The following is a 57289-nucleotide window of genomic DNA, read 5'->3' on the forward strand; positions in this document are numbered from 1 at the left end:
CCGCCGAGGTCGCGCAGCTCGTAGGCGCCGTCGAGCGTCTTGAGCATCCCGCCCTCGACGAGCGTCCAGCGGACCTCGCTGTCGCCGTGCCAGGTGTAGCCGAGGGTGTACTCGTCCTTGATGGGCGAGACGTCCACGGCGAAGAAGACCTGCTCGGCCCGGCCGTCGGGCCCGGTGGAGAGCACCTCGACCTTGGTCATCCCCTTGGCCCAGTCGGGGTAGGAGTCGAAGTCGGCGATGACCGCCATCACCTCGGACGGCGGCGCCTGGACGACGATGGACGACGTGGTCTGCTCAGCCACCGGACTCTTCCCCTCAACGTGTGCGGACGCGGGCACGACCGACCCGCAGCACCCTCGTGCCCGGGCCCGGCCACGCGCCGGTGAGCGTACTAGATCCTCCCGTCCGGCTCGTGGCCTCCACGGCCCACCGCGGGGGTGGCTACCCGCCGGTCGGGCCCTGACCGGCCGCGGGCCCGGCGCCGGGCGGTAGCGTGCCCGACGTGCGTGAGTTCACCCACCCGTTGACCCTCCGGCTGCCCGACGACACCGACCTGACCCAGGCCGTCGTCCGCAACGCCTCCGAGCACCCCGACGACGTGCAGTTCTCCCGGCGCTCCGGCTCCGGGTGGACCGACGTCACCTGCGCGGAGTTCCTGGCCGAGGTCCGGTCCGCGGCGCGGGGCCTGGTCGCCGCCGGCGTCCAGCCGGGCGACCGCGTGGCGCTCATGTCCAAGACCCGCTACGAGTGGACGCTGCTGGACTACGCCATCTGGTTCGCCGGCGCGGTGACCGTGCCGGTCTACGAGACCTCCTCCGCCGAGCAGGTCACCTGGATCATGAGCGACTCCGGCGCCCGGGTGGCGCTCGTCGAGACCGCCGAGCACGCCGAGCGGATCGCCGAGGTGCGCGGGGACCTCCCGGCCCTCGACCACGTCTGGACGATCGAGGACGGCGCCGTCGCCGAGCTCGACCGCCTCGGTGGCAGCGTCGAGGACGCCGCCCTGGACGCGCGGCGCGAGGCGCTGGGCCCCGAGACCGTGGCCACGATCGTCTACACCTCGGGCACCACCGGCCGCCCCAAGGGCTGCGCCCTGACCCACGGCAACTTCCTCTACGAGCTGGGCGTCGCCGTCGGCGAGCTCGAGGACCTCTTCTCCGAGGAGGACGCGGCCACGCTGCTGTTCCTGCCGCTGGCGCACGTCTTCGCCCGGATCATCCAGGTGGGCTGCGTGATCAGCCGCGCCCGGCTGGGCCACGCACCCGACGTCAAGAACCTGATGGTCGACCTCGCGTCGTTCCGTCCCACGTTCATCCTCGCGGTGCCGCGGGTCTTCGAGAAGGTGTTCAACGGCGCCTCCCAGAAGGCCTACTCCGAGGGGCGCGGCGCGATCTTCGGCAAGGCCGCGGACACCGCGATCGAGTGGTCGCAGGCCCTGGACGCGGACGGTCGGCCGGGCCTCGGCCTCCGGCTGCGGCACGCGGTCTTCGACCGGCTGGTCTACGCCAAGCTGCGCACGGCGCTCGGCGGCCGCTGCCGCTACGCCATCTCGGGCGGCGCGCCGCTCGGTGAGCGGCTCACCCACTTCTTCCGCGGCCTGGGCCTCACCGTGCTCGAGGGCTACGGCCTCACCGAGACCACCGCCGCGCTCGCCGCCAACCTGCCCGGCGCCATCCGCGTCGGCACCGTCGGCCGTCCCTTCCAGGGCACCACCGTGCGGGTCGCGGACGACGGGGAGCTGCTGTGGCGCGGCGACCAGGTGTTCGGCGGCTACTGGCACAACCCCTCCGCGACGGCCGAGGTGGTGGACGCCGACGGGTGGTTCCACTCCGGCGACATCGGCGAGATCGACGCCGACGGGTTCGTGCGGATCACCGGCCGCAAGAAGGAGATCATCGTGACGGCCGGCGGCAAGAACGTCGCCCCGGCCGTGCTGGAGGACCGGCTGCGCCAGCACCCGCTGGTCGACCAGTGCGTCGTCGTGGGCGACCAGCGGCCGTTCATCGGCGCGATCCTCACCCTCGACCACGAGTACCTGCCGACCTGGGCCGAGAACCACGGCCGACCCACCGACCTCGCCGCCCTCGTCAGCGACCCCGACCTGCACGCCGAGCTCCAGCAGGCCGTGGACCAGGCGAACCTCGCCGTCTCGCACGCCGAGGCGATCAAGAAGTTCACCGTGCTCGCCGACCAGTGGACCGAGGAGGGCGGCCAGCTGACCCCGAGCATGAAGCTGAAGCGGGCCGTGGTGATGCGCGAGGTGCGGCACGAGGTCGACGACCTCTACCGCTGACGCACGGCGACGCCCGCGCACCCGGCCACGCCCACGCACCCGGCCACGCTGACGCACCGGGCGACACCTGAGGTCCGGACCTCGGGTCGCCCGGGTGGCCCGGGATGACCACCGGCATGGCCCGTTCGGGCCATGCCGGTCGACCGTGCGGTCAGAGGTGACGCCGGCGGGCGACAAAGGGGGTGCCGGGCACGGGCCCGGCCCTACGATCGAGGCCACGGGCCGGTTCGGGTCGGCCTCTCTCCCCCCACTCCCCACGACGGGCGCCGTCCCCCCACCCTCGGCGGTCCGGCGAAAGGTGCGCCCATGGCACGACGTCGTCTCCTGCTGGTCGCCGCGGTGGTGCTGGCGCTCCTGGGAGCGCTGCTCGTGCTGCTGTACGTGCGCGGGGCCGACGCCCGGGCGCGGGCCCGCTTCGACCTCCAGCCGGTGCTCGTGGTCACGACCACCGTGCCGGCCGGCACCCCGCTGTCCTCGGTGGCCACCTCGGTCGCCCTCGCGGACGTGCCGGAGGCGCAGGTGCTGCCGGGAGCGCTGACGGACGTCGCCGAGGCGGGCACCGCGGTCACCCTCACCACCCTCTACCCCGGAGAGCAGGTGATCGCCGACAAGCTCGGCTCCACCGCCGACCTGTCCTCGGCCAGCCTCCAGATCCCGGACGACGGCGAGCTGGCCATCTCGGTCAACCTCACCGACCCGGCGCGGGTCGCCGGCTTCGTCGAGCCCGGCTCCGAGGTCGCCGTCCTGGTCACCGTGGAGGCCGACGGCACGCAGGAGCCCTACTCCCGCGTGCTGCTCCCCCGGGTCGGCGTCATCGCGGTCGGCTCGACCACGCCGACGACGACCACGACGACCACCACCTCCTCCGACGGCACCGAGGAGACCACCGAGCAGCTGCCCCGCACCCTCATCACGCTCTCGCTGGACCAGCGCGAGGCGCAGCGGGTGCTGCTCGCCCAGCAGCAGGGCGAGCTGGCCTTCGCCCTGCTCACCGACCAGTCGCGGGTCAGCGGCGGCCAGGCCGTCACCCCGAGCAACCTCTTCGGACGGGGCTGAGCGCCGTGCCCCTCGTCGTCGACACCGACCCGCCGACCATCACCGCGCTGCTCGCCCAGCTGCCCGCCGGCTCCCAGGCCGTCGACGTCGTCGAGCGGATGCAGGCCTACCTGGACGAGCACCCGGAGGAGCACCTCCTCGTCCTCGGGCCGCACCTGGACGTCACCACCAGCCTCGAGGTCTGCCAGCGGCTCTCCACCAGCCGGCCGCTGCTGTACACGGTGATGGTCCGCCACGACCTCGACGCCCTCGTGCTCGCGCAGGCGATGAAGGCCGGCGTCCGCGACGTCGTCCCCATGGCCGAGCTCGCCAGCCTGCGCACCGCCGCCGAGCGCGCCCGCACCCTCTTCGCCGCGCTGCGCGGGGAGGGCGTGGTCTCCGAGGGCAGCGTCGTCACGGTCTTCTCCCCCAAGGGCGGCGTCGGCAAGACGACCCTCGCGGTCAACCTCGCCATGGCCATCGCGGACGGCGGGCGCCGCCGCGTCTGCCTCGTCGACCTCGACCTCGCCTTCGGCGACGTGGCCATCACGATGCAGCTCTTCCCCACGCACTCCATCGAGCACGCCGTGGGCTCCGAGAGCAGCCTCGACCTGGCCCAGCTCCAGGGGATGATGACCCGCCACGCCGGGTCCGTGCAGGTGCTGGCGGCCCCCGCCCACCCCGACGTCCGCGAGCGGGTCACCCCGGCCCTGGTCGCCAAGACCCTCAGCGTGCTGCGCACCGGGTTCGACGCGATCGTGGTGGACACCGCGCCCGCCTTCGACGAGCAGGTGCTGGCCGCCCTCGACGAGACCGACGAGTGCGTCATCGTGGCCACCCTCGACGTGCCGACGCTGAAGAACGTCAAGGTCGCCCTCGAGACGATGGACATGCTCCGCATCGCCGAGGGCCACCGTCACCTCGTCCTCAACCGGGCCGACGACGCCGTCGGGCTGGGCCCGGAGAAGGTCGAGGCCATCCTCCAGATGGCCACCGCCGCCCGTCTGCCCAGCCAGGTCGAGGTCGCCGCCTCCACCAACGCCGGCACGCCCATCGTCTCCTCCTCCCCCGACCACCCGGTCTCCGTGATCGTCCGCGACCTCGCCGCGCGCGTGCTCGGCGAGCCCGTCGGCGCCCCGACCGGCACCGCCGCGTCCGCACCGGACGAGCGCCCCCGTGCCCGCACCCCGTTCTGGAAGCGCCGATGAGCGCGCGCACGCAGCCCCGATCCACGCACCGTCCCGAGCACCGTCCCGACCCCCGGCCCCGCTTCCAGGAGGCACCGGCATGAGCAGTCTCTCCGACCGGCTGGCCGCCGCCCGCCAGACCCAGCCCGCCGGGCCGGGCACGACGACGGAGGCGGACTCCTCCAGCGCCTCAGCCGCGGCCGCCGTGCTCGAGGCCGTCCACACCCCCGACCCGCTCCCGGCCGACCCGGCCGCCCCGACCACGGCGCCGACGGCGACGGCCGACGCCGCGCCCGCCACCCGCTCCATGGCATCGGTGCGCTCGCAGCGGGTCGGTGCCGAGCAGCGCGACCGGATCGAGGAGCTCAAGAGCAGCGTGCACGCCGAGCTGCTCTCCCAGCTCGGCCCGCAGCTCTACGAGGCCGACCTCGACTCCGACGAGCTCGACCAGCGGGTCCGCGCGGTGCTCGCCGACGTCCTGGGCCGCCAGGACCAGCCGCTCTCCTCCGCCGACCGGCGCCGGGTGACCCAGGAGATCACCGACGACATCCTCGGCTACGGGCCCATCGAGCCCTTCCTGCGCGACCCCCAGGTCGCGGAGGTCATGGTCAACGGTGCGGACTCGATCTGGGTGGAGCGGGCCGGCCGGCTCGAGCCCGCCGACGCCCGGTTCGCCGACGAGGCGCACCTGCGACGGGTGATCGACAAGATCGTCTCCCGGATCGGCCGCCGGGTCGACGAGTCCTCGCCGATGGTCGACGCGCGGCTGCCCGACGGGAGCCGGGTGAACGCCGTCGTCCCGCCGCTGGCCGTGGACGGCTCCGCCCTGACGATCCGCAAGTTCGCCACCGACGTGATGCTGGTCGCCGACCTGGTCGCCTCCGGCACCCTCAGCCGCGAGGCGGCCACCTTCCTCGAAGCCTGCGTGCGCGGCCGGCTCAACGTGATCGTCTCGGGCTCCACCGGCGCCGGCAAGACGACCACCCTCAACGTGCTCTCCTCCTTCATCCCCGACGACGAGCGCATCGTCACCATCGAGGACGCCGCCGAGCTCCAGCTCAAGCAGGACCACGTGGTGCGGCTGGAGTCGCGTCCCGCGAACATCGAGGGCCGCGGCGAGGTGTCGATCCGCGACCTGGTGCGCAACAGCCTGCGGATGCGGCCCGACCGGATCATCGTCGGCGAGGTCCGCGACGCCTCCGCGCTCGACATGCTCCAGGCGATGAACACCGGCCACGACGGCTCCATCTGCACGCTGCACTCCAACGGCCCCCGCGACACCCTCTCCCGGCTGGAGACGATGGTGCTGATGGCGGGCATGGACCTCCCCGTCCGCGCCATCCGCGAGCAGATGGCCTCGGCCGTGGACCTCGTCGTGCACCAGACCCGGTTCAAGGACGGCTCCCGCCGCATCACCCACGTCACCGAGGTGGAGCGGATGGAGGGCGACGTGGTGACGCTCCAGGACGTGTTCGTCTGGGACTCCTCCGCCGGCTTCGACGACCAGGGCCGCTCCCGCGGGACGCTGCGCCCCACCGGGCTGCGACCGAAGTTCCTGGAGAAGCTCGCCGCGGCCAACGTCGTGGTGGACCCGATGACGTTCGTCGCCCAGGGCTGAGGAGGACGCCGTGGACCCCGCCTCCCTGACTGCCGCCCTCCCTGGCTCCCTGCCCGGCTGGGCCGCCTACGTCGGCGTCGCCGCCCTCGCCCTCGGCCTCGGTGCGCTCCTCGTCAGCCTGGTGCCCCGCACCCGCACCCGCTCGGCCGAGGACGTGGTGCGCGACTACGTGCGCAGCGGCACCGGCCGCCCGGTGGGCCCGGACGCCGACCAGCGGCAGGTGCGCGAGCGGGCCACCGACGCGGCCGCGGAGCTGCTCGCCCGCCAGCGCACCCTCGAGGCGCGGATCGCGCTGCGGCTCGAGGCCTCCGGCTCCGGCCTCAAGCCCGCCGAGTGGCTGGTGGCCCACGTGGCCGTCGTGGTCCTCGCCGGGCTCGCCGGCCTGCTGCTGGGCGCGGGCGACCCCGTCGTCCTGCTGCTCGCGGTGGCACTGGGCCTCGTGGTGCCCTGGCTGGTGCTGCGGGTGCGCTCGAACCGGCGACGGACGAGGTTCGGCGCCGCCCTGCCCGAGACGCTCCAGATGCTCGCCGGCGCCATCGCCGCGGGCCAGTCGCTGATGCAGGCCGTGGACACCGTGGCCGCCGAGGGGATCGACCCCGTCGCGGGCGAGTTCCGCCGGGCGCTGGTCGAGACCCGGCTCGGCGTCGCCCTCGAGGACGCCCTGGAGGGGGTCGCCGTCCGCTTCGCCAGCGAGGACCTCGCCTGGGTCGTCATGGCCATCCGCATCCAGCGGCAGGTCGGCGGCAACCTGGCCGAGCTGCTGGAGCGGGTGGCGGGCACGATGCGCGAGCGGGAGTACCTGCGTCGTCAGGTCTCCGCGCTGTCGGCGGAGGGACGGCTCTCGGCCGTCGTCCTGGGGGCGCTGCCGGTGCTGTTCGCGCTGTACCTGCTCGTCGCGCAGCGCGACTACGTGCTGGTCCTGTTCACCGACCCCCGCGGCCTGGTGCTCGTCGGGTTCGGCGCGGGCCTGCTGGCGCTGGGCATCTTCTGGATGTCGCGCCTGGTGAAGGTGGAGGTCTGAGGTGGAGCTGGTCCTGGCCCTCGTCCTGGTCCTGGGCGCGATCGCGCTCCTCGGCCTCGCCCTGCGCCCCACGCCGGAGACCGGCGTCGGCCGGTCGCTGGCGGTGATCGAGGCGATGACCAGCGCCCCCGCCCCGCTGCGCGAGCAGCAGGAGGGCGAGCAGACGTTCCAGGCCAGGGTCGTCCGGCCGGCGGCCGCCCGCTGGCAGCGCGCCGGGCGGCGGCTGACGGGCGCCGACACCGCGGTGCGGCTGCGCCGCAAGCTCGACCTCGCCGGCAACCCGCCGGGCTGGAGCGTGGAGAAGATCGTGAGCACCCGCCTGGGCCTCGCCGTGGCCGGCGGCGTCGCGCTGCCGCTGCTCGCGCTGCTGCTGGGCGCCGGCCCCACCGTCGTCCTGCTGGCCGTGGCCGTGGGTGCGGGCCTCGGGTTCGCGGCCCCCGCGCTGTGGCTCTACCAGCGCGCCTACGACCGCTCCGAGCGGATGCGCCGCGACCTCCCCGACGCCCTGGACCTGCTGGCGATCTCGGTCGAGGCCGGGCTCGGGTTCGACGCGGCCCTCCAGCAGGTCGCCGGCCGCACGCAGGGTCCGGTGGCCGACGAGCTGTCCCGGCTGCTGCGCGAGATGCAGATCGGCTCCTCGCGCAGCCAGGCGCTGCGGGCGATGTCCGAGCGCACCGACGTGCCCGAGCTCCAGCACTTCGTGGGCGCCATGGTGCAGGCCGACCACTTCGGCATCCCGATCGCCCAGGTGCTGCGCGTGCAGATGGGCGAGATGCGGGTCAAGCGCCGCCAACGCGCCGAGGAGAAGGCCCAGCAGGTGCCGGTGAAGATCACCGTGCCCCTGGTCGTGTGCATCCTGCCGTCCCTGTTCGTGGTGGTGATGGGTCCGGCCGTGCTGAGCATCCTGGACACCTTCTGAGCGGCGCACGAGGTTCTGCACCGCTCGGGGCCCCCGCCCGGGACGGAGCCGCGTACCGGTGTGGACCAGCGGCGCGTACCCAGGATCGGTGAGAGCATGAGCACACCGGCCCCGGTCGGCACCGCGCGAGCGGTTCCCCCCACCCCCCACCCAGCCGGCCACCCGGGCCGGACGAGGTAGCCCCATGCTCCATCCCACCCAGGACGCCGTGCGCTTCGACCTCGCCCTGCGGGTGTTCGTGCTGCTCGCGATGACCGGGCCGGTGCTGTGGACGCGGGAGGTCACCGCGATCGCCGGGCTGGGCTGCGTGGCGATGGTGTGGGCCACCTCCACGCTCGCGCTGACCCGGCCCGCCTCGGTGCCCGGCTGGTCGACCCCGCTGGAGGCGGCGATCGTCGGGGTCGTCGCGGGCCTCACGGTGCACCAGACGGAGTCGCTGCTCGCCGCCACCGCGCTCGCCCCGCTGCTGGCGGGGCTGCGCCGCGGCCTGGCCTCCATGCTGCTGGCCGCCGCCACCTCGGTGGTGGCCGTGACGCTGGCCGCCGCCGCGACCGCCCCCGTCACCGCGGACACCGCCGCGTCGGTGTTCACCTGGGCCGTGCTCGGCCTCGGCCTCGGCCTGGTCGCGACCTTCCTGCACTCCACCTCGCAGGAGCCGCCGGACGCGCTGGCCCCCTACCGGCACGCCAGCGCGCTGCTGCGCCAGCTCAACGACCTGACCGACGGGCTCTCCTCCGGCCTCGACCCCAGCAGCACCGGGGGGCTCCTGCTCTCGACCGTGCGCGACGCCCTGCCGACGTCGGTGCTGGCGGTGTACCTGCCCGGCTCCGGGGCCACCGCGGGGGCGACGCTCACCCCGCTGGTCACCAAGTCCTTCGACGACGACGACCTCCTCGAGTGCTCGCTGGTCGCGGAGACCTGCCGGGCCACGGGCGAGGTCGAGCGCGACGGGCACGCCTTCGCGGTGCCGCTGCACAGCGAGGACCGGCTGATCGCGGTGCTCGCCGGCACCTTCTCCGACCGGGTGCGGCTCGGCGACCCCGAGCTCGAGCGGCGCCTGGCCGACGTCCCCGACCTCGTCGCCGACATGGTCGTCACGCTCGAGGCCGCCCTCCTCTTCGACGCCTTCCGCGACGCCGCGACCGCCGACGAGCGTCGCCGGCTCTCCCGGGAGATGCACGACGGCGTCGCCCAGGACATCGCCTCGCTCGGCTACGTCGTCGACGCCCTCGCCCTGACCGCGATGACCCCGGCCCAGCGCGAGCAGTTCACGCTGCTGCGCGAGCGGGTCAGCGCCGTGGTCACCGAGGTGCGCCGCTCCGTGCTCACGCTGCGCACCACCGTCGGCAGCGCGGAGAGCCTCGGCTCGGCCATCAGCGCCGTGGCCCGCAACATGAGCCAGGTCTCCGGCATCCCCATCGAGGTCACGCTGGACGAGCAGCCCCAGCGGCTGCGGCCCGAGGTGGAGGCCGAGCTGTTCCGGGTGACCCAGGAGGCCGTGAACAACGCCGTGAAGCACGCCCGGTGCAGCGTGATCCGCGTGGCCTGCCAGGTCAGCCCGCCCGCGGCCACGATCACCGTCCGCGACGACGGCCGTGGCCTCGGCGACGCCCGAGCCGACTCCTACGGCCTCTCGATCATGCAGGAGCGGGCCAGCCTCGTCGGCGCCGACCTCGAGATCGAGGAGCCCGAGGACGGCGGCACCCGCGTCACCGTGCGGCTGCGCGCCGAGAACGGCGGGCTCTCCGCCGGCGGGCTCACGGCCGGGGCACCGGCGCCCCAGGCCACCCCCTCCCAGGCCGTCCCGTCCTTCCCGGCCCCGCCGGGGCCCGTCCCCCACAGCGACAGAGAGGTGGCCAGGTGAGCCAGTCCCCCAGCCAGCCCGCCAGCCCGTCCCCCGCCAAGCCGCCCACCACGGTGATGGTCGTCGACGACCACGAGCTCATCCGCAACGGCCTGGCCGGTGTCTTCGACCTCCAGCCGGACATGCGCGTCGTGGCCACCGCTGGCGGCGTGCAGGAGGCGCTCGCGCTCTACGCCAGGGCCCGGCCGCAGGTGGTCGTCACCGACCTCCAGCTCCAGGACGGCACGGGGCTGGACGTCGTGCGGGCCCTGCGGCGCACCGAGGAGCAGCTCGGCCTGGTCGTGCTCACCATGCACTCCGGTGACGACCAGATCTTCGCGGCCATGGAGGCGGGCGCCTCCGGCTTCGTCGGCAAGGACGCCCCGAGCGACGAGGTGGTCAAGGCGGCGAGGACGGCGGTGGTCTCCCCGCGCTCGTTCACCTGCGCCGGCCTCATGGGCGCGATGATGCGGCGGGGCACCACCGAGTCCAGCAGGTTGACCGACCGTGAGCAGGAGGTCCTGGTACTGCTCGCCGACGGGTTGGGCGCCGGGCAGATCGGTGCGCAGCTGTACATGAGCGAGTCGACCGCGAAGAGCCACATCGCGCGGATCTACCAGAAGCTCGGGGCACAGAACCGCGCCCAGGCGCTCGTGACGGCCATGCGGATGGGGCTGCTGTCCTCCGTGGCACCGCCACGCTGACCGGCGCCCCCACCTCACTCCCCAGGGCGCCGCGCTCGTGGGGGTCCGTGCTCCTAGTCACTTCGGGCTATCACCCTTCGACTCTTTACCCGATAACACCGCCCCGAGCGGCAGGGCAGAGTGGACACGTCGCCAAGGACACCCCCGTCACCCGCCCGGACGCACCGCCCGGGTCGGCGGACCGGCGACCACACCGCCTCTCCCCCCATCCCCCTTGACCTCAGCCACCGAGGAGTCCGCCATGGTCACCTACCTCTCCGCCCTGATCGCCCTGCACCTCCCCGTCCGTGACGAGGAGCGCGGCGCGTCCGCCGTCGAGTACGGCCTGCTCATCGCCGGCATCGCCGCGATCATCGCGGTGGCGGTGTTCGCCTTCGGCGACACCCTCAGCGGCCTCTTCGACTCCACCGGCGACTGCGTCGGCGGCGACCGCACCGCCTGCTGACCCACCCGGGACCGCCGACCGCCCGCCCCACCCCTCTCCCCCCCCCGGGGCGGGCGGCCGGCGCACCACCTGGCGCACCACCTGACGCCCCACCTGACCTGGCGGGGCCGAGCGGGCCCGACCAGGCGCCGCCCGCGGCACGACACCCGCTGAACGACACCGGCCCGGACGAGATCCTCGTCCGGGCCGGTGTCGTTCAGGGGTGTCGTTCAGCCGCCGTCGGCGATCCGCGCCAGCTCGGCACGCCAGGCGCGCACCAGGTCGCGCTGCGTCCAGCCCGCGACGTCGGCGAGCACGGCGTCCAGGCCCTCACCGGCGCCGGTGCGCTCGTACACGCGGCGCAGGCCGTCCTCGCCCGCCCGCGCGGCGAGCACGCGGCAGGCGGTCCAGGCGGCCTCGTAGGCGGCGCCCAGGTAGCGCGAGGAGACGCCGAAGTCGGCGGTGGTCGGCAGGGCACGGGGCAGACCCTCCTGCGCGACCTCGGCCAGCACCTGGGCGGAGGTCACCGAGAGCGGCAGGTCGACGTCGCGCAGCGCCACCTCGTCGGCGTAGCCCTCGACCAGCCACAGCGGGGCCAGGCTGGCGGGGGCGTCGGTGAGCGCGTGCACGGCCTCGTGGGTGAGCACGACCTGGGCGCCGGCCGGGCGCAGCTGCCCGAGCTCGTCGGGGTTGACCAGCACGTGCACCGGCCCGTCCTCGCCGTCGACCGGGGCGGTCACCGCGGCGATGGCCGCGTAGGTGCCGGTGCTGACCCCGAGGGCCGCGTCGACGCCGGAGGCGTCCGCCGGCACCTCGACCACCAGGGACGGGGCGGCGGACCGCTCACCCGGCGCCAGCGCCCGCCGCGCCTCCTGGCGGGCGCGTCGGACCTGCGCGGCCAGGGCTTCCTCGTCCGCCGCTTCCTCGGCCCGATCGTCCACGCTGCCGTCGGGGGTGGCGACGAGCAGCATCGTCCCGGCGTCCTGGCGCACCCGCACGGGCCCGGAGAGCCACACGGGCACGCGGGTGGTCGTCGTCGCCGTGGCGGCGTCCTCCGCCACGGCAGCGGGGTCGACCACGGCCACCGTCGTCCCGTCCGGCCCGTCCTCGGTGCGCAGGCCGACGAGGACCTCGGCCGTGGCGGCCGACTCGTCCACACCGGCGAAGCGCCAGGTGACCTCCGTGGCGGCCCACCAGGTCCCGTCGGCGTCGGGGGTGCCGAGGCTGTCGACGTAGCGCCAGCGCAGGCCGCGCACCCGTGCGTCGGCCGCGGCCTCCGCAGCCGCGCGGAGCCGGTCGGCCGCCTCACCGTCCCCCGCCACCCCGAGGGCGGCGGCGGCGACGGCGTCCCCGTGGCCCAGCGCGCGCGCCAGGCGGTCGAGGGTGCGAGTGGCCAGCCCGACGGGCATGGCGCCCCCGGAGCCAGGGCCGGCGTCGGTGCCCGAGGACTGCCTCTCGCCCGAGGACGCCGTGGGTGAGGGGAGGACGGTGCGCCCGCCGTCGTCCGCGACGACGTAGGCGACGCCGACGGCGACCAGCGCGGCGGCCACCACCAGCCACAGGAGACGGCGGGGACGACCCGCCCCGGGGGACGACGAACCCCCCGGACCGGTGGACGGTGCGGGGGGCTGGTCGGAGGTGCTCAGCGTCTGCCTCGGTGCCGTGGCGCCGGTCAGCCCGGGCGGACGGCCCCGCTGATCGGCATCGAGTCGACGGCTGCGACCCGCACGCCCGTGCTCGGGTTCGCGGCGTCGACGATCTGGCCGTTGCCGATGTAGATGCCCACGTGGCTGATCGGCGAGTAGTAGAAGACGAGGTCGCCCGGCTGGAGGTCGGAGATCGAGACCTTGGTGCCGCTGGCGTACTGGGCCGAGGAGGAGTGCGGGAGGGACACGCCCGCGGCGGCCCACGCCTGCATGGTGAGGCCGGAGCAGTCGTAGGAGTCCGGGCCGGTGGCGCCGTAGACGTAGCTGTCGCCGACCTGGGCGAGGGCGAACGCGACCGCGTCACCGGCCGAGCCGGAGACCGCGGCGGTGACGGTGGTGACCTCCGGGGCGGGCTCGCGCGCGGCGGTGCGCGAGATGACCTCGCGCCGCTCCGCGGCCTCGAGCTCGTCGAGGACGGCCTGCGCGTCGGCAAGCTTGGAGTCGATCTCGGCCTTGTCCTCGGCCAGCGAGGTGCGCAGGGAGGCCAGGCGGGCGACCCGCTTCTCGGTGGCCTTCTCCCGCAGCGTGAGGGCACGGGCCTGGGTGTCGTAGCGGGAGTACAGCTCGTCGGTGATGTCCGCGTACGAGCTCATCGTCGACATCTGGTCGAGGAAGTCACCGAGGTCGGTGGCACCCACGACCTGGTTGACCGCGCTCATGTCCTGGCCCTGGTAGGCGCGCAGGATCGCGTCCCGGGCCTCGGTGCGCGCGGCGTCGGTGAGGGACGCCTGGCTGCGCTGGTCGGCACGGAGGGACTGGAGCTGTCGCTTGATCTTCGTGACCTCGAGGCGGGCCTCGTTGAGGCGCTCGGAGGCCTGCTCCGCCTCGCGGTACAGGGTGTCCACGCGGGCCTGGGCCGACTCGACGGTCGGCTCGGCCTGGGCCGGGGAAGAGACCCAGAGGACGCCGCTGCCCACGAGGAGGGCGGAGACGGCTGCGGCGGCAAGACGCTGACGGCCGGTGTGCACGGGTGCGGGTACTCCTCGGTTCGGGTGCGTCGACGGCTCACGGGGCAGGGGGGAACCACGTCGACGTGCGCTGACCGGCTTCCCCTCGATCCCGCCGTCGTCGCGGACGGCGGTCCGTCTCCCCCGGAGGGGTGACGGCAACACGAGCGAAGGTAGACGGCCAAGGGGCCGGACTCCAAAAGATCTCGGCCACACCCGGCATGTCTTTACCTTTCTCGTGCCCGTGTCCCGCAGCAGCAGCGGGCCGGGGACGGGCTTGCGTCAGGCGGTCGCAGCACCCGTGCCCGGCAGCGGCTCGTCCCCGTCACCTGTCCCGTCACCGGCCGGCGCCGAGAGCGGGGTCACCAGTCGCAGCGGCGGCACCAGGCCGCCCTCGGCCAGGAGGTCGAGCGCCGCGCGCTCCTCGTCGTCGAAGGTGAGCTCGGGCGGGGGTCCGAGCAGCACCGTCACCACGCAGTCGCGGCAGGCCAGTCCTCGCACCACGCAGGTGTCGCAGTCGATCCTCGTCGTCATGGCCACACCGTGGCACCGACCACCGACAGCGCCTGTCCAGCGCCTCTCCGGCGGGGCCGTGGGTCAGCGGGTCAGCAGGCCCAGCAGGGCGGAGGCCGGCACGGGCCGGGCACCGCGGGCCGCGGCGTGGTCACGCACCTCGCGGTCGTCGCTGACCACGAGCACCACCCGGCCGCGCGGCTCGGCGTCGACCAGGTCGGCCACGACGTCGTCCGCGATGACCCCGGGAGGGCTGAAGAGCACCCGCACGCCCCGCGGGGTCGCCGCGGGCGGGCGGGTGTCGGCGTCGGCTGCGTCGAAGACGACCGTGGTCTCGGCGCGCGTACGGGCCACCACCGGCGCCAGGTCGCGCAGGAGCCGGGCTCGCTGGGCCTCCAGGGTCGAGGACGGCCAGGCGCCCCGGGTCACGTTGTAGCCGTCGACGATGAGCCGCGCGCGCGGCAGTCCCAGGTACTGCTCCAGGAGGGCGGGGCCGATCACGGCCGCTCCCCCGCCGGGCGCGCCGGCGGGGGTGGTCTGCGCGAGCCGTTCCTCGGCCTCGGCACCGGGCGTGTCCGTCAGCGGGGGCAGGGCCAGCTCGCGGCGCAGCCCGGTCAGCGCGTCCAGCACGGTGTCCAGGAGCAGGCGGGCCCGCTGGTCCGACGCGGCACCGGACTCGCCGGGCTCGCCGGGCTCGTCGGTGCTCACCGGTGCGCCCGCCCCGGCCGGCGCCGGCTGCTCGGCGAGCTGCGCGGTCAGGCGCGCCACCTCGGCGCGGCTGTCGCGCAGCCGGGCGGCCAGGTCGTCGGCACGGCGCCGCTCGGCGGCCGCGGCCGGTCCGACGGGCACCCCCTCGGCCCGCGCCCCCTCGCCGACGGCCTCGGCCGAGCGCGTCTGCGCCGCCCGGGCGTCCCTGGCCTCCTGGCGGGCCTCGGCGAGGCGCCGGCGCAGGTCGCTCACCTCGGCGCGCAGCGCGTCGGCCTCCACCTTGGCACCGGCCCTGGCCTCCACGAGGGCCTGCTCGGCGGCCGCGGTGCGGGCGCGGGCCCGGTCGAGGGCGGAGGACTCCTCCGCCTCCTCGCGGGCGTGCACCTGCGCGAGAGCCGGTACCAGGACGTCCTCCCAGCCCTCGGGCCGCACCAGCCAGGCGCGCGCGGCCACGGTCGCCGGGTCGTCCTCGTCCGATCCCTCGCCCGCCCCGCGCGCGACGAGCACGTGCGCGACCCGCTCACGCAGCCCGTCGTCCACGAGAGCGTCGAGCACCGCGTTGCTGCCCAGCCGTGCGCGGCGGCCCGGGGCGAAGGCCGCCACCCGCCGCAGCGACGGCGGCAGCTGGGCGACGTCGGGCAGGACGGCGGCGACGAGCACGACCACCCTGGCACCCACGGCCTCCGGCAGCCCGCGGGGCGAGGCGGGCACCACGTCGCTGCTGCCCACGTCCCCCGCCTCCTCGCTCCCGCCCGGCGGGTCCGTGCCCGCTCGCGGGCGGGCGCACGATCGTGTCCCGCGCCCACCCTAGAGCCATCCGAGAGCCACCCGGGGGTGCGGCGGGAGCGCAGGAGGGCGCGCAGGAGGGCGCGCAGGAGGGCGGCCAAGAGGGAACGTCCCGGGACGTCCGGGGAGCCGGGCCGGGACGTCGGCACCGGCGCGCGTCCGACCCGCTGTCGGTGCTCGCTCGTAGCGTCCTCGCCATGCAGCACCCGCAGTCACCCTCCCGGTGGGAGGAGCAACGCTCGTTCGACCAGCTGGGTCGGCCGCTGCGCGACCTCACCTTCTGCGTGGTCGACCTCGAGACCACCGGCGGGTCGGCCGCCCAGGGCTCGATGATCACCGAGATCGGCGCGGTGAAGGTCCGCGGCGGCGAGGTGCTGGGCGAGTTCCAGACGCTGGTCGACCCCGAGGGCCCGATCCCGGCCTTCATCTCGGTGCTCACCGGCATCACCGACTCCATGGTCGTGGCCGCGCCCCGCATCGACACGGTGCTGCCCGCGTTCCTGGAGTTCGCGGAGGGCTGCGTGCTGGTCGCCCACAACGCGCCGTTCGACGTCGGGTTCCTCCAGCACTTCGCCGCGGCCCAGCAGCGCCCGTGGCCGCGGTTCGAGGTGCTGGACACCGCCCGGCTCGCCCGGCGGCTGGTGACCCGGGACGACGCGCCCAACTGCAAGCTCTCCTCCCTCGCGCAGCTGTTCTCGGCCACGACCACCCCGAACCACCGGGCCCTGGCGGACGCCCGCGCCACGGTGGACGTGCTGCACGGCCTCATCGGCCGGCTCGGGGCCCAGGGGGTGCAGACCCTCGAGGAGCTCCAGACCTACACCTCGCGGGTGACCTCCGCCCAGCGGCGCAAGCGGCACCTGGCCGAGCCGCTGCCGGAGAAGCCCGGGGTCTACCTCTTCCGCGACGACGACGAGCGCGTGCTCTACGTCGGCACGTCCAAGAACCTCCGCACCCGGGTGCGGTCCTACTTCACCGCCTCGGAGACCCGCTCGCGCATGGGCGAGATGGTCCGCCTGGCCGCCCGGGTCGAGGGCATCGAGTGCGCGACGCCGCTGGAGGCCCAGGTCCGCGAGCTGCGGCTCATCGCCCAGCACAAGCCGCGCTACAACCGCCGCTCGCGACACCCGGAGCGCACCCACTTCGTCAAGCTCACCCGTGAGGCGTGGCCCCGCCTGTCGGTGGTCACCCGCGTCGCGGACGACGACGCCGACTACCTGGGCCCGTTCGGCTCCCGGGGCCGCGCCCTGGAGGCCCTGGAAGCGTTGCACGAGGTCTTCCCCGTCCGCCAGTGCACGCAGCGCCTGGGCAAGCGACCGCGCGGCAGCGCCTGCGCGCTGGCCGAGATGGGCCGCTGCCTCTCCCCCTGCGACGGGTCGGTCGACGCCCTCACCTACGACGCGGTGGTGCGCTCCCTGCGCGAGACGCTGGTCTCGCGCCCCGACGAGGTCGTCGACCTGGTCCTGCACCGGATGGCCGATCTCTCCGCCGAGGAGCGGTTCGAGGACGCGGGCCGCCACCGTGACCGGCTCGCGGCCTTCGTCCGCGCGGCCGCCCGCACCCAGCGGCTCGGCTCCCTGACCGCCTGCCCGGAGGTCGTGGCCGCGCGCCGCGAGGACGACGGCCGGTGGGCGGTCCACGTGGTGCGCCGCGGGCGCCTGGCGGCGGCCGGGGTCATCCCGTCCGGCAGTGACGCCCACGCCTTCGTGGACGTGCTCCGTGCGGGCGCCGAGACCCTGGAGCCGGAACGGGCCCAGGCCCCGGGCCCGGTGCCGGCGGCGACCGCGGAGGAGACGGAGAAGGTGCTGCGCTGGTTGGAGCAGCCCGGCGTCCGCCTCGTGGAGGTGGAGGGCGAGTGGACGTGCCCGGTGGCCGGTGCCGGCCGCTCGTTGGCGCTGCTGGCGCCCGCCGGCCACGGCACGGGCCGGGAGCGGACGCGCGACGGAGGCGGAGAGCGGGCCCAGCGGACCGGGCGGCCGCGCGGGGACGGCGCGGCGCGACACGCCACCGGCGCTGCCGCCGCGGGCGCGGCCGTCGTAGCCTCGGGCTCGTGATCACCGCCATCGTCAACGTGCACGCCCAGGTCGACCGCATCCCGGAGGTCGCCGAGGAGATCGCCTCGCTCGAGGGCGTCTCCGAGGTCTACTCCGTCACCGGCGACGTCGACCTCGTGGCCCTGGTGCGGGTCAAGCACGTGGAGGACGTCTCCTCCGTCGTGGCCGACCGCCTCAACAAGGTGCCGGGCGTGACCTCGACCGAGACCCACATCGCGTTCCGCGCCTACTCCCGCCTGGACCTGGAGCAGACCTTCTCCGTCGGCCTGGACTGACCGCGACGATCCGTGGACGGCGGCCGGGGCGTCCTACCCTGCGCCGGTGATCCCCCTCGTCTCCGTCCCGGACGGCCCCCTGCTCGAAGCGTTCGGCTGGGCGGGCAGCGCCCTGCTGGTGCTCTCGCTCACCCAGCAGCGGGTGCTGCGGTTCCGGGTGCTCAACCTGGCGGCGGGCCTGGCCCTGCTGCTCTACAACCTGCTGATCGGCGTGTGGCCGATGGTCGGGCTCAACGCCGTCACCAGCGCCATCAACGTGTGGTTCCTGGTGCAGCTGACCCGTCAGCGCCACGACGAGGCGAGCTTCGCGGTGCTGCCCGTCGCCGGTGGCGACGCCTACCTGCGCCACGTGCTCGACACCCACGCGAGCGACATCCGCCGCTACCAGCCGGACTTCGACCCCGCGGCGGCCCTGGACGAGCGGGACCTGGCCTTCGTCGTGCAGCGCGGCGACGAGACGGTCGGGCTGGTGGTGCTGCGGCGCGACGGCGACGTGGCCCGGCTCCGGCTGGACCACGTGACGCCCCGCTACCGCGACTTCACGCCCGGCGAGTTCGTGTTCCGCCGCTCCGGGGTGCTGCGCGACCTCGGCTTCCGGCACGTCATGACCCCACCGCAGATGGTGGGCGCCTACTACGACCACATCGGCTTCCGCGCCAACGGCCGCGAGTTCGTGCTGGACCTGGAGCCACGCGGCTGACCCGGACCTGGAGCCACGCGGCTGACCCGGACCTCGAGCCACGCGGCTGACCCGGGCCGGGAGGGGCCGCCGCTCAGGCGGTGGCCGCCACCCAGCGCTCCAGGACCGCGGCCGCAGCACCGGTGTCGACCGCCTGGGCGGCCCGCTTCATCCCGGCCGCGAGAGCGGCGAGGGGCTCGGCCCCCGGCTCGTCGAGCACCGCCAGCGCGGCGCCGGCGTTGAGGAGCACCGCGTCCCGCACCGGGCCCTGCTCGCCGGCGAGCAGGCGGCGCACCACGTCCGCGTTGTAGGCGGGCTCGCCGCCGCGCAGGTCCTCGGTGCTCGCGCGGGCCAGGCCGAGGTCGGCCGGGTCCACGGTCACCGGGCGCACGGCGCCCTCGTGCACCACCCACACCGACGAGGTCGTGGTGGTGGTCAGCTCGTCCAGGCCGTCGTCACCGCGCAGCACCCAGGCGTCCACGCCGCGGTCGGCGAAGACCTGCGCCATCACCGGCGCGGTGCGCGGGTCGGCCACGCCGATGGCCTGCGCGCCCGGCCGCGCCGGGTTGGTCAGCGGCCCGAGCAGGTTGAACGCCGTGCCGATGCCGAGCTCGCGCCGGGGCGCGGCCGCGTGCCGCATGGCGGGGTGGAAGGCCGCGGCGAAGCAGAAGGTGATGCCGACCTCGGAGGCGAGGGGGCCCACCCGGTCGACGGGCACGTCGAGGCGCACGCCGAGGGCCTCGAGGACGTCGGCCGAGCCGGACTTCGAGGACGCGGAGCGGTTGCCGTGCTTGACCACGCGCGCACCGGCACCCGCGCTGACGATGGCCGCCATCGTGGAGATGTTGACCGACATCGAGCGGTCGCCACCGGTGCCGACGATGTCCAGCGTCCGGCCCGGGACGCGGATCGGGGTCGCGACCTCGTACATCGCGTCGACGAGACCCGTGAGCTCGGCCGCGGTCTCGCCCTTGGCCCGCAGGGCCACCGCGAAGCCGGCGACCTGCGCGGGGGTCGCGTCCCCGGCGAGGATCTCCCCCATCGCCCACGCGGCCTCGTCGGCCCCCAGGTCACGCCCGGCGACGAGGGAGGAGAGGACGTCGGGCCAAGTGGTGGCGGCGCCCACGCCTCAGGCCTGCGTCGCGGGGACGCGGGGCAGCAGCAGGCCGGAGACGGCCTCGGCCAGCTGCACCGGGTCCAGCGGGTGGGGCACCGCCGCCTCGGCGCGCGACCAGGTGGCCAGCCACGCGTCCTGGGGACGACCCGTGAGCACCAGCACCGGCGGGCACGCCGGGAGCTCGTCCTTGACCTGCTTGGCGATGCCCATGCCACCGGCAGGGACGGCCTCGCCGTCCAGGATGGCCAGGTCGATGCCGCCGGCGTCCAGGTGCTGGAGGACGACGGGCTCGGTGGCCACCTCCACGTACTGCAGCTCCGGCAGGTCCGGGTGCGGACGGCGACCCAGCGCGAGGATCACCTGCTGGCGGGTGCTGACGTCGTCGCTGTAGACCAGGACCGTCAGCGGGGCACGGGAGTCGGTGGAGTCGCTCACGTCGGTCATCGTAGGCCCAGCACCCCGGGTGCGCGCGAGGGCCGAGCGGCACGTCGGGCGCCACGCGACGCCCGGCCGGTCACAGCACCGGTCACGACACCGGTCACAGTCGGGTCACAGCCCTCGCACGGACGCGCCGGATCGGGGACCCGGTATGGAGTTCCGCAGAGCCTCGTCCATAATGCTCCCGTGGCTACTGCGGCTTCTCTCCCTGCATCCCGGCTCCACGGGAATCACGACCGACCGGACATGGTCAGCGTCGGGACGATCATCTGGCTCTCGAGCGAGCTGATGTTCTTCGCGGCCCTGTTCGCGGCGTACTTCACCATCCGCTCGGTCTCCCCCGAGCTGTGGGCGCAGAGCACCGAGGTGCTCGACGTCCCCTTCGCGCTGGTGAACACGACGATCCTGGTCCTGTCCTCCGTGACCTGCCAGCTCGGCGTCTTCGCCGCGGAGCGCGGCCAGGTGGGCCGCAAGGGCTCGCTGCTGCAGGTCAGCGGCTGGGGCCTGCGCGAGTGGTTCCTGCTCACCTACGTGATGGGCGCCGTCTTCGTCGGCGGTCAGGCCGTCGAGTACGCGAACCTCGTGCAGGAGGGCCTGACGATCCAGGCCTCCGGCTACGGCTCCATGTTCTACCTGACCACCGGCTTCCACGGCCTGCACGTGACCGGCGGTCTCCTCGCCTTCCTGCTCGTCCTGGGCCGCACGTACCTGGCCCGGCGCTTCACCCACGAGCAGGCCGTCAGCGCGATCGTCGTGTCCTACTACTGGCACTTCGTGGACGTCGTGTGGATCGGCCTGTTCGCCACGATCTACATCCTGCAGTGAACGCCTGAGCACGACCTGGGCGTAGTCTGATACATCCCCTTTGATCGAGGACCTCCACTGTGCGTTTCCTGAACCGTTCCGCTGGACGACTGTCGCGACACCGCCGCGGCCGTCTCGCGGGCGCCGTCGTCCTGCTCCTCGGCCTCGTGGCCGCAGGGTCGCTGTACTCCCTGGTCTCCACCGGCGCCACGTCGTCGGCGAGCGCGAGCAGCACGTCGTCCAACGACGAGCTGGTCTCGGAGGGGCGCAAGCTCTTCCTCGTCAGCTGCTCGAGCTGCCACGGCACCAACGGTGAGGGCATCGAGACCCTGAACGGTGACCAGTACGGCCCGTCCCTGGCGGGCGTGGGCGCCGCCGCCGTCGACTTCCAGGTCGGCACCGGCCGCATGCCGATGGCGCAGCCCGGCCAGCAGGCCGAGGCCAAGCCGGCCGCCTTCACCCAGGACGAGATCGACGCGCTCGGCGCGTACATCGCCTCCCTCGCGCCCGGCCCGGCCGTGCCCGACGAGAGCGACTACTCGATCGCCGACCTGACCGAGGAGGAGCAGCAGGAGGCCATCGTGCGCGGGGGCCAGATCTTCCTGACCAACTGCACCGCCTGCCACAACTTCGAGGGCTCCGGCGGCGCCATGCCGCGCGGCGGCCACGCCCCGCAGATCCGCGGCGTGGAGGCCAAGTACATCTACGAGGCCCTCCTCACCGGCCCGCAGCAGATGCCGTCCTTCAGCGACGGCAACCTGACGCCGGAGGAGAAGCGCGACGTGATCGCCTACCTCGACTCGCTCGACACCAACACCGGCTACGGCGGCTTCGGCATGGGCGGCTTCGGCCCCGTGGCCGAGGGCCTCTTCGCCTGGGTCGTCGGCATCGGCTCCATGGTGGGCTTCGCGGTCTGGATCGCGGCCCACTCCACTCGCTCGAAGAGGAAGAAGGCCACCGCGTGAGCGACCTGACCCCCCACGACGACTCCCACGAGGACGTTCCGGCCTCCGTGGAGCCGGTGCAGGACCCGGGTCTGCCCGAGCACACGTGGCGCCCCACCGACGTCGACGAGAAGGCGGAGAAGCGCGCCGAGCGCCAGGTCGCCGGCATGTTCGGCCTCTCCATCGTCTCGGTCGTCCTGTTCTTCGTCGTCTACTTCACCGCCGACGTCGGCGACGACTGGACGACCTTCCTCGGCCTGGGTGCCTCCAACGTGGGCCTCGGCGTCTTCCTGGGCCTGGCGCTGCTTCTGATCGGTGCCGGCGTCATCCAGTGGGCCCGCAAGCTCATGAGCGACCACGAGATGGTCGAGATGCGCCACGCGATCGCCTCCCCCGAGGAGGACCGCGCCGCCACGCTCGCCGCCCTGGACGCCGGCCTGACCGACGCGGGCATCGCCCGTCGCCCGCTGGTGCGCAACTCGCTCTTCGCCGCCGTCGGCGTCGTGGCCCTGTCCCCGATCGTGCTGCTGCGCGACCTGGGCCAGACCAACGCCCAGGTGACCGAGGAGGCCGAGTACCCCGGTGCTGGTCTCGAGCACACCGTGTGGGCCGCCGGCATGCGCGTCGTCCGTGACGCGGTCGGCACCCCCGTCAAGGCCGCCGACCTCCAGATCGGCGACCTGGTGAACGCTCAGCCGGAGGCGATCTTCCCGACCGAGGAGAACGGCTACCCCGACCTGGAGGGCGCTCCCCTGCAGATCGCCAAGTCGAAGGCCGCGATCGTCGTCGTCCGCATGGACCAGGACGCCTACGTGCCCGGTGAGGGCCGCGAGAACTGGGACGTGGACGGCATCGTCGCCTACTCCAAGATCTGCACGCACGTGGGCTGCCCGATCAGCCTCTACGAGCGCACCACGCACCACCTCCTGTGCCCCTGCCACCAGTCGACGTTCGACCTGTCCGACTCCGGTCGGGTCGTCTTCGGCCCGGCGGGCCGGCACCTCCCCCAGCTCCCGCTGGACGTGGACGACGAGGGCTACCTCATCTCCCGCAGCGACTTCACCGAGCCGGTGGGCCCCAGCTACTGGGAACGTGACAGCAAGCCGATCGGCGAGCAGGGAGAGGCTGACGTATGAGCATCGACACCAGCAAGGTCGCGACGACGACCAGCGGCGCCGTGAGCAGCAAGCCCACCAAGGTCGGCGCCGTCGCGACCTGGGCGGACGAGCGCCTCGGCCTCGGCACCGCGATGAAGAAGAACCTGCGCAAGGTCTTCCCGGACCACTGGTCCTTCATGCTGGGCGAGGTCGCCCTGTGGAGCTTCGTGGTCCTGCTCCTGACCGGCGTCTTCCTCACGCTGTGGTTCCACCCCAGCATGGCCGAGGTCGCCTACCAGGGGTCCTACGACCAGTTCCGCGGCGTGGAGATGTCGGACGCCATGGCGTCCACCATGCACATCAGCTTCGACGTGCGCGGCGGCCTGCTCATGCGCCAGATGCACCACTGGGCGGCGATGCTCTTCATCGCCGCGATGATGGTGCACCTGCTCCGCGTGTACTTCACCGGCGCCTACCGCAAGCCCCGCGAGATCAACTGGGTCATCGGCTCGCTGCTGCTGCTCCTGGGCACCCTCGAGGGCTTCACCGGCTACTCGCTGCCGGACGACCTGCTCTCGGGCACCGGCATCCGCGCCGCAGACGGCTTCATGAAGTCCATCCCCGTGGTGGGCACCTACCTGTCGTTCTTCCTGTTCGGTGGCGAGTTCCCGGGTGAGTCGATCATCCCGCGGCTCTACACCATCCACGTGCTGCTGATCCCGGGCGTGCTCCTGGCCCTGATCGCCGCCCACATGCTGCTGCTCGTCTCGCACAAGCACACGCAGTGGCCTGGCCCCGGCCGCACGGAGAACAACGTCGTGGGCTACCCCCTCATGCCGGTGTACATGGCCAAGGCCGGCGGCTTCTTCTTCATCGTGTTCGGCGTGACCGCCCTCATGGGTGGCCTGCTCGGCATCAACCCGATCTGGAAGTACGGCCCCTACGACCCGACCAAGATCACCGCGGGCCTCCAGCCCGACTGGTACATGGGCTGGCCGGACGGCGCGCTGCGCATCATGCCGGGCATCGAGTCCCACATCGGCGGCTACACGATCGCCTGGAACGTCTTCCTGCCGATCATCGTGCTGCCGGGCGTCATGTTCACGATCCTCATGCTCCTGCCGTTCCTGGAGTCCTGGATCACCGGTGACAAGCGCGAGCACCACCTGCTCGAGCGTCCGCGCAACGCGCCCACGCGCACCGCGGTGATGGTCTCGCTCATGACGTTCTACGGCCTCATGTGGGCCGCGGGCGGCAACGACCTGATCGCGATCCACTTCGACCTGAGCATCAACCAGATCACGTACTTCATGCGCGTGCTGGTGTTCGTCGGGCCGGCGATCGCCTTCTACATCACCCGTCGCTGGTGCATCTCCCTGCAGCGTCACGACAACGCCGTGCTGACCCACGGCCGTGAGACGGGCGTCATCAACCGCTCGCCCGAGGGTGGCTACAGCGAGAAGCACGAGGCGGTCTCCGCGGAGCGCGCCTACACGCTCACCTCGCGGCCCCGCGACGAGGTGTACAGCATCGCCGCGGACAAGGACGCCAACGGCGTCCAGCGCCCCACGGGCCGCCTCTCCGGCCTCCGTGAGCGTCTCTCGCTCCTGTGGTTCGCCGACAACGTGCAGAAGCCCACGCAGGAGGAGTACGACGAGGGCCAGGAGCACCTGGCGCACGCCGACCACGACGACCACGCGGAGCTGGGCTCCAAGCACTGATCCGCGTCACCGTCTCCACGACGAAGCCCCTCCCCGGTCCACCGGGGAGGGGCTTCGTCGTTCCTGGCGTCGGGTGCCCTGCACGGGGCTCCCGGGGACGGGCTCGAGGTGCGGCGGGCCCTGTCCCCTCCCCCACCGGCGTTCCGGCGTGCCCGCGCCGGACGCTGCGTCAGGCCAGCGCGGAGCCCTTGCGCCACTGCCGGAACGACTCGTTCCAGTCGCCCCAGCCGTTGGTGAGCGTCATGTCGTTGCCGTTCGTCCCCGTGGTGACGACGACGTCGCCGCGTCGTGACATCTCGTAGAGCCACCCGGCGTTCGCCGTGCTCATGCCGGTGCAGCCGTGAGAGACGTTCGCGTTGCCCTGGCTCGAGACCGACCAGGGCGCCGCGTGGATGAACTCCCCGGAGTAGGTCAGGCGCATCGCCCACTTCACCCCCGAGATGTTGTAGGCCTCGGCACCGGAGATGCCGACGGTCTCGGAGTTCATCCGCTTGCTGGCGAACTTCTCGATGATCACCTTGGTGCCGTTGCGGGTGTCGAACCCGGGCTTGCCGGTGGTGATGGGCAGCGTGCGCAGCAGCTTGCCGTTGCTGAAGACCTTCATCTCGTGGGTCTTGGCGTTGACCCGGTAGACGTGGGCGTCGCCGACGTCGAAGGAGACGCGGCGGCTGAGCTGGCCGTAGACGCCGTCGCCGGCGTCCACGCCGTTGACGGCCACGTCCACGGTGACCTTGCTGCCGGCCTGCCAGTAGGACTTGGGGCGCCAGTGCACCTCGTGCTGGCTGAGCCAGTGCCACGCGCCGTCCTGGGCGGGCTGCGCCGTGACCGTCATCTGACGCTCCATCGCGGCCTGGTCGGAGACGGCCACGTCGAACGTGACGATGACAGGCATGCCGACCCCGACGGTCTCGCCCTCGAGCGGTGCGATCGAGGGATAGGTCTGCTGGGCCAGCGTCAGGTCCTGGGTGCGGAAGGTGACCTTGCGGTTCACCTTCGCCCCGTCGTCGCCGACCGCGACGGCCCGCACCTGGTAGGTGGTGCCGGGCTCGAGCCGGTCGTCGGCCCGCCAGGAGTACTGGTTGTCGGCCATCGTGCCGGGCAGCTCCTCGCCGCCGTCGGCACGCACGGCGACCTTCGTCAGCGTCGCGTTCGCGACCGTCACGGTGACGACCCGCGACACGGGCACGTCCTCCTCTCCCCCACCACAGTTCACGGTGACGGAGGCCGGCGAGACGCTGGGCTCGGCACTGGTGGAGGAGTCCGCCGCACTGCTGGCATCGCTCGTCCCGGTGCCGCCGGTCGAGCCGGATGCCGCGGTGTCGTCCTGGCAGGCGGTCAGCGCGACCGCGGAGACGGCCAACGTCCCCAGCAGGACGCCGCGGCGCGGCAGGGCGGAGGTGCGGAACGGGGTCATGCAGGAGCTCCCGAGAAGACGAGGTGCTGGTACCCCTCCAGCGTACGTCGGGTCCCTGTGAGCCCCACCCTCGCGGGGCGGCGCGGCGGCGTGCTCCCACCGTGGCCGGCTCCGAACGCCACAGGGCCCCGCCCGCGGATCGCGGACGGGGCCCTGGGAGGAGCAACCGGGTGCGGCGCGTGCGCCGCGATGGCTCAGTGGGCGAACTCGCCTCGGTAGTACTCGAAGACCAGGCCGCACACGGCGATGATGCCGGGCACCGCACCGATGATGGCCAGCCACCAGGCCTGGAGCGCCACCGAGTAGCAGATGACACCGAGCGCCAGCGCGCACCACAGGGGCCACCACGAGAACGGCGCGAAGAAGCCGTACTCACCGGCGCCGTCGGCGATCTCGCCGTCCTGACGGTCCTCGGGGCGCTCGTGCCCGCGCTTGGCGATCACACCCAGGTAGAGGGTGATCAGCGCCGTCAGCAGCGCGGTCATGAGCAGCGCGACGGTGCCGGTCCAGTCGCCGCCGGTGGCACCGGCGGAGGTGATCAGCCAGTAGGCCGGCGTCACCAGGACGAAGAAGACCGTGCAGATCGCGAAGATCCAGGACTCCGCCTTCATCGGGCGCCCCCTTCACCGTTGTTCTCGTCGAGCATCTCCTGGCGGCCGTTCACGTCGGGCGCGTCCGCGGCGTGGCCGTTGGCCATCGCCATGTTGTGCTCCAGCTCCAGCGCGGCGATCTCCGGGTGGTGCAGGTCGAACGCCGGCGACTCCGAGCGGATGCGCGGCAGCGTGTGGAAGTTGTGCCGCGGCGGCGGGGAGGCGGTCGCCCACTCGAGCGAGCGGCCCCAGCCCCACGGGTCGTCCATGTTGACCATGGGCGCGTTGCGGCTGGTCCACACGTTCCAGAAGAACGGCAGCATCGAGAGGCTGAGCAGGAACGCCCCGACCGTCGACACCTGGTTGAGGAACGTGAACCCGTCGCCGGGCAGGTAGTCCGCGTAGCGGCGCGGCATGCCCTCGACGCCCAGCCAGTGCTGGACCAGGAAGGTGGTGTGGAAGCCGATCGTCAGCAGCCAGAAGTGCAGCTTGCCGAGACGCTCGTCCAGCATCTTGCCGGTGAACTTGGGCCACCAGAAGTAGAAGCCGGCGAAGGTCGCGAACACCACGGTGCCGAAGACCACGTAGTGGAAGTGCGCCACCACGAAGTAGGAGTCCGAGACGTGGAAGTCCAGCGGCGGGCTGGCCAGGATGACGCCGGTCAGACCACCGAAGAGGAAGGTGACCAGGAAGCCCACGGACCAGAGCATGGGGGTGTCCATGCTGATCGAGCCGCCCCACATGGTGAAGATCCAGTTGAAGAACTTCACGCCGGTGGGCACCGCGATCAGGAACGTCATGCCGGAGAAGAAGGCCACGTCCACGGCACCGGTGACGAACATGTGGTGGGCCCACACGGCCACCGACAGGATCGCGATGCCGAGCGTCGCGCCGACCAGGCCGACGTAGCCGAAGATCGGCTTGCGGCTGAAGACCGGGAGGATCTCCGTCACGATGCCGAAGAACGGCAGCGCGATGATGTAGACCTCCGGGTGGCCGAAGAACCAGAACAGGTGCTGCCACAGGATCGGGCCGCCGTGCGCGGTGTCGTACACGTGCGCGCCGACGAGACGGTCCGCGGCCAGCATCAGCATCGCGCCGGTGAGCACCTGGAAGGCGATCAGGGCGAGCAGGCTGGTGATCAGCGTGTTCCACACGAAGATCGGCATGCGGAACATGGTCATGCCCGGCGCACGCATGCAGATGATCGTGGTGATGAAGTTGACCGAGCCGAGGATGGTGCCCAGGCCGGACATGTACAGGCCGAGGATCCACAGGTCGCCACCGGCACCCGGGGAGCGGACCGCGTCGGAGAGCGGCACGTAGGCGAACCAGCCGAAGTCGGCCGCACCGGTCGGGGTCAGGAAGCCCGAGAGGACGATCAGGCCGCCGATCGCGTAGAGCCAGTAGCTCAGCGCGTTCAGGCGGGGGAACGCCACGTCGGGGGCACCGATCTGCAGCGGCATGATCACGTTGGCGAAGCCGAAGAACGCGGGCGTCGCGAACATCAGCAGCATGATCGTGCCGTGCATCGTGAAGAGCTGGTTGTACAGCTCGTCGTTCACGACCTGCTGGCCCGGGTAGGCCAGCTCGGCCCGGATGAACAGGGCCATGACGCCGCCGATGAGGAACCAGGCGAACGACGTGACCAGGTACATCTTGCCGAGCAGCTTGTGGTCGGTCGTGGTCAGGATGGTGGCGAGGTGCTCGCCGAGCGGGCGGCGCCCGCCCCCGGGCGCCGCGGTGCCCGGTGCTGCTGCGGTGGCGGTCATTCGCCGTCCTCCTCGGTCTCGAGACCGGCCTGGGTGTTGGCCTCGGAGCCACCGATCAGCGGCAGCTCGGAGGTCTGGCCGGCGTCCTCCAGGGCCTGGACGGCCGCCTCGTACTCGTCGGGCTCGACGACCTCGACGTTGAAGAGCATGCGGGAGTGGTACACGCCGCAGAGCTCGTAGCACTTGCCGGCGTAGGTGCCGGTCTCGGTCGGGGTCACCTGGAAGGTGTTCACCCGGCCCGGGATGACGTCCATCTTCATGAGGAAGCCGGGGACGCCGAAGTCGTGGATCACGTCGGGCGAGTGCAGGTTGAACCGCACGGTCTCGCCGACGGGCAGGTACAGGGTCGGGATGTCCGACGGGGTGCCGACGGTGTAGGCGTACTCCGAGTAGGGGTACACGTCGTCCATCTTGTCGTCGTCGGCGGTCCAGTCCTGCTCGCCGATGCCGTAGTTGAACGTCCACTGCCACTGCTGGCCGGTGACCTCGACGGTCAGGTCGGGCTCGGTGGAGGTGTCCAGCAGGATCTCCTGCGTGCGCACAGTGTGGGCGAAGAGCACCACGACCATGATCACCGGGACGATCGTGTAGAAGATCTCCAGGGGCAGGTTGTAGCGCGTCTGGACCGGGATCTCGTCGGCGCTGCGGCGCCGGTAGACGATGACCGCGTAGGCGATGAGGCCCCACACGATGACGCCGATGACGAGCGCGGCGATCCAGGAGCCCTGCCACAGGGCGAGGGTGGACTCACCCTGCTCGGTGGCCGGTTCGGGCATCGCGATCCGGGACCACTCACCCTGCGCCTCGGACGAGCAGCCGGCCAGGGTGGCGACGGCGAGGCCCGTGGCGGCGAGCGCCGCGGCACGGGCACCGCGGCGACGACGTCCCGGGGCCCTCTTCGGGAGCTGCAGACTCAACGCTGGAGCCTTCCTCTCAAACGAACAGAAGTACGCCGCAGGGTACCGCGAGCAGATCTGCGACAGCGCCACCGGGTACCTCCTGCGCGCGTCCTGGAGCCGTCGGGGCACAGGTCGCCCACAGGCTGGTGCGGGGGCTGCTCTCAGTCTCTCCCGAACTCGTGCACACCGCTACCTCGGTGTCCTCTCAGGAAGACGCCGACCGCAGGAGGGCCACGAACGGCCCGGTGACGCGCCCGGTGGCACCCGGTGCCGGGCGGCCGGCGTCCGGCACGGACGCCTACGCTGCTAGGCGTGGAGGACCAGACCGACCCCGCCGGGCCCGCCCCCGCGTCCACGCCCGCGCCCACTCCCGCGTCCGCGCCCGTGCGGCTGGACGCCGCGGCGGGCCGTCCGCTGCACCCGGCTGCGCTGGAGGTCCTCGACGCCGCGCTCGCCCGGGGCTGGGCCGACCCCCGGGCGCTTCACCGGCCCGGACGCGACGCGCGACTGCTGCTGGAGAACGCCCGCGAGGTCGTGGCCGGGTCGCTCGGCGTGCGCCGGGACGAGGTGCGGTTCACCTCCCCGGTCGACGCGGTGCAGCGCGGCCTGCTCGGCCTGGCCCGGGCCCGGCTCGACGCCGGGGCCCGCGACCTGGTGCTGGCCCCGGTCGAGCACGCCCACGTGCGGCACGCCGCGTCCTGGTGGGCGCAGGTGCACGGCGGGGCCGTGCACGAGGCCCCCGTCGGTCGCGACGGCCGGGTCGACCTGGACGCGCTGGAGCGTCTGGCGCGCGCTCCCGGCACCGCGGCCGTCGCCCTGCAGCTGGCCAACCACGAGATCGGCACCACCCAGCCCGTGGGCGCGGTGGCGCTCCCCTCGTCCGTGGACCTCTTCGTCGACGGCTCCGCGAGCCTCGGCCTGCTCGACCTGCCGCGCGAGGGCTGGGCGGCGGCCGCGGGGCACGCGACCTCGTGGGGCGGGCCCGGCGGCGTCGGGGTGCTGCTCGTGCGGCACGGCGCCCGGTGGCTCAACCCCTTCCCCGGCGACCCCGGGCCGCAGGACGCCGGCGGGGCGCTGCCCGACGCGCCGCTCGCACTCGCCGCGGCCGCGGCGCTGCGGGGCACGCTCGCGGAGCGCGCGGAGGTCGACGCGCGTCGTCGCCGGCTGGTGGACCGGATCCGGGCGACCGCGGCGACGCTGCCCGACGTCGACCTCGTCGGCGATCCCGACGACCGGCTCCCCCACCTGCTGACGTTCTCGTGCCTCTACCTGCCCGGTGACGCGCTGGTGCGCGAGCTGGACCGGCACGGGTTCGCCGTGGCCAGCGGCTCGGCCTGCACCGCCTCGACCCTGGAGCCGAGCCACGTGCTCGCCGCCGTCGGGGCGCTGACGCACGGCAACGTCCGCCTCTCCCTGGCCCCCGAGGTCACCGACGACGACGTCGAGCGCCTGTGCCACGTGCTGCCGGACGTCGTCGCGCGGCTGCGCGCGGAGGTCGGCCTGTGAGCGACGGGGCACCCGAGGTCACGAGCGGGGGGACGGGCGGGGCGACAGGCAGCGGCGCCGGCCTGCCCGAGCCCACGCTCGAGCTCGACTGCCGGGGGCTGCCCTGCCCGCGGCCCGTCATCGAGCTGGCCCGCCACCTCGGCGACGTGGCGCCGGGCGAGGTGCTGGCCGTGGTCGCCGAGGACCCGGCGGCGCGGGCCGACGTGCCCGCCTGGGCGCGGATGCGCGCCCAGGAGTACCTGGGTGAGGACGTCGCGGTCGACGGCGTGGCCCGGTACCTGGTGCGCCGGCGGGACTGACGCGCCCGCCGGCGGCGGGGCTCAGGGCAGGTGCGGGGCGACCTCGTCGGCCGGCACGTCGCCGTAGGAGTCGCGCACCCGCCGCAGGAAGCCCGCCGAGGAGAACGCGTACTCCTGGGTGCCGACGGTCTCCACGACGTAGGCGGCCAGCACGCAGCCGACCTGGGCGGCGCGCTCGAGGCCGAGGCCCCACGAGGCGGCCGCGAGGAACCCCGCCCGGAACGCGTCGCCCACGCCGGTGGGCTCCACGGCGGTGACGTCGGCGGCCGCGGCGACCACGACGTCGTCCTCGCCGCGGCGGCGGATGCGGACGCCGTCCTTGCCGAGGGTGGTGACCTGCACGCCGACGCGGGCCAGGACCTCCGCGTCGTCCCAGCCGGTCTTCTGGGCGATCATGTGCGACTCGTACTCGTTGGAGAACAGGATCGCGGCGCCGTCGACGAGGTCGCGGATGAGGTCGCCGTCGCCGAAGGCCAGCTGCTGGCTGGGGTCGGCGATGAAGGCGTACCCGCGCTGACGGCACTCCTGCGTGTGACGCAGCATCCCGTCGGGGTCGTCGGCGCCCACGAGGACGTAGGAGGGCGCGCCCAGGGACTGGGTGATCGGGCCGAGCTCGATCATCCGGGCCTCGCTCATGGCGCCCGGGTAGAACGAGGCGATCTGCGCGCCGGTGGGGTCGGTGGTGCACACGAACCGGGCGGTGTGCCGGGACTCGGAGATGTGCACGTGGCTGCAGTCGACGCCGTGCCGCTCCAGCCAGGACCGGTAGTCGGCGAAGTCCTCCCCGGCCGCGCCGACGAGCACCCCGCGCACGCCCAGCACGCCGAGCCCGAAGCACATGTTCGCGGCGACGCCGCCGCGGCGGATCTCCAGGTCGTCGACGAGGAAGGAGAGCGACACCTTGTCCAGCTGCTCGACCACGAGGGAGTCCCGGAACGTGCCGGAGTAGCCCATCAGGTGGTCGGTGGCGATCGACCCGGCGATCAGGAGGGGGCCGGCGGCGTCGGTGGGGGCGGACGAAGGGCCTGCATGCGCGTCGGACACGTCCCGGAACACTACCCCGCAGTACCCCTGCCGCTACTCCCAGGTAGCCCCTACCGTCGCCACATGAGCACCTCCACGGACCGTCCCGAGGGTCGTCTGACCCACGCTGACCTGGGCACTCTCGCCTCCATGACCGCCGACGCGCAGGCCGCGTCGCGGGCACTGCACCTGCTGGACGCCGCCGCACGGCGCCCCGCCCCGTCCCTGGCCTACGACGACTACCCGCGCGAGGTCGCCAAGACCGGCGAGGTCCGCGTGGACGTGGCGGCGCAGCGCATCGCCAACGCGCTCGAGCTGCACCTGGACTGACGACCCGTCCCGCGGGCGGAGCCCGACCGCCGCGACACCGAGGGTCTCAGACGCGAGAACCCCCGCCGCCTCCGCGAGGAGGGGACGGGGGTTCTCGTGCGCGCGGCCCGCGAGGCGGGCCGGCTCACAGGCTCAGTGGAAGGAGTCGCCGCAGGCGCAGGAGCCGGTGGCGTTCGGGTTGTCGATCGTGAAGCCCTGCTTCTCGATCGTGTCCACGAAGTCGATCATCGCGCCGTTGAGGTACGGCACGCTCATGCGGTCGACGACCACGGCCACGCCGTCGAAGTCGGTGACGACGTCACCGTCGAGGGTGCGCTCGTCGAAGAAGAGCTGGTAGCGCAGACCCGAGCAGCCACCCGGCTGGACGGAGATGCGCAGCTGCAGGTCGTCGCGGCCCTCCTGGTCGAGGAGGCTCTTCACCTTCCCGGCGGCGACGGACGACAGGTTGATGCTGTCGGCGCGGCGCTCCTCGGTGATCTCCACCTGCTCGGTCATGTGGCGGCTCCCAACGTCTCGGTCATGTGAGGCGGCTGCCTCGGTGGTCGGTGGTGCAACGTCTCCAAGGCTACGTCACGCCCGGCTATTCCCGTCAGCGTCGCCGGCCTCAGGACGACCAGGACCGCGCGACCCGCTCGGCGAGGTAGGCCAGCGAGCCCGCCGGGTCGGCGAAGGAGCGCTCCTCCCCCACCACGTCGACCATGCCGTAGGCCGACTCCACGCCCAGGGCGCGCATCTCCCGGGCCCCCACGTCGACACGGCCGGCCAGCGCGACGCAGGGCCGCAGGGCGGCGGCGGCCACCTCGGCCACGCCCGCGGGCACCTTGCCGGTGCGGGAGGAGAAGTCGAAGGCGCCCTCGCCGGTCAGCACGAGGTCGGCGGCGGCGGCGCGCTCGGCCAGGCCCACCGCGTCCGCCACGAGCCCGATGCCGGGCTCGCGGCGGGCACCGAGGGCCAGCAGGGCGAACCCGAGCCCGCCCGCGGCGCCGGCGCCCTTCTCCAGCGCGAGGCGCCGGTCGACGGCGACGGCCAGCTGCTCGAGCAGCGCGTCGAGCACGGGGAGCCGCTCCTCGGCGATGCCCTTCTGCGGCCCGAAGGTGCGGGTGGCCCCGAACAGGCCGGTGAGCGTGGCGTCGACGTCGCTGGCGGCGACCAGCTCGACCCCGTCCAGCAGGGCGCGGGCGGGAGCGAGGTCGACGTGGGTCACGTCCACGAGGGGCAGGGGCCCCGCGTCCAGGCGGACGTCGGCGCTCGCACCGAGCGCGGAGAGCAGCCCCGCACCGCCGTCGTTGGTGCCACTGCCGCCGAGGCCGACCACGATCCTGCGGGCGCCCGCCGCCACCGCCGCCCGCAACAGGTGCCCGACCCCGGCAGTGCCGGCCGCCTCGGCGCCCTGGCGACCGGTGAGGTGCAGGCCGCACGCCTGAGCGCTCTCGACGTACGCGGTGCCCTCGACCAGCAGCACGGTCGCCGGGGTGGGCGCGCCGTGCGGCCCGGGGACGGTGACGGCCAGCAGGTCCCCGCCCAGCGCCGCGTGCAGGACGTCGACGAAGCCCGGCCCGCCGTCGGAGAGCGGGGCCAGGTCGAGGACGTCGTCGGGCGCCCGGCGTCGCCAGCCCGCCGCGATCGCCTCGGCCGCCTCCACGGCGGTGAGGGTGCCGGCGAACTTGTCGGGGGCCACGAGGACGCGCATGGGGCCATGCTCCCCCACCGGGCACGGCGCGGACGCGGTGGCCGCGCCCGGCCCCTACGGTGAGGCGGTGACCGTCTCGCCCGACCCCTCCTCGCCCGGCCCCTCCTCGCCGCCCGTCCTGATCCGCCCCATGGCGCCCTCCGACGTGCCGGTGGCCGAGCGCATCAGCGACGAGGCGTTCCTGGCCGCCGACCTGCTGACGGTGCCGCGCGGGGCCCCGGACCCCACGCCCCGTCCCGCGGAGCGCTCCGAGCGCTGGATCGCCCGGACCCGCGCCTTCCTCGACACCGACCCGCAGGGCTGCGTCGTCGCCGAGGCGCTCGAGGGGCCGGACGCCGGCGCGGTGATCGGCTTCGCGACCTCGATGGTCCGCGAGCGACTGTGGGTGCTGGCCACCTTCGCGGTGCTCCCGGGGGCGCAGGGGCTCGGCCTGGGGTCTCGGCTGCTCGCCGCCGCGGAGCAGTCCGGGCGGGCCGCCGGCTGCGACCGCGCGATGCTGTCGGCCTCCGACGACCCCCGCGCCCTGCGCCGGTACTGGGGCGCGGGGTTCCGGCTGCACGGGCAGCGGCTGCTCTCGGGCGTGCTCGACCGCTCGGCGCTGCCCGCGGTGACCGGCCTGCGTGAGGGCACCGAGGCCGACCGCGACCTCCTGGACACCCTCGACCGGGAGCGACGCGGTGCCGGGCACGGGCCCGACCACGTGGCGCTCGCTGCGCAGGGTGCCCTGGTCGTGGACGCGGCCGGCGACGGGTACGCGTACGCGGCGGCGTCCGGCCCCGCGCTGGTGGCGGCCAGGGACGAAGGGACGGCGCGCCGCCTGCTGTGGGAGTGCCTGGCCCGCACCGAGCCCGGCGCCGACGTGGAGGTCGGCCACGTCAGCGGCGCGAACGACTGGGCCGTCGACGTCGCGCTCACCGCCAGGCTCGCGTTGCGTCACGACGGCTGGCTGGGCATCCGGGGCATGGACGCGCCCACGACGTACCTCCACCACGGCGCCCTGCTGTGAGTGGTCGCCAGGCGAGTCGGGGTGACGGCGTCAGGGAGACGACGCCTACCATCGACGCATGACGACCGTCGACCTCCCGCTGCTCCCGCTCGGCCGGGGCACCGACCCCGACACCGAGCGGGGCGTCGAGTGCCCGGGCGACCTCCCGCCGGCCTCCGACCCCTCCCTCGTCGAGCGCGCCCGCGCCGCCAAGGAGAAGCTGGGCGAGCGCGTGTTCGTGCTCGGCCACCACTACCAGCGCGACGAGGTCATCCAGTTCGCCGACGTCACCGGCGACTCCTTCAAGCTCGCCAAGGACGCCGCCGCCCGCCCGGACGCGGAGTACATCGTGTTCTGCGGCGTGCACTTCATGGCCGAGTCCGCCGACATCCTCACCACCGACGCCCAGCAGGTCGTCCTCCCCGACCTCGCGGCCGGCTGCTCCATGGCCGACATGGCCGCGCTGAGCCAGGTCGAGGCCGCGTGGGACGCCCTGTCGGCGGCCGGCGTCGCCGAGCACGTCGTCCCGGTGACGTACATGAACTCCTCCGCCGACATCAAGGCGTTCTGCGGCCGCAACGGCGGCGTCGTGTGCACCTCCTCGAACGCGGAGACCGCCCTGCGGTGGGCCTTCGACCAGAAGGACGACGCCAAGGTCCTGTTCCTGCCCGACCAGCACCTCGGCCGCAACACCGCGGTGCTCCAGCTGGGCTACTCCCTCGACGAGTGCGTGGTGTGGAACCCGCACCGCCCGAACGGCGGGCTGACCCAGGAGCAGATCGACGGCGCCCGGATGATCCTGTGGCAGGGACACTGCTCCGTCCACGGCCGGTTCTCCGAGGACGTCCTCGACGAGCTGCGCGCGAAGGACCCCGAGCTCAAGGTCATCGTCCACCCCGAGTGCAAGCACGAGGTCGTGACCCGCGCCGACATGGTCGGCTCGACCGAGTTCATCATCAAGGTCATCGAGGACGCCGAGCCCGGCACCCACTGGGCGATCGGCACCGAGCTGAACCTGGTCAAGCGCCTGGCCGACTCCCGGCCGGACCTCAGCATCAGCTTCCTGGACCGCAACGTCTGCTACTGCTCCACGATGAACCGCATCGACCTGCCCCACCTCGTGTGGGCGCTGGAGTCGCTGGTCGACGGCGTCGTGGTCAACCGGATCGAGGTCGACGACAGGACCGAGGCCGAGGCCAAGGTCGCGCTGGACCGGATGCTGGCCCTGCCCGGCACCGGCGCCGTCCGCGGCTGACGCACCGTCCGACCCCGAGCAATCGGGCCCGGCCCCTCCTCGGAGGGGTCGGGCCCGCTTGCTTCCGGAGACCTGGTCAGACGGGCAGCTCGACCCACACGGTGGTACCGCCACCGGGGGTCTCGGTGATGCCGATGCTGCCGCGGTGCGCGTCGACGATCCGCCGCACGGTCGCCAGCCCGATTCCGGACCCGGCGACGTCCTCGTGCGCCCGCGCGAGGGGCTCGAAGACCCGAGAGCGGTCCTCCTCGGGGACGCCGAGGCCGTGGTCGACGACCTCGATGCGCACCAGGTCGCCCAGGGACTCCGAGCGCACCTCGATGCGCGCCCGCTCCCCCGCGGCGTGGAACTTGGCCGAGTTGGCCAGGAGGTTCTGGAGCACGGCGCGCAGCTGCGAGCGGTCGCCGTGCACCACCGGCAGCGCCTCCGCGTGCACGTCGGCGTCGGCCAGCGCCGAGGCGAGGTCGGCCAGCACCTCCTGGAGCACCGAGTCGAGGTCCACGGTGGTCCGTCGCAGGTCGCCGCCCAGGCGCGCGTAGGCGAGGAGGTCCTCGATGAGCACCTGCATGCGTCCGGCACCGTTCACGGCGCGTCCCATCACGAAGGTGAGCCCGGCGGCGGTCACGGGGTCGGCGACCTCCTCGCGGATCTGCTCGTCGACGAGGTCGAGGGACATCACGATGGCGCTGAGCGGGTTGCGCAGGTCGTGGGCCACCTGGCCCGCGAACGCGGTGAGCTGCTCGTTCGAGCGCTCCAGCTCCGCGCGGGCCTGCTCGAGCGCGGAGACCGAGCGCTGCAGCTCGCGGGAGCGCAGCTCCAGCTCGAGCACGTCGACGACCCGGTCGGCCAGGCGGACCAGCGAGTGCTCCTGCTCGTCCGTGAGGCTGCGTGCCACGGTGTCGAAGACGCAGAGCGTGCCGATCGTGACTCCCTCGGGCGTGCGCAGCTGGTGGGTCGCGTAGAAGCGGACGTCGCCGATCTCGCCGTTGACGAACGGGTTGTCGGCGAAGCGCGGGTCCTGGGAGGCGTCCGCCACGATGACGGGCTCGGGCTCGTGCAGGACCCCGGCGCACATCGAGTCCTCGCGGGAGCAGACCGCGGCGTCGAAGCCGGTCACGGCGATCTGGTGCTGCTCGGTGTCCGTGATCAGGTTGATGGTCGCGAGCGGGACGTCGGCCACCTGGGCGGCGATGTCGACCAGTGCCTGGAGGTCGGAGCGCGGCGGCTGGAGGAGCACGTGGTACCGCTCGATCACCGCGGCCCGTCGGGCGTCGTCCTCGAGGCTCCGGTCGGTCGGACCGGGCTCGTTCCTGCCTACGACGAGGTCACCGGCATGCTGCGAGGTGACGTCACGATCGGCGGTCACGGACACGTGTTCTCCTGCTCCTGCTGCGACGGCGAGGACGTCTCGCGCACGGTCGCGGCGACGTCGGTGACCACGGTACGGCCCCGACCGCCGGCGCGCGGCGCATCGGGGCGGATATCACCCCGGGGGGACCCGAGATCCGACCGATCGGAGGAGCGTGCGGGCAGGTCCCACGCTCGACCGGTCCGGTGGAGCACACCGGACCGGTCGTGCAGGCGTCCGTCAGCTCGGCGGGCCACCCGTGCCGCCGCCGCTGCCGGAGGGCGCCTGGCCGCCGGAGGGCGGGGAGAAGTCCCCGCCGCCGGCACCCTGGCCGAAGCCCGTGGTGCTGGTCGTGTCGCTCTCGTCGGTCGTCGGCAGCGCCTCGTCCAGGTCCGCCAGGACGACGACGTCGCCGGCGTCCAGGCCGTCGGTGATCTCGACCCTGCGAGCCCCGACCACGCCGGTGGTCACCCGCTCGCTGGTCGCCTCGCCGTCGACCAGCACGGTCACGCTGCTCCCGCTCACCGCCGAGGCGGGCACGGTGACGACGTCGTCGGACTCGGCGAGCACGACCTCGGCGGAGGCCGCCAGGTCGGTGGCCAGCCCCAGGTCGCGTCGCTTCAGCGTGAGCGTGACCGGGTAGGTCCCGTCGGTGGTCGGGTCGGTGGAGACCTGCGTGACGGTGGCCCGGTAGGACTTCTGCGAGCCCACGGGCGTGACCGTGGCGCTCAGCCCCGCGCTCAGCTGCTCGACGTCGTCGGTGTCGGCGTCGACGGTCAGCGTCGTGACCGCGTCGGCGACGACCGTGATCACGGTGGTGCCCGACGAGACCGAGTCGCCCTTCGCGGTGTCGACCGCGACGACGGTGCCCGAGAACGGGGCCGTGACCGTGGCCTGGGCCAGCGCGGAACGTGCCTCGATGAGGTCCACCTTCGCCTCGGCGATGCTCGCCACGTCCTGCGCCAGGGTGGCGGCGGACGCGGTGGTGGACGACGAGGAGCCGTCCGTGGTGTCCGTCCCGTCCGTGGCGCTCGAGTCGGACGTCCCGGTGTCGGTGGACCCCGTGTCGGTGCCGCTCATGTCGGTGCCGCTCATGTCGGTACCACCCATGTCCGTGCCGCCCGTGTCCGCGCCGCCGGTGTCCTCACCGGCCCCGGTGCCGCTGCCGTCGTCCGGCATGCCCGAGCCGGTGCTGCCCGAGCCGGTGCTGCCCGAGCCGGTGCTGCCCGAGCCGGTGCTGCCCGAGCCGGTGCTGCCCGAGCCGGTGCTGCCCGAGCCGGTGCTGCCCGCGTCGTCGGAGGCCTCGTCGTCCAGCGCATCGGCGGCGTCGGTGAGCGTGGTCACCGCGTCGGTCAGCGTGTCCGAGAGCGTCGTCAGCGCGGTCTGCAGGTCGTCCTGCGCGTCGGCCACGGCCGCCTGGGCGGTCGCGACGTCGGCCAGGGCGTCCGAGCAGGCGGCCGTCGCGTCGTCCGAGCCCGACGTGTCCCCGCTGCCGTCGCCGGAGCCCGTGTCGCCCGAACCCGTGTCGCCGGAGATCGCGTCGGCGCACACGCTCTGCTGCGTGGCCAGCGCGTCGGTGGCGGTGGCGATCGCGTCGGTCGCGGTCTGCTGGGCGCTGATGACGGCGTCCTGCTCGTCGGCGAGCTCCGCGAGCGCGGCGTCCAGCTCGTCCTGGAGGTCGGAGAGGCTGTCGTCGTCCGTGGTCACCTTCGCCACGAGGACGACGCCGCCAGACGCGTCCTCCGATCCGGTCGTGGTGCGGGCCGAGGACAGCGAGGCCGTGCCGGTGCTGCTGCCGGCCGAGCTGCTCGAGCTGCTCGAGCTGGTCGAGCCGGAGGCCGCCGTCACCGCACTGCTCACGGTCGACGCCTGGCCGCTCTTGTCCGAGGCCAGCTGCGCGCGGGCCTGGGCCAGCGCGGCCCGAGCCGTGCGCACCGCGTTGCGCAGGGTGCGTGTCTCGAGGGTGGCGAGCACCTGGCCGGCCTTCACCGTGTCCCCCACCCCGACGCTCACCGACGCGACGGTGCCGCTGGTGGCGAAGGAGAGGTCGGAGCGTCCGGCCGGCTCCAGCGTGCCGGTCAGGTCCAGCGTCTCCGAGACCGTGCCGGTCTCCGCGGTGGCGGTCCGGTAGTGGCCGGAGGTGTCGGAGTCGGCGCCGTAGGCGGCCCAGGCTCCGCCCCCGAGCACCAGCGCCAGGGCGGTGCCGGCGACGGCCGCGCGGTGCAGGCGCGGCTGCAGCAGCCGCGGAAGACGCAGGCGGGTGGCCATCACATGCCCCGCCCGGTGGAGCACTCGCCGTCGACGGCCTCGGTGATCGCCACCGAGTCCGCGGTGACGGCCCCCGTGTCGTCGGACTCGCCCTGCGCGCTGACGCACACGCCGACCGCGACGTCGTCCGCGGTGCCATCGACGGTGAGCGTGTAGGTGGTGTCGGAGGAGACGGTCACGGTCATCTCGCTGGTGCTCCCGTCCATCGAGGAGACCTCGAGGGTGAAGCCGGAGTCCGAGACCGCGGTGATCTCGCCGGTCGACCCGCCGCCCATGCCGCCACCCATGCCGCCTCCGTCCGTGGGCATGTCGGTGGGCATGTCGGTGGGCATCCCGGAGGCACCCTCGGACGGCATCTGCATGTCGGTGGGCATGTCCGTGGGCATGTCCGTGGGCGCGTCGCCGGAGCCGCCGGGGGCACCACCACCGCCGCCGAACCCGACGGCGCAGTCGCCGTCGGTGGAGGCGACGGTCACCGCGGACGCCGCCACGGTGCTGGAGCCGTCGCCGGAGTCAGAGGAGTCGCCGGAGACCCGCACGCACTGCCCCTCGGCCAGGTCGGAGAGCGACCCCTCCTCGGTGGTCGTGAACGTGGTGGAGCCGGTCCAGGTGACCGCCGTCTGGCCGTCGCTGCCCTGCACCTGCATGGTCTTGCCGCTGACCGCGGCGACCAGGCCCGAGGTGCCCGGGGCGGCGCCTGCCCCGCCGGCCGGTGCGCCGCCGGCCTCCGCGCTCGCGGAGCTGCTGGCCGAGGAGTCGTCCGTGGCGGTGGCGTCGTCGGAGCCGCAGGCGGACAGGCCGAGGCCGAGGGCGGAGACGCAGGCCAGGGCGGCCAGGCCGCGCAGGCGGGTGCGGGTCGGGCGGGGGGTGGTGGTGCGGGTCATGGGGTCCTCTCCGAAGACGGTGCTGGAGGTGAGGGAGGTGGGGACGGGGGCGCCGGGGTGGACGCGGCAGCGGCGGCTCATCGGCGTCACTCGCTGCGCAGGGCGTCGATCGGCGTGAGCCGTGCGGCGCGGGTGGCGGGGTAGACGCCGAAGCCGACGCCGAGGGCCAGCGAGACGCCGAGGGCGCCCGCGGTGGCGGCGAGGGAGAGCGTCACGGGCTGGTCGATGATCGCGGGCAGGACCCACGAGCCGACCACGCCGATGGCGATGCCGAGCAGGCCGCCGGCCAGGCCGAGGATCGAGGCCTCGGCCAGGAACTGCTTGCCGATCGCGGACGGGGTGGCACCCAGCGCCTTGCGCAGGCCGATCTCGCGGATCCGCTCCGTCACCGAGACGAGCATGATGTTCATGACGCCGATGCCGCCGACCAGCAGCGAGATCGCCGCGACGCCGGTGAGCAGCACCGACAGCGTCTCGTTGGTGGAGCTGGCGGTCTCCACCAGCGAGTCCTGGGTGGAGATCGAGTAGTCGGCGTCGTCGCCGGACTCGATGCCGTGCCGGGTCGTCAGCAGGGCGTCGATCTCCTGGTAGGCGGCGCTGAGCAGGTCGGCGCTCGCGGCCTCGACGTAGATGGTCGACACGGACGTCGACGTGGACCCGGTCAGCGCGAGCGCGGTGCTGACGGGCACGACGGCCACGTCGTCCTCGCTGGTGCCCGACGAGGACGAGCCGGAGGACTCCAGCACGCCGATCACGGTGAGCGTCCGGCCCCCGACGGTGACCTCCTCCCCCACCGGGCTGGTGCCGCTGAACAGCTCGCTGGCCGTGTCCGGGCCGAGCACCACGACGTCGGCGCCGGAGTCGGCCTCGTCCTGGGTGAAGAAGCGCCCGGACGCCAGGGTGCGGGTGCGCACGTCGAGCCAGGACGTGGTGGTGCCGACGACCGAGGTCGTCCAGTTGGTCTCGCCGGCCACCAGCGAGGTGCTGGTGGAGGTGGTGGGAGCGACCGCGGCCGCGTCGGGCACGACGTCGGAGTCGGCGATGGCGTCCGCGTCCTCCAGCCTGAGGGTCGTCGCGGAGCCGAAGCCGCCGCGGCTGCCCGAGTCGTCCGTGCTGGAGCCCGGCGAGATGATGAGCAGGTTGGAGCCCAGGGCGCTGATCTGCTCCTGCACCTGGGCGCGGGCGCCCTGGCCGAAGCCGACGGTGAGGATCACCGAGGCGATGCCGATGACGATGCCCAGCATCGTCAGGATCGAGCGCATCCGGTGGGAGCGGACCGCCTCGAGGGCGGTGCGCAGGGTCTCGGCGGTGTTCACGCGGGCACCCCCACCGGGGTGTCGGCCACGATGAGGCCGTCGCGGATCACCAGGTTCCGCTCGGCGCGGGCGGCCACCTCGTCCTCGTGGGTGATGAGGACGATGGTGCGGCCCGAGCGGTGCAGGTCGTCGAGGAGGCCCAGGACGTCGGCGGTCGAGCGCGAGTCCAGGTTGCCGGTCGGCTCGTCGGCCAGGATCATCGCCGGCTCGGTGACCAGCGCGCGGGCCACGGCCACGCGCTGCTGCTGGCCGCCCGAGAGCTCGCCGGGCTTGTTCTCCACGCGCTCCCCCAGGCCGACCTTGGTCAGCGCGGCGATCGCCCGCTCCTTGCGCTCGGCCTTCGGCACGCCGGCGTAGACCAGCGGCAGCTCGACGTTGCGCCAGGCCGACTGGGAGGCCAGCAGGTGGAACTGCTGGAAGACGAAGCCGATCCGCTTGTTGCGGACCTCGGCCAGCTGCGTCTCGGTCATGCTGGCGACGTCGTCGCCGGCCAGCACGTAGGAGCCCTCGGTCGGGTTGTCGAGGCAGCCGAGGATGTTCATCAGCGTGGACTTGCCGGAGCCCGAGGGCCCGATGACGGCGACGTACTCGCCCTCGCGGACCACGGAGTCGACGCCGCGCAGGGCCTCGAACGTGATGGTGCCGGAGGTGTAGGTCTTGCGGATGCCGGAGAGCTCGATGATCGGCTCGCCCCCGGTGCTGCGGTGGCGCTGCTGCGCGGCCGGGCTCACCCCTGACCCCCGGGCATCTGACCGCCGCTCATGTCGGGCATGCCGCCGCCGCTCATGTCGGGCATCTGGCCCTGCTGGCCGGAGTCGTCGCCGCTGCCCGTGGGGGCGGTGAAGCCCTGCACGACCACCTCGTCGCCCTCGGAGAGGCCGTCGGTGATCTCGGTGCTGCGGCCGTAGGTCTCGCCCACGGTGACCTCGCGCTGCTCCTCGACACCGTCGACCAGCACGGTGACGTAGGTGGCGTCGCCCTCGGTGGTGAGGGCGGTGGAGTCCACGGTCAGCACGTCGGTGCGCTGGCTGACGATGATCTCCATCGTGGCCGAGGTGCCGGCGTAGACGTCGTCGCGGGTGCCGGTGACCTGCACGGTCACGGGGAACACCGCGGCGCCGGAGTCGTCGGTCTCGGCGACGAGGCCGATCTCGGAGACGGTGCCGTAGACGGTGTCGTCCACGCCGGAGACGGTGATCTCGACCTGGAGGCCGGTGGTCACCGAGTCCGCGTCGGTGGCGGCCACCGTGCCGTCGACCACGAAGCGACCGGTCGAGACCAGGTCGATCGTGCCCCCGGAGCTGCTCGAGGACGAGCTGCCCGAGGCATCGGTGCCGCCGCTGCTGCTGGAGGAGCCGACCACGTCGCCCTTGCTGATGCCGACGGAGGTGACGGTGCCGGAGATCGTGGCGCGCAGGACGGCCTCGGAGACCGCCGTGCGGGCGTCGGCCAGCGACGCCCGGGCGGTCACGACGGTGGCCCGGTCGCTGGCGAGCTGGATGTCGTCGGCGTCGGCGTCGACGTCCTCGGAGAGCTGGGCCTGGGCCGCGGTGAGCTGCGCCTGGGCGGCCTTGCGGGCCGCGACCAGGGAGTCGTCGTCCACGACCGCGAGGACCTGGCCCTTCTTCACGGTGTCACCGGCGTCCACGGTCACCTTGGTGACGGTGCCGGACACGGAGAAGGACAGGCTGCGGCTGCGGGCGGCCGCGACGGTGCCGTCGGAGCTCACCGTCTCCGAGATCGTCTGGGTGGAGACGGTGGCGGTGCTGGTGGTGGCTGCGGCCTCGGTGTCGCGGGTCAGCAGCCAGGCGCCGACACCTCCAGCGACGACCAGGAGCAGCACCACTCCGGCGGCGACCAGGATCTTGGGTCGTCGGGGCAGGCGTAGACGCAACGGTGTTCCTCTCGAGTCTGCTCACCCCGGGGGGGGTGGGGGAGCTCGTCGAGAAGGGTGGAGGGGCGGTCTGTGGCGGCTGTGGCACGTCCCTGTCGAGACGCTGTGGTGCCCGACAGTCGTGGGTGAGCCGGCTCTCAGACGCCGGGAGCGCCCCAGAGGGCCAGCCAGCGACCGGTGTCCTTCTCCACCGGCAGGTCGGCCGCGAGCATGTCGCGGGCCCGCAGCTCCAGGAGGTTGTCGCGCTGCTTGCCGGCGCCCGGCTGCGGGGCGAAGGGGTAGAAGGTGCCCTGCTTGTACAGGTAGACGAGACCGAAGCGGCGGCCCGAGGCGTCCGCGAAGGGGATCAGGGAGCACAGCAGGCCGGGACCGAACCCGTGCGCCTCCAGCGTCGTGTTGACGGCGTGCAGGTCGGTGACGAGGCCGGTGAGGTCGTCCGGGTCGTCGTCGACGACGAGCCAGGTGAACCCGAACTCGTCGGTGCTCAGCCGGACGTCGGGGGCGTCGGCCGTGCCCGTCAGCAGGTCGAGGATCTCCTGCTGGACCTGGGCGAAGGCACCGCCGCCGGCAGCGCGGTAGCAGACCGCCCCGAGCCCGGTGGGGTGCAGCCCGGCCTCGGCGGCCAGCGTGATCGCCGAGGACGGCACCGCGAACAGTGCGTCGAGGTTGGCCTGCTTGGGCTTGGTGCGCCCGAGGATCGCGTCGAGGAAACCCATCCCGCTCCCCCGCTCAGGCCGTCGGCCGGCCGAGCTCGGCCTCGATCGTCGCCAGCTGCTCCAGCCGCTGCTCGAGCGTGGGGTGGGTCGAGGTCAGGGTGCGCAGCGAGACGCCGCGGATCGCGGGGGCGATGAAGAAGGCGTTCATCTTCTGGCTGGCACGCAGGTCCTGGTCGGGGATGGCGTTCATCGAGCCGGTGATCTTCTGCAGCGCCGAGGCCAGCGCCTGGGGCTTCATCGTGAGGTACGCGCCGGCGCGGTCGGCGGAGAGCTCGCGGTAGCGCGAGAGCAGCTTGAGCAGCAGGAAGCTCACCGCGTAGGTGATGAGACTGACCACCAGCATCACCAGCCAGATCGGCAGGCCGTTGTTGTTGTCGCGGCGGTTGCCGCCGAAGATCGCGCCGTACTGCGCGCCCTGCGTGACCATCGAGGCGACGATGCCGGCCGAGCTGGCCACCGTCATCACCAGCACGTCGCGGTGGGCCACGTGCGAGAGCTCGTGGGCCAGCACGCCCTCGAGCTCCTCGGCGGTGAGGGTGCGCAGGATGCCGGTGGTCACGACCACGACGGCCCGCTCGGGCGAGCGGCCGGTGGCGAAGGCGTTCGGGACGGCCGTGTCGGCGATGCCGACCCGGGGCTTGGGCATGTCCGCCATGGCGCAGAGCCGGTCGATCATGCCGTGCAGCTCGGGGGCCTGCTGCGGGGAGACCTCGCGGGCGCCCATGGCCCGCATCGCCACGGTGTCGCTGCTCCACCACTGGTAGACCGCGATGCCGATGCCGATGAGGCCGACGATCACCGCGAAGCCGTAGCCGCCGTAGCTCCCGGCGATCGCCATGAGGATCGCGATGAAACCGACGAAGAGGGCGCCGAGCAGGAACATCACGGTCGTCATCCGGACCGTGAGGCCGGAGTCGCCGACGAAGCGGGTGCGTGCCATGGCTCCATCCTCCCCGATCGACCAAGCAGCCCGCCTCGGGGATCGCCCTGGTCCGCACCGTCCGGGGAGCACCGGTGGCTCCGCAACCTCCGCCGCACCCGGAGCGGTTGCCGGCTCACCGCTGGTCGCGAGCAGGACCAGGACGCGACGCCGCCCCGCCCACCCGCAGGGGTGGACGGGGCGGCGCGGTGCGTCGGGTGCGGCTGCTCAGCCGGGGATGAGGCCGTCCTCGGCGAGCATGTCGCGGACCTCCTCCAGCCCGGCGTCGGCCGGCGGGAGGATGAGGTCGGAGGAGTCCAGGGAGTCGACGTCGTGCACGGCCCCCTCGGCCCGCACGGCGTCGAGCAGCGCGGTGAGCGCGGCGGCGAACGCCTCGTGGTCACCGGCACCGACAGCGGCCTCGACGGCCGAGTCCAGCTCGTTGAGCCTGTCGAGCGAGGCGTCGTCGACGTCGAACTGGCCCTCGCCGAGGATGCGGACGATCATGCCTGGTCCTTCTGCGCCTGGGTCTCCTCGGAGAGGATGGCCCCGGAGGAGGACTCGATCGCGTCGGGCGCGGTGGAGCCGCCCTTGAGCGCGGCCAGCTCGGCCTCCACGTCGGCGTTGCTGGAGAGCGCCGCGAGCTCGCGGCCGATGTCGTCACCGGCGTTCAGCGAGCTGGCGTCGTCCAGGGCGCCGGAGGCGATGAGCTCGTCGATCGCGCCGGCCCGGGCCTGCATGTTCGCCGTCTTGTCCTCCGCGCGCTGGATCGCGAGGCCGACGTCGCCCATCTCCTCGGAGATGCCGGACATGGCCTCGCCGATCTTCGTCTGGGCCTCGGCAGCGGTGTAGGTGGCCTTGATCGTCTCCTTGCGGGTGCGGAAGGACTCGACCTTGGCCTGGAGCCGCTGCTGGGCCAGGGTGAGCTTCTCCTCCTCCCCCTGCAGCTGGGCGTGCTGGGCCTGGAGGTCGGCGATCTGCTGGGCGAGGCCGGACTTGCGGGTCAGGGCCTCGCGGGCGAGGTCCTCACGGTCGACGGCGATCGCCTTCTGCGCCTGCTCGGTGAGCTTCTGGGCCTGCTGCTGGAGCTGGTTGAGCTGGAGCTCGACCCGCTTGCGGCTGGTCGCGACGTCCGCGACGCCCCGACGGACCTTGCTCAGCAGCTCCAGCTGGCGCTGGTAGCTGTAGTCCAGCGTCTCCCTCGGGTCCTCGGCGCGGTCGAGGGCCTTGTTGGCCTTCGACCGGAAGATCAGGGTCATGCGCTTCCACAGACTCATGGGGGTGGGCTGCCTCTCGTGCTCTGCTCGGACCTCGACGGGGACGGCCGACCGCCGGGCGGACGCCGTCATGCCCACCCTACGGCTCACCGGCAACCGCGGCGAGGGGACCGGACCACGCCGCGTCGCGTCCTCCTCCCCCTTCCCCGTAGGCTGGTGACCCCGCAGGAGGCGCGCAGGGACGCGCGTGAGGAAGAGAGAAGGCGCCGCGTGTTTGGCCGCAGCAAGTCCGAGACCGAGACCCCGGCGACCGAGGCCGAGGTGAAGCCCGGCGGCAAGGGGCGTCCGACGCCCAGCCGCAAGGACGCCCAGGCCGCCTCGCGTGCCCGCGCCATGGGCGCCACCGCGCCGGGTGACAAGAAGGCCGCCCGCGCCGCCCGCGCCGAGAGCCAGTCCAAGATGCGTGAGGCGATGCGCACCGGCGACGAGCGCTACCTGCCCGCCAAGGACAAGGGCCCCTCGCGGCGCTTCATCCGCGACTACATCGACGCACGGTTCTCCGTGGTGGAGATCCTGCTGCCGCTGCTGGTCGTCTCGATCGTGCTGACCTACTCGGGCGTCAGCAACTTGGTGCTGTTCGCCAACACCCTGGTGATGGTCTCGCTGCTCGTCGGCGTCCTCGACATGGTGCTGATGCGCTTCCGCCTCCGCAAGCAGCTCACCACCCGCTTCCCCGGCGACGCCGGCGTGCTCCGTGGCGCCACCTGGTACGCGGTGACCCGCGCGATGCAGGTGCGCTTCCTGCGGCTGCCCAAGCCGCAGGTCAAGCTCGGGCAGCCCCTGCCCGACACCTACCGCTGAGCTCCACCGGCACCCGCCGGTCGCAGCCAGCGCCCACGACGGCCACGACGGCCCGCCCCGATGCCTCGGGGCGGGCCGTCGTGCTCGTGCGTGCCGGTGTCGGGTCGAGTCAGGAGATCAGGTCGTCGCGGTGCGGGGACGAGGTCAGCGACGGGTCCCGCGTGACGACCGGGTCGAGCACGTCGTCGATCGCGGCCATCAGGTCGGCGTCCAGCCGGACGCCGGCCGCCTTCACGTTGTCGGTGACCTGCTCGGGTCGGCTGGCGCCGATGATCGCGGCCGAGACCGCCTGGTTCTGCAGGACCCAGGCCACGGCGAGCTGCGCCATCGTCAGGTCGGCCTGCTCGGCCAGCGGACGGAGACGCTGGACGCGCTCGAGGACGTCGTCGCGCAGCCAGCGCGAGACCATGTCGGCCCCGCCCTTGGCGTCGGTGGCGCGCGAGCCCGCCGGGTAGTCCTCCCCCGGCCGGTACTTGCCGGTGAGCACGCCCTGGGCGATGGGCGACCAGACGACCTGGCCCATCCCCGCCTCGAGGCTCGCGGGCACCACCTCGTCCTCGATGACCCGCCACAGCATCGAGTACTGCGGCTGGTTGGAGACCAGCGGCACCTGCAGGTCGCGGGCCAGCGCGGCGCCGGCGCGGATCTGCTCGGCGGTCCACTCCGAGACGCCGATGTAGAGGGCCTTGCCCGCGCGGACGACGTCGGCGAAGGCCAGCATCGTCTCCTCCAGCGGCGTGGAGTCGTCGAAGCGGTGGGCCTGGTAGAGGTCGACGTAGTCGGTGCCCAGGCGGCGCAGCGAGGCGTCGATCGACTCGCGCACGTGCTTGCGGGAGAGGCCGGAGTCGTTGTGCTTGCCGGGCCCCGTGGGCCAGTAGACCTTGGTGAAGATCTCCAGGCCCTCGCGACGCTCGCCCTTGAGGGCGCGCCCCAGGACGCTCTCCGCGGCCGTGTTCGCGTAGACGTCGGCGGTGTCGAAGGTGGTGATCCCCTCGTCGAGGGCCTGCCGCACGCACGCGGTGGCGGCCTCCTCATCGACCTGGGAACCGTGGGTGAGCCAGTTGCCGTACGCGATGGCCGAGATCTTCAGCCCGCTCGCGCCGAGGTTGCGGTACTCCATGCCCGCGACGTTAGCCCGGCGCCGGAGTGACCCGGGCCACCCGGTGGATGCGACGCCTCCCGGGCCGGCTGGCAGGATGCGCGCCATGGTCTCCTCCCCCACCGCCGACGTCTCCGTCCGGCTGGCATGGGCCGACGACGCCCCCGCCCTGGCGCGGCTCCAGCTGCGCGCCTGGCCGGAGCGCTTCGCCGGCGTCCTCCCGCCCGAGGCGCTGCCCTCGGGGCCCGAGGCGGAGGCCGCGGCGACCGAGACCTGGGCGGCGTCGCTGGCCCGCCCCGCGGACGCCCGCCAGCGCACGCTCGTGGCGCTGGAGCGCAACCGGCCCGTCGGGCTGGCCGTGACCACGCCCGCCACCGACCCCGACTGCGACCCGGTGCGCGACGGCGAGCTGGTCGAGCTGGTGGTCGCCGCGGACGACCGGGGCGCCGGCCACGGCTCCCGCCTGCTCCAGGCCGCGGTCGACACCCTGCGCGCCGACCGGTTCGCCCGGGCCGTGCACTGGGTCGACGCCCGCGACGACGCCACGCGTGCGTTCCTGGTCGGCACCGGCTGGGAGGCCGACGGCGCGCACCGCGAGCTGGAGCCAGCCGGCCCCGGCACCTCGCTCAAGCAGGTGCGGCTGCACACCTCGCTCGTCGAGGCCACCGCGTGAGCACCGGCCGGTGAGCGCTCCCGGCCACGAGCACCGGGACGAGCGGCGGGCCGTCGTCCGGGCCGGTCTGGCCGTGGGCCTGGCGACCGGCACCTACGGCATCTCGTTCGGGGCCGTGGCGGTGACCAGCGGGCTGAGCGTCCTCCAGACCTGCCTGCTGTCGCTGCTGATGTTCACCGGCGCCTCGCAGTTCGCCCTGGTGGGCGTGCTCGGCGCGGGCGGCGGGGCGGTGGCGGCCGCCGCCACGGCGCTGCTGCTCGGCACCCGCAACACGCTCTACGGGCTGCGGCTGGCACCGCTGCTGGGGGTGCGGGGCTGGCGCCGGGCGGCTGCCGCGCACCTGGTGATCGACGAGTCGACGGCGGTCGCCACCGCGCCGGCGTCCCGGGGCCACGAACGGACGGGCTTCCTGGTCACCGGCGTCTCCGTGCTGGTGCTGTGGAACGCCTTCACCCTGGTGGGCGCGCTGGCCGGTACCGCGCTGGCGGGCTCGCCGTGGGCCGACCCGCGCACCCTCGGGCTGGACGCCGCCGTGGGCGCGGCGTTCCTGGGCCTGCTCTGGCCGCGGCTGACGTCGACCACCACCCGGCTGGTGGCCCTCGCGGGCGCCGCGGTGGCGCTGGGCCTGGTGCCGGTCACGCTCGCGGGCGTGCCGGTGCTGGCGGCAGGCGGGGTGGCGCTGCTCGTCGGCGTGCTGGTGCGGCCCGCCACGCCCGGGTCCGAGGGCCGGTCGTGAGTGCCGCGTGGGTGGCCGTCCTCGTCGGGGCGGCAGGCTGCTGGCTGCTGAAGGTGCTGGGCCTGTCCGTGCCGGCCCGGTGGCTGGCGCGTCCGCGGGTGGCCGCGGTGGCGGCCCTGCTGCCGGTCGCCCTCCTGGCGGCCCTCGTCGCGGTGCAGACCGCCGCCACGTCCACCGCCGAGGGCCCCGCGCTCGCCGTCGACGCACGTCTGGCCGGCCTGGGCGCGGCGGCGCTGCTGCTGCTCGTCCGTGCGCCCTTCCTGGTGGTCGTCGTGGGCGGTGCGGCCACGGCGGCGCTCCTGCGCCTGGCCTGAGGCCAGGGTGGGACGCGAGGCCCGGAGACAGGCAGACCACCGGCCCGCAGCGGCCCCGGGGAGAAGGGGGCGGATGCTGCGGGCCGGTGGCTGCGCACGTCCGGGAGCGGCGTCGGTGGGGTGAGCTGCCCCCCGGGCGAGCGGTGCGGGGAGGGGCCGTCAGGCCACGTCCACCGCGTCCCAGGCGGCGGCGACAGCGGTCTCCTCCGTGCTGCCGGCGCCGTACAGGTCGGCCGCCGCGGCGAGGGTGGCGTCGCGGGCGCCCGAGTAGTCGGTGCCCGACGTCATGTAGACGGTGAGGGCACGGAACCAGATGTCGGCCGCGGCGTCACGACCGATGCCGGTGACGGTGGAGCCGTCGCAGGTGGGGCTGTCGTGCTGCACGCCACCGATCACCTTGGCCCCCGAGCCCTCGGCGAGCAGGTAGAAGAAGTGGTTGCCCACGCCGGAGGAGTAGTGGACGTCCACGTTCGCGGTGGACGAGGACCAGCAGGACTGCGAGGAGCCGTCGCTGGCCGGGTCGTCCATGCGGCGCAGGCCCTGACCCGAGGCCAGGTCGAACTCCTCGCCGATGAGGTAGTCGCCGGCGTCCTCGGTGTTGTTCGCGTAGAACTCCACCATCGTGCCGAAGATGTCGCTGGTGGCCTCGTTGAGGCCGCCGGGCTCCCCGGAGTAGGTGAGGTTCGCGGTGTGCTCGGTGACGCCGTGGCTCATCTCGTGGCCGGCCACGTCGAGGGAGACCAGCGGGCCGTAGGAGGAGCCGTCACCGTCGCCGTAGGTCATCTTCTCGCCGTCCCAGAAGGCGTTGACGTAGTTGCTGCCGTAGTGGACGCGGTTGAAGGAGCCGGAGCCGTCGCCGAAGATGCCCTCGCGGCCGTGGACCTCGAGGTAGTAGTCCCAGGTGACGTCCGTGCCGTACTGGGCGTCGGCGGCCGCGGTGTCGGGGTCGGCGTTGGTGCCGTCGCCGAAGGAGGTGGTCGGCGAGGTGACGATCGTGCCGTCGTCGCACCGCATCCCGAGCAGCTGGCAGGCGTAGGAGTCGGTGGCCCCGTCCATGTCCGTGGTGTAGCTGCCGCCGCGGGTGGCGTCACGCATCTCGTAGCCCGAGGCGGTGGCGGTGACGTCCAGCGGCACGGTGCCGCCGTAGAGGGTCTCGCCCTCGCCGTCGATCGTCCGGATGGTCTCCTCGCGGCGCAGCACCTGGCCGGTGTCGGCGTCGACGTAGGTGAGCAGGCGGCTGGGGGTGCCGTCGGCCTGGGTGCCGACGGTGGTGACCTCCCAGGCGAGGGTGGGCGCGCCGGCCAGCGCGTCGACCACGAGGCGGGTGGGGCCCTGGGCCTCGAGGCCGTCGATGCCACGCACGTCCTTGCTCGGTGCCGCGGCGGTGCTGCGGGCAGCGGCGCGGGCCACGTTCGGGGTGGTGGCGACGGTGACCTTGGAGCCCAGGGTGCGGGAGAGCCCGGCCCACGCGCCCTGCGCGCTCTCGTGAGCGACGACGTCGCCGCCGAGCACCGGCAGCCCGCGGTAGGTGCGGGTCATGCGGACGTGCGCGGAGCCGTCGGGGTCCAGCACCGTGTCGCTGACCTCGAAGGCGGTGCCGCGGCTGACCTTGGCCACGCGTCGGTGCTCGAGCACCTGCGAGACGACGTCGGCGGCGCGGTCGGCCGAGACCTGGCCCGAGACCTGGCCCGAGCCCGGACGGTCGGCGGCGTCCGTGCCGGAGCCCGCCGCCTGGGCGGTGCCGGGCACGGTGCTCGCGGCGACGGCGCCGAGGGCCAGGACGGCGGCCGCTGCCAGGCCGAGCCGTGCGTGCGGTCGGTCGTGGTGGTGCTGCATGGGGGTCCTTCTCTCACTGGGTCGTCCCCGGCGCACCCGAGACGGCGCCGGAGGTCAGGACCGTCTCAGCGTCACGACGGTTGACGGAAGCACCCAGCGCCTGCAGGTCCTTGCATCGCAGGAACCTGCGAACCTCCCCTGGCCACCCTGGCCACCCGGGTCACCCGGGCGGACGGCCTCAGTCGAGGTCGAGGACGTGCTCGAGCCCGATCGTGAGACCGGGGCGGGTGGGCACGGCCCGGACGCCGGCCAGCACGCCGGGCACGAAGGAGGACCGGTCGAGGGAGTCGTGCCTGATGGTGAGGGTCTCCCCCTCGGCGCCGAGGACGACCTCCTGGTGCGCGACCATGCCGCGGATGCGCAGGCCGTGGACCCGGATGCCGTCCACGTCCGCCCCGCGGGCGCCGGGGAGCTCCGAGGTGGTCGCGTCCGGCACCGGCGGGCAGCCCGCCTCGCGCCGGGCCGCGGCCACCAGCTCGGCGGTGCGCCGGGCCGTGCCGGAGGGCGCGTCGGCCTTGCCGGGGTGGTGCAGCTCGACGATCTCGACCGACTCGTAGAAGCGGGCGGCCTGGGCGGCGAACCGCATCATCAGCACCGCGCCGACGGAGAAGTTCGGGGCGAGCAGCACGCCCACGCCGGGCGCGTCGGCCAGCCAGGTCTCGAGGGTGGCCACGCGCTCGGCGTCGAACCCGGTGGTGCCGACGACGGCGTGCAGGCCGTGGCCGACGCAGAACTCGAGGTTCGCCATGACGGCGTCGGGGGTCGTCACGTCGACGACCACCTCGGCCTGCCGCTCGAGCAGCGTGCCCAGGTCGTCGGAGGAGCCCAGCTCGGCGACGAGGTCGACCTCCGCGGACTCGCGCAGGGCCGCGCAGATGGCCGACCCGAGGCGTCCGCGTGCGCCGAGGACGGCCACGCGCGGGCGCGAGGAGGTGCTGGACGGGGCGGCCTGGTCGGAGTCCACGCTCCCAGCGTTCCACACCGGTGCGGACGTGCTGCACACCGCACACGCGGATGAGATCTGCCGACCTGACGGGCGAGCCGTGGAGGACTTCTGGCAATCTTGGTCCCATGGTGCTGCAGACGATCCCTGCCCGGATCCGCTGGTCGGTGGACCTCATGGACGTCCAGCCGGACGACCACGTGCTCGAGATCGGCTGCGGCCCCGGCTACGGGGCCGAGATGATCTGCACCCGGCTCGAGACCGGCAAGCTGTTCGCCATCGACCGCTCCGAGTCGGGCGTGGACCGCACCAAGCGCCGCTGCGCCCGGTTCCTGGAGGCCGGTCGGCTGACCGTGCGCCAGATCGACCTCGCCACCCTGCGCGTCCCGGTCAAGCGCCTCACCAAGGTGTACGCGTTCAACGTGAACCTGTTCTGGGTCCGCGACTGCGCGGACGAGGTGGCGCTCCTGCACGAGCGGCTCCTGCCCGGCGGCGCCATCTACGTCTACTTCGAGGCGACCCGTCCCGAGCAGGTGCCCGAGATGGTCGAGAAGACCAGCGCCGTGCTGACCGCGGCCGGGTTCCGCACCCAGGTCGTCCAGCGCAAGGTGCCCGCCTGTGTGGGCGTCATCGGTCGCCGCTGAGCGCAGCCCCGCGCCTCGCGGCGCGCCTCCGCGGCACTCCGACGCACGCACGACGCCCCGCCTCCCGGTCCGGGAGGCGGGGCGTCGTGCGTGGCGTGGGCTGCTGCGCGCCGTCTAGGTCCCGTGTGGCCGGTCCTGGTCCCCGGAGCTGGTCTCCTGGCCCTCGAGGCGACGCTCGGCACGCCGGCGTCGGTGCCGCTCGCGGGCCACGGCGAGCACGCCCAGCAGCACCGCGAGCAGCAGGAGCCACCACCAGTGGCACCAGAACCAGTGCCAGAGGTTCGTCCACCAGCCGGCGTCCTCGTCCCAGCCCTCGTCGCACCAGCAGCCCTCGTGCTCGGTGCTCAGGCGCGTGCCGTCGAGGGCCACGCTGGTCGCCGACCGTCCCCCGGCGCGCTCGGTCACGGTCACGGTCGCGGTCGGACGACCGGGCCGCGCCGTCTCGGTGACCACCACGGTCCGCACGTCGGTCACGGTGCGGGTGGCGGCACGGGTGGCGGCGGCCTGCTCGGTGACCGTCACGGTCCGCGTCGTGCCGGGGAGGACGACGGTCGCACGCCCGCCCGGTGCCCGGGTCACGGTGGCCCAGGCGGTCGCGAAGGCCGTCTCCGTGGCCGTCGCGGTCTCCGTGGTTGTCTCGGTCTCCGTGGTTGTCGCGGTGGTTGTCGCGGTGGCCGTCGCGGTGGCGGTCTCCGTGGTCGTGGCGGTCGCGGTGGCCGTCGCGGTCGCGGTCTCCGTCGCGGTGGTCGTGGCAGTCGCGGTCGCCGTCTCGGTGGTCGTGGCGGTCGCGGTCGCCGTCTCCGTCACCGTGGCGGTGGCGGTAGCCGTCTCGGTCGCGGTCTCGGTGGCCGTGACCGTCACGGTGGGGGTCACCACCACCGGGGCGACCCAGGTGAGCGAGGCCGTGGAGCGGTCGTTGGAGCCGTCGGGGTCGATGACGTCGCTGGTGGCGATCTCGACGACGGTGTCGTACGTGCCGGGCACCCAGCCCGTCAGCGTCATCGTGGCCGTGGCGGTCTCGCCGACCGCCAGGTGCGGGATCGTCCAGTCCCCGCTCGCCGGGTCGGTGCTGCCGACGTCCGCCGTGCCACCGGTGACCACGATGCCCGGCCCCGTCTGCTCCACGAGCACGACGTCGTGGGCGTCGGAGGGGCCGGCGTTGGTCACGGTCACGGTGACCTCGACCGTCGAGCCCGTCTCCTGGTCCCCCGTGGGCACGCTCTGCGCGACCGCGAGGTCGGCGACCTGGCTGACGGCGATCGTCGTCAGCGCCTGGTCGTTGCCGGGAGTGCTGTCGGAGTCGGTGGCCACGCTCGCCGAGCCGTCCATCCAGGCGCCGTCGAACCAGGCGGGCACGCTCGAGGCGAGGACGACGGTCCAGGTGTCAGCGGCGGCGACCTGCGCGGCCTGGCACACGACGGTGCCGCCGCTGAGGGCGAGCCCACCGGTCACGGTGCCGACGAACGAGCACGAGCCCCCGCCGTCGTCCGTCACCGTGGGCACGGGGTGACCTGCGGGCACGGGCACCCTCAGGACCACGTCCTCGGCGCGCGTGGCCCCGACGTTCTCCACCGACGTGGTGATGCCCAGGGCGCGACCGGAGACGGTGTCGGCGGCGCCCCCGGGGCCGGTCAGCGACTGGCTGACCGCCAGGTCGCTGTCGAGGAACACCTCGAAGGCCACGGAGTCGGTGTTGTCGGAGACGTCGGGGTCGGGCGTGCTGGCGATCGCGGTGGTGCTCGAGACGCCCGGGCCGCTCGCGGCGTCGACGTCGATGTCGGCGGTGCCGGCGATGACGATCTCGTCGCCCACCCCCAGCAGGGGGATGGTGCAGGCCGACGGGGTGCAGAACGGGCTGGCGGGCCGGACGATGGTGATGCCGGCCGGCACCAGGGTGGTGAACGAGACGTCGCGGGCCACCGACGGGCCGTCGTTGCGGACCGTGAGGGTGAACGGCACGCTGTCGCCGGGACGGGCGACGGTGGCGGCGATGTCGAGCACGACCGAGACGTCCGCCTCGGTGGACCCGGCGGCGGAGACCGCGGCGGTGTTGTCGGAGGCGTCGGGGTCCGACGTCGTCGCGTTGACGGCGACCGCACCGTCGACCGCGCCGCTGCCGGCCGGGTCGAGGGTGAGCACGACGTCGACGTCGAGGGAGTCCCCCGCTGCCAGGTCGGGCAGCGTGCAGACCACCGTGGAGGTCCCGTCGAGGGCGCAGGTACCACCGGGCACGGACGCCGAGACGAAGACGGAGCCGGTGGGCACCGGCATGGTGAGCTGCACCCCGCGGGCCACCGAGGGCCCGGTGCTGGTGACCGTGGCGGTGTAGGTGACGTCGTCGCCGGCCACCCCCGGGTCGGGGCTGACCGCGAGCAGGACGCCCAGGTCCGCCACCGTCGAGACCACCGAGGTGTGCGCGGCCACGTTGTCGCCCGTGTCGATCTCGTCCACGTCGCCCGCGACGCCGGCGGAGAAGGCCAGCGAGCCGCCGGCGGCCGCGCCGGGCGCCAGGTCCCCGGTGAGCGTCACGGTGCGGGTCTCCCCTGCCGGCAGGCCGGCCCAGGTGCACGTGACCTGGGTCGGGGTGCCAGGGACCACGGTGCAGGTGCCGCCGGGCGTGGCGGCCGTGACGGCACCGAGCGACCCGGGCACCGTCACGGTGGCGGTGACCGCGCCGGCGTCGTTGGGTCCGTCGTTGCCCACCTGGAGCAGCCACGTGCCGGTGGTGCCGGCGACGGCGGCCCCGCTGCGGCTCAGCGCTACCGTCAGGTCCGCGGCCGGGGCCACCACGACGGCGGCCTCCCCCGTCGTGGAGACGAGGGTGCCCGCGGTGAGGTCGTCGTAGAAGGTGACGTCGACGTCGTCGGTCACGGTGGTGCCCGCCCCGGCGGTGCCCACGCGGGCCTGGTAGGTCACCACCCGCGAGGCGCCGGGTGCGAGGGTGCCGCCCGCCGCGCTGGTCGCGCCCGTGCCCAGCCGGACGCGGACCTTGCCCTGCGCGGAGAGGTACTCCCCGGCGTCGTCG

General features: G+C 73.7%; 54 protein-coding genes (2 of these 54 only partly in view). 26 read left to right on the forward strand and 28 right to left on the reverse strand.

Translation table 11 applies throughout. The features are described 5' to 3' along the window. Positions 1-302: the 5' portion of an SRPBCC family protein gene (locus M8316_RS16675; RefSeq protein ID WP_250056429.1), read on the reverse strand. 136 nt of this gene lie to the left of the window's left edge; the window shows 302 of its 438 coding nt (coding positions 1-302); its start codon is at positions 300-302; its stop codon lies off the left edge, out of view. A gap of 200 nt (positions 303-502) precedes the next feature. Here M8316_RS16675 and M8316_RS16680 point away from each other — a divergent pair, with 200 nt between their 5' ends. From M8316_RS16680 to M8316_RS16720, 9 genes are all read left to right on the forward strand, one after another. Continuing rightward, positions 503-2293 (forward strand): AMP-dependent synthetase/ligase, encoded by a 1791-nt coding sequence (locus tag M8316_RS16680; protein ID WP_250056431.1) that lies wholly within the window; start codon positions 503-505, stop codon positions 2291-2293. Between the two features lie 306 nt (positions 2294-2599). Further along, complete coding sequence (gene cpaB / locus M8316_RS16685; RefSeq protein WP_250056433.1) at positions 2600-3349, forward strand: Flp pilus assembly protein CpaB; 750 nt, start codon at positions 2600-2602, stop codon at positions 3347-3349. Between the two features lie 5 nt (positions 3350-3354). Continuing rightward, positions 3355-4536: a CpaE/TadZ family protein gene (locus M8316_RS16690; RefSeq protein ID WP_250056435.1), complete on the forward strand. Its 1182-nt coding sequence runs from the start codon at positions 3355-3357 to the stop codon at positions 4534-4536. Between the two features lie 79 nt (positions 4537-4615). Next, positions 4616-6133, forward strand: coding sequence for a TadA family conjugal transfer-associated ATPase (locus tag M8316_RS16695; RefSeq protein WP_250056437.1), 1518 nt, complete (start codon positions 4616-4618; stop codon positions 6131-6133). A 10-nt stretch (positions 6134-6143) separates the two neighbouring features. Then, positions 6144-7154, forward strand: a complete 1011-nt coding sequence (locus M8316_RS21200; protein ID WP_250056439.1) for a type II secretion system F family protein — start codon at positions 6144-6146, stop codon at positions 7152-7154. A 1-nt stretch (position 7155) separates the two neighbouring features. Next, positions 7156-8073 (forward strand): type II secretion system F family protein, encoded by a 918-nt coding sequence (locus M8316_RS16705; protein ID WP_250056441.1) that lies wholly within the window; start codon positions 7156-7158, stop codon positions 8071-8073. A 184-nt stretch (positions 8074-8257) separates the two neighbouring features. Further along, positions 8258-9937, forward strand: coding sequence for a sensor histidine kinase (locus M8316_RS16710; RefSeq protein ID WP_250056443.1), 1680 nt, complete (start codon positions 8258-8260; stop codon positions 9935-9937). Beyond that, positions 9934-10620, forward strand: a complete 687-nt coding sequence (locus M8316_RS16715) for a response regulator transcription factor (protein ID WP_250056445.1) — start codon at positions 9934-9936, stop codon at positions 10618-10620. The genes M8316_RS16710 and M8316_RS16715 overlap by 4 nt, the downstream gene beginning before the upstream one ends. 241 nt (positions 10621-10861) lie before the next feature. Further along, positions 10862-11065, forward strand: a complete 204-nt coding sequence (locus M8316_RS16720) for a Flp family type IVb pilin (RefSeq protein ID WP_250056446.1) — start codon at positions 10862-10864, stop codon at positions 11063-11065. Positions 11066-11274: 209 nt separating this feature from the next. On the opposite strand, the gene M8316_RS16725 is transcribed toward M8316_RS16720, so the two are convergent. The 4 genes from M8316_RS16725 to M8316_RS21210 form a co-directional block, all read right to left on the reverse strand. Continuing rightward, positions 11275-12594 (reverse strand): hypothetical protein, encoded by a 1320-nt coding sequence (locus M8316_RS16725; RefSeq protein WP_250056447.1) that lies wholly within the window; start codon positions 12592-12594, stop codon positions 11275-11277. 122 nt (positions 12595-12716) lie between these two features. Further along, a complete protein-coding gene (locus M8316_RS21205; RefSeq protein ID WP_250056448.1) occupies positions 12717-13718 on the reverse strand; it encodes a C40 family peptidase in 1002 nt (333 codons plus the stop codon). A 261-nt stretch (positions 13719-13979) separates the two neighbouring features. After that, positions 13980-14231, reverse strand: coding sequence for a hypothetical protein (locus M8316_RS16735; protein ID WP_250056449.1), 252 nt, complete (start codon positions 14229-14231; stop codon positions 13980-13982). Positions 14232-14294: 63 nt separating this feature from the next. Next, on the reverse strand, positions 14295-15647 hold the full coding sequence (locus tag M8316_RS21210; protein ID WP_250056450.1) for an NYN domain-containing protein: 1353 nt from the start codon (positions 15645-15647) through the stop codon (positions 14295-14297). 254 nt (positions 15648-15901) lie between these two features. On the opposite strand from M8316_RS21210, the gene M8316_RS16745 reads away from it, so the two are divergent. Genes M8316_RS16745 through M8316_RS16755 form a run of 3 tightly spaced genes read left to right on the forward strand, consistent with a single transcriptional unit; the run spans position 15902 to position 18733 of the window. Then, positions 15902-17758 (forward strand): DEDD exonuclease domain-containing protein, encoded by a 1857-nt coding sequence (locus tag M8316_RS16745; protein WP_250056451.1) that lies wholly within the window; start codon positions 15902-15904, stop codon positions 17756-17758. Next, on the forward strand, positions 17755-18033 hold the full coding sequence (locus tag M8316_RS16750) for an Lrp/AsnC family transcriptional regulator (RefSeq protein WP_250056452.1): 279 nt from the start codon (positions 17755-17757) through the stop codon (positions 18031-18033). Before M8316_RS16745 ends, M8316_RS16750 begins: the two co-directional genes overlap by 4 nt. A 46-nt stretch (positions 18034-18079) precedes the next feature. Continuing rightward, a complete protein-coding gene (locus M8316_RS16755) occupies positions 18080-18733 on the forward strand; it encodes a hypothetical protein (RefSeq protein WP_250056454.1) in 654 nt (217 codons plus the stop codon). Between the two features lie 73 nt (positions 18734-18806). Here M8316_RS16755 and trpD read toward each other — a convergent pair whose 3' ends face one another. Together trpD and M8316_RS16765 are read right to left on the reverse strand one after the other, a co-directional pair. Then, complete coding sequence (trpD, locus tag M8316_RS16760) at positions 18807-19838, reverse strand: anthranilate phosphoribosyltransferase (RefSeq protein ID WP_250056456.1); 1032 nt, start codon at positions 19836-19838, stop codon at positions 18807-18809. 3 nt (positions 19839-19841) lie between these two features. Continuing rightward, positions 19842-20264 (reverse strand): Rv3143 family two-component system response regulator, encoded by a 423-nt coding sequence (locus tag M8316_RS16765; RefSeq protein ID WP_372490279.1) that lies wholly within the window; start codon positions 20262-20264, stop codon positions 19842-19844. A gap of 189 nt (positions 20265-20453) precedes the next feature. On the opposite strand from M8316_RS16765, the gene ctaE reads away from it, so the two are divergent. Genes ctaE through qcrB form a run of 4 tightly spaced genes read left to right on the forward strand, consistent with a single transcriptional unit; the run spans position 20454 to position 24833 of the window. Beyond that, the gene (gene ctaE, locus M8316_RS16770; protein ID WP_308196045.1) at positions 20454-21092 is read left to right on the forward strand and encodes an aa3-type cytochrome oxidase subunit III; all 639 of its coding nucleotides are present in this window, start codon (positions 20454-20456) and stop codon (positions 21090-21092) included. Positions 21093-21151: 59 nt separating this feature from the next. Then, positions 21152-22036, forward strand: a complete 885-nt coding sequence (qcrC, locus tag M8316_RS16775; protein WP_372490280.1) for a cytochrome bc1 complex diheme cytochrome c subunit — start codon at positions 21152-21154, stop codon at positions 22034-22036. Then, entirely contained in the window at positions 22033-23151 is a 1119-nt protein-coding gene (qcrA, locus tag M8316_RS16780; protein ID WP_250056459.1) for a cytochrome bc1 complex Rieske iron-sulfur subunit, read from the forward strand. The genes qcrC and qcrA overlap by 4 nt, the downstream gene beginning before the upstream one ends. Continuing rightward, positions 23148-24833 (forward strand): cytochrome bc1 complex cytochrome b subunit, encoded by a 1686-nt coding sequence (gene qcrB / locus M8316_RS16785; RefSeq protein ID WP_250056460.1) that lies wholly within the window; start codon positions 23148-23150, stop codon positions 24831-24833. Before qcrA ends, qcrB begins: the two co-directional genes overlap by 4 nt. Positions 24834-25002: 169 nt before the next feature. Here qcrB and M8316_RS16790 read toward each other — a convergent pair whose 3' ends face one another. The 4 genes from M8316_RS16790 to ctaC form a co-directional block, all read right to left on the reverse strand. Then, a complete protein-coding gene (locus M8316_RS16790; RefSeq protein ID WP_250056461.1) occupies positions 25003-26247 on the reverse strand; it encodes a L,D-transpeptidase in 1245 nt (414 codons plus the stop codon). Between the two features lie 194 nt (positions 26248-26441). Beyond that, a complete protein-coding gene (locus tag M8316_RS16795; RefSeq protein WP_250056462.1) occupies positions 26442-26858 on the reverse strand; it encodes a cytochrome c oxidase subunit 4 in 417 nt (138 codons plus the stop codon). Next, complete coding sequence (gene ctaD, locus M8316_RS16800; protein WP_250056463.1) at positions 26855-28609, reverse strand: aa3-type cytochrome oxidase subunit I; 1755 nt, start codon at positions 28607-28609, stop codon at positions 26855-26857. Before ctaD ends, M8316_RS16795 begins: the two co-directional genes overlap by 4 nt. After that, entirely contained in the window at positions 28606-29526 is a 921-nt protein-coding gene (gene ctaC, locus M8316_RS16805; RefSeq protein WP_250056464.1) for an aa3-type cytochrome oxidase subunit II, read from the reverse strand. Before ctaC ends, ctaD begins: the two co-directional genes overlap by 4 nt. Positions 29527-29820: 294 nt before the next feature. On the opposite strand from ctaC, the gene M8316_RS16810 reads away from it, so the two are divergent. Beyond that, positions 29821-31014: a cysteine desulfurase family protein gene (locus M8316_RS16810; RefSeq protein ID WP_250056466.1), complete on the forward strand. Its 1194-nt coding sequence runs from the start codon at positions 29821-29823 to the stop codon at positions 31012-31014. Next, complete coding sequence (locus tag M8316_RS16815) at positions 31011-31313, forward strand: sulfurtransferase TusA family protein (protein WP_250056468.1); 303 nt, start codon at positions 31011-31013, stop codon at positions 31311-31313. Before M8316_RS16810 ends, M8316_RS16815 begins: the two co-directional genes overlap by 4 nt. Positions 31314-31334: 21 nt before the next feature. On the opposite strand, the gene M8316_RS16820 is transcribed toward M8316_RS16815, so the two are convergent. Beyond that, entirely contained in the window at positions 31335-32267 is a 933-nt protein-coding gene (locus M8316_RS16820) for a carbohydrate kinase family protein (RefSeq protein ID WP_250056536.1), read from the reverse strand. A 153-nt stretch (positions 32268-32420) separates the two neighbouring features. On the opposite strand from M8316_RS16820, the gene M8316_RS16825 reads away from it, so the two are divergent. After that, a complete protein-coding gene (locus tag M8316_RS16825) occupies positions 32421-32666 on the forward strand; it encodes a hypothetical protein (protein ID WP_250056470.1) in 246 nt (81 codons plus the stop codon). 132 nt (positions 32667-32798) lie between these two features. Here M8316_RS16825 and erpA read toward each other — a convergent pair whose 3' ends face one another. After that, on the reverse strand, positions 32799-33161 hold the full coding sequence (erpA, locus tag M8316_RS16830) for an iron-sulfur cluster insertion protein ErpA (RefSeq protein ID WP_250056471.1): 363 nt from the start codon (positions 33159-33161) through the stop codon (positions 32799-32801). A 109-nt stretch (positions 33162-33270) separates the two neighbouring features. After that, positions 33271-34356 (reverse strand): glycerate kinase family protein, encoded by a 1086-nt coding sequence (locus M8316_RS16835; RefSeq protein ID WP_250056473.1) that lies wholly within the window; start codon positions 34354-34356, stop codon positions 33271-33273. A gap of 67 nt (positions 34357-34423) precedes the next feature. Between M8316_RS16835 and M8316_RS16840 the strand changes: the two genes are divergently transcribed. Next, the gene (locus M8316_RS16840; protein WP_250056475.1) at positions 34424-35362 is read left to right on the forward strand and encodes a GNAT family N-acetyltransferase; all 939 of its coding nucleotides are present in this window, start codon (positions 34424-34426) and stop codon (positions 35360-35362) included. Between the two features lie 58 nt (positions 35363-35420). Then, on the forward strand, positions 35421-36596 hold the full coding sequence (gene nadA, locus M8316_RS16845) for a quinolinate synthase NadA (protein ID WP_250056477.1): 1176 nt from the start codon (positions 35421-35423) through the stop codon (positions 36594-36596). 76 nt (positions 36597-36672) lie between these two features. On the opposite strand, the gene M8316_RS16850 is transcribed toward nadA, so the two are convergent. The 10 genes from M8316_RS16850 to M8316_RS16895 form a co-directional block, all read right to left on the reverse strand. Continuing rightward, positions 36673-37962 carry a sensor histidine kinase gene (locus M8316_RS16850; protein ID WP_250056479.1) on the reverse strand — a complete coding sequence of 430 codons (1290 nt, stop codon included), beginning with the start codon at positions 37960-37962 and terminating at the stop codon, positions 36673-36675. A gap of 222 nt (positions 37963-38184) precedes the next feature. Beyond that, positions 38185-40212 carry an efflux RND transporter periplasmic adaptor subunit gene (locus M8316_RS16855; protein WP_250056481.1) on the reverse strand — a complete coding sequence of 676 codons (2028 nt, stop codon included), beginning with the start codon at positions 40210-40212 and terminating at the stop codon, positions 38185-38187. Beyond that, positions 40212-41096 (reverse strand): DUF5666 domain-containing protein, encoded by an 885-nt coding sequence (locus M8316_RS16860; protein WP_250056483.1) that lies wholly within the window; start codon positions 41094-41096, stop codon positions 40212-40214. The genes M8316_RS16855 and M8316_RS16860 overlap by 1 nt, the downstream gene beginning before the upstream one ends. An 86-nt stretch (positions 41097-41182) precedes the next feature. After that, a complete protein-coding gene (locus M8316_RS16865; protein ID WP_250056485.1) occupies positions 41183-42412 on the reverse strand; it encodes an ABC transporter permease in 1230 nt (409 codons plus the stop codon). After that, complete coding sequence (locus tag M8316_RS16870) at positions 42409-43143, reverse strand: ABC transporter ATP-binding protein (protein WP_308196046.1); 735 nt, start codon at positions 43141-43143, stop codon at positions 42409-42411. The genes M8316_RS16865 and M8316_RS16870 overlap by 4 nt, the downstream gene beginning before the upstream one ends. Next, positions 43140-44306, reverse strand: coding sequence for an efflux RND transporter periplasmic adaptor subunit (locus M8316_RS16875; RefSeq protein WP_250056487.1), 1167 nt, complete (start codon positions 44304-44306; stop codon positions 43140-43142). The genes M8316_RS16870 and M8316_RS16875 overlap by 4 nt, the downstream gene beginning before the upstream one ends. A 137-nt stretch (positions 44307-44443) precedes the next feature. Next, positions 44444-45022: a PspA-associated protein PspAB gene (gene pspAB / locus M8316_RS16880; RefSeq protein ID WP_250056489.1), complete on the reverse strand. Its 579-nt coding sequence runs from the start codon at positions 45020-45022 to the stop codon at positions 44444-44446. A 13-nt stretch (positions 45023-45035) separates the two neighbouring features. Then, positions 45036-45962 carry a zinc metalloprotease HtpX gene (gene htpX, locus M8316_RS16885; protein WP_250056491.1) on the reverse strand — a complete coding sequence of 309 codons (927 nt, stop codon included), beginning with the start codon at positions 45960-45962 and terminating at the stop codon, positions 45036-45038. 207 nt (positions 45963-46169) lie between these two features. Continuing rightward, positions 46170-46448: a PspA-associated protein PspAA gene (gene pspAA / locus M8316_RS16890; protein WP_250056492.1), complete on the reverse strand. Its 279-nt coding sequence runs from the start codon at positions 46446-46448 to the stop codon at positions 46170-46172. Further along, a complete protein-coding gene (locus M8316_RS16895) occupies positions 46445-47218 on the reverse strand; it encodes a PspA/IM30 family protein (RefSeq protein WP_250056494.1) in 774 nt (257 codons plus the stop codon). Before M8316_RS16895 ends, pspAA begins: the two co-directional genes overlap by 4 nt. Positions 47219-47428: 210 nt before the next feature. On the opposite strand from M8316_RS16895, the gene M8316_RS16900 reads away from it, so the two are divergent. Continuing rightward, positions 47429-48019 carry a DUF3043 domain-containing protein gene (locus tag M8316_RS16900; protein WP_250056496.1) on the forward strand — a complete coding sequence of 197 codons (591 nt, stop codon included), beginning with the start codon at positions 47429-47431 and terminating at the stop codon, positions 48017-48019. A 109-nt stretch (positions 48020-48128) separates the two neighbouring features. On the opposite strand, the gene M8316_RS16905 is transcribed toward M8316_RS16900, so the two are convergent. Further along, positions 48129-49139, reverse strand: coding sequence for an aldo/keto reductase family protein (locus tag M8316_RS16905; protein ID WP_250056498.1), 1011 nt, complete (start codon positions 49137-49139; stop codon positions 48129-48131). An 85-nt stretch (positions 49140-49224) separates the two neighbouring features. Between M8316_RS16905 and M8316_RS16910 the strand changes: the two genes are divergently transcribed. Genes M8316_RS16910 through M8316_RS16920 form a run of 3 tightly spaced genes read left to right on the forward strand, consistent with a single transcriptional unit; the run spans position 49225 to position 50841 of the window. Continuing rightward, a complete protein-coding gene (locus tag M8316_RS16910) occupies positions 49225-49791 on the forward strand; it encodes a GNAT family N-acetyltransferase (protein WP_250056500.1) in 567 nt (188 codons plus the stop codon). A 10-nt stretch (positions 49792-49801) separates the two neighbouring features. Next, entirely contained in the window at positions 49802-50527 is a 726-nt protein-coding gene (locus M8316_RS16915) for an AzlC family ABC transporter permease (protein ID WP_250056502.1), read from the forward strand. Then, positions 50524-50841 carry an AzlD domain-containing protein gene (locus tag M8316_RS16920; RefSeq protein ID WP_250056503.1) on the forward strand — a complete coding sequence of 106 codons (318 nt, stop codon included), beginning with the start codon at positions 50524-50526 and terminating at the stop codon, positions 50839-50841. The genes M8316_RS16915 and M8316_RS16920 overlap by 4 nt, the downstream gene beginning before the upstream one ends. Positions 50842-51000: 159 nt before the next feature. On the opposite strand, the gene M8316_RS16925 is transcribed toward M8316_RS16920, so the two are convergent. Beyond that, positions 51001-52677 carry a M4 family metallopeptidase gene (locus M8316_RS16925; RefSeq protein ID WP_250056505.1) on the reverse strand — a complete coding sequence of 559 codons (1677 nt, stop codon included), beginning with the start codon at positions 52675-52677 and terminating at the stop codon, positions 51001-51003. 178 nt (positions 52678-52855) lie between these two features. Further along, on the reverse strand, positions 52856-53641 hold the full coding sequence (dapB, locus tag M8316_RS16930) for a 4-hydroxy-tetrahydrodipicolinate reductase (protein ID WP_250056507.1): 786 nt from the start codon (positions 53639-53641) through the stop codon (positions 52856-52858). Between the two features lie 107 nt (positions 53642-53748). Here dapB and M8316_RS16935 point away from each other — a divergent pair, with 107 nt between their 5' ends. Then, positions 53749-54264: a class I SAM-dependent methyltransferase gene (locus M8316_RS16935; protein WP_250056510.1), complete on the forward strand. Its 516-nt coding sequence runs from the start codon at positions 53749-53751 to the stop codon at positions 54262-54264. A 114-nt stretch (positions 54265-54378) separates the two neighbouring features. Here M8316_RS16935 and M8316_RS16940 read toward each other — a convergent pair whose 3' ends face one another. Beyond that, positions 54379-57289, reverse strand: partial view of a hypothetical protein gene (locus M8316_RS16940; protein ID WP_250056512.1) — the 3' portion only. 1037 nt of this gene lie beyond the right edge of the window; only the last 2911 of its 3948 coding nucleotides appear in the window; the start codon falls outside the window, past its right edge; the stop codon is at positions 54379-54381.

Source organism: Nocardioides bruguierae, assembly GCF_023554635.1.
GTDB classification, from domain to species: domain Bacteria; phylum Actinomycetota; class Actinomycetes; order Propionibacteriales; family Nocardioidaceae; genus Nocardioides; species Nocardioides bruguierae.

Excerpts from the sequence above, each read along its gene's own strand:
- cpaB (WP_250056433.1), top strand. The coding sequence starts at position 2,600 with ATGGCACGACGTCGTCTCCTGCTGGTCGCCGCGGTGGTGCTGGCGCTC.
- M8316_RS16695 (WP_250056437.1), top strand. The coding sequence starts at position 4,616 with ATGAGCAGTCTCTCCGACCGGCTGGCCGCCGCCCGCCAGACCCAGCCC.
- M8316_RS16710 (WP_250056443.1), top strand. The coding sequence starts at position 8,258 with ATGCTCCATCCCACCCAGGACGCCGTGCGCTTCGACCTCGCCCTGCGG.
- M8316_RS16720 (WP_250056446.1), top strand. The coding sequence starts at position 10,862 with ATGGTCACCTACCTCTCCGCCCTGATCGCCCTGCACCTCCCCGTCCGT.
- M8316_RS16735 (WP_250056449.1), bottom strand. The coding sequence starts at position 14,231 with ATGACGACGAGGATCGACTGCGACACCTGCGTGGTGCGAGGACTGGCC.
- M8316_RS16745 (WP_250056451.1), top strand. The coding sequence starts at position 15,902 with ATGCAGCACCCGCAGTCACCCTCCCGGTGGGAGGAGCAACGCTCGTTC.
- qcrB (WP_250056460.1), top strand. The coding sequence starts at position 23,148 with ATGAGCATCGACACCAGCAAGGTCGCGACGACGACCAGCGGCGCCGTG.
- M8316_RS16790 (WP_250056461.1), bottom strand. The coding sequence starts at position 26,247 with ATGACCCCGTTCCGCACCTCCGCCCTGCCGCGCCGCGGCGTCCTGCTG.
- M8316_RS16795 (WP_250056462.1), bottom strand. The coding sequence starts at position 26,858 with ATGAAGGCGGAGTCCTGGATCTTCGCGATCTGCACGGTCTTCTTCGTC.
- ctaD (WP_250056463.1), bottom strand. The coding sequence starts at position 28,609 with ATGACCGCCACCGCAGCAGCACCGGGCACCGCGGCGCCCGGGGGCGGG.
- M8316_RS16820 (WP_250056536.1), bottom strand. The coding sequence starts at position 32,267 with ATGGGCTACTCCGGCACGTTCCGGGACTCCCTCGTGGTCGAGCAGCTG.
- M8316_RS16825 (WP_250056470.1), top strand. The coding sequence starts at position 32,421 with ATGAGCACCTCCACGGACCGTCCCGAGGGTCGTCTGACCCACGCTGAC.
- erpA (WP_250056471.1), bottom strand. The coding sequence starts at position 33,161 with ATGACCGAGCAGGTGGAGATCACCGAGGAGCGCCGCGCCGACAGCATC.
- M8316_RS16835 (WP_250056473.1), bottom strand. The coding sequence starts at position 34,356 with ATGCGCGTCCTCGTGGCCCCCGACAAGTTCGCCGGCACCCTCACCGCC.
- nadA (WP_250056477.1), top strand. The coding sequence starts at position 35,421 with ATGACGACCGTCGACCTCCCGCTGCTCCCGCTCGGCCGGGGCACCGAC.
- M8316_RS16855 (WP_250056481.1), bottom strand. The coding sequence starts at position 40,212 with ATGGCCACCCGCCTGCGTCTTCCGCGGCTGCTGCAGCCGCGCCTGCAC.
- M8316_RS16860 (WP_250056483.1), bottom strand. The coding sequence starts at position 41,096 with ATGACCCGCACCACCACCCCCCGCCCGACCCGCACCCGCCTGCGCGGC.
- pspAB (WP_250056489.1), bottom strand. The coding sequence starts at position 45,022 with ATGGGTTTCCTCGACGCGATCCTCGGGCGCACCAAGCCCAAGCAGGCC.
- htpX (WP_250056491.1), bottom strand. The coding sequence starts at position 45,962 with ATGGCACGCACCCGCTTCGTCGGCGACTCCGGCCTCACGGTCCGGATG.
- pspAA (WP_250056492.1), bottom strand. The coding sequence starts at position 46,448 with ATGATCGTCCGCATCCTCGGCGAGGGCCAGTTCGACGTCGACGACGCC.
- M8316_RS16895 (WP_250056494.1), bottom strand. The coding sequence starts at position 47,218 with ATGAGTCTGTGGAAGCGCATGACCCTGATCTTCCGGTCGAAGGCCAAC.
- M8316_RS16905 (WP_250056498.1), bottom strand. The coding sequence starts at position 49,139 with ATGGAGTACCGCAACCTCGGCGCGAGCGGGCTGAAGATCTCGGCCATC.
- M8316_RS16910 (WP_250056500.1), top strand. The coding sequence starts at position 49,225 with ATGGTCTCCTCCCCCACCGCCGACGTCTCCGTCCGGCTGGCATGGGCC.
- M8316_RS16925 (WP_250056505.1), bottom strand. The coding sequence starts at position 52,677 with ATGCAGCACCACCACGACCGACCGCACGCACGGCTCGGCCTGGCAGCG.
- M8316_RS16935 (WP_250056510.1), top strand. The coding sequence starts at position 53,749 with ATGGTGCTGCAGACGATCCCTGCCCGGATCCGCTGGTCGGTGGACCTC.